Genomic DNA, 55947 nt, shown 5'->3' with positions numbered 1-55947 from the left:
TTCGGCGCCCAAAGCAGATTGCTCGATCCCGGGGCCGGGATCAAGGGACCGGTACGGCTCCGGGCCGGGAGACGTCGGCCACACCGGCCAGGAGCGGGGATGCCGGAGCGCCCCCCGGATGTTGGCGACGGATGGACCTGCCCCACCGATGAACAGGACATCCAGTGACTGACGAGAACGCCCACCGCGCAACAGCAGCCCTCTCGCGCCCCTTCTCGGTCCGTGGACTGACCTCGCGCAACCGCGTGGCCATGGCCCCGATGACCCGGCAGTTCTCCCCGAACGGTGTCCCGGGCCGCGACGTGGCGGACTACTACGCCCGCCGCGCCGCCGGAGGGGTGGGGCTGATCATCACCGAGGGCACCTACGTCGACCACGCCTCGGCGGGCACCAGCGACCGGATCCCGGTGTTCCACGGCGAGGACGCGTTCGCGGGCTGGGCGGGTGTCGCGGACGCCGTGCACCGGGAGGGCGGCGCGATCATCCCGCAGCTGTGGCACGTGGGTGTCACGCGCGCCGAGGGCGCCCCGCCGGTGGCGGACGCCGAGCCGGTCGGCCCGTCGGGTGTGTCCCTGTCGGGCGAGCCCAAGGGGCGCGCCATGACGCAGAAGGACCTCGACGACGTCATCGGCGCGTTCGCCGACGCGGCTGCCGCCGCCGAGCGCCTCGGCTTCGACGGGGTCGAACTGCACGGAGCCCACGGCTACTTGATCGACCAGTTCCTGTGGGAGGGCAGCAACCGCCGCACCGACGCGTACGGCGGCGGCATCGTGGCGCGCACCCGCTTCGCAGCCGAGATCGTGGCGGCCTGCCGCGCGGCCGTGTCCGACGCCTTCCCTCTCTTCTTCCGCATGTCCCAGTGGAAGATGGACGCCTACGAGGCGAAGCTCGCGCAGACGCCCGAGGAGCTGGAGGCCATCCTCACGCCGCTGGCCGACGCGGGTGTCGACGTCTTCCACGCGTCCACCCGCCGCTACTGGCTGCCCGAGTTCGGGGACTCCGACCTGAACCTCGCCGGCTGGGTCAAGAAGATCAGCGGCAGGCCGACGGTCACGGTGGGCTCGGTCGGCCTCGACGGTGACTTCTTCAGCGCCTTCCAGGGCAACGGCTCCTCGGTCACCGGTGTCGACCAGCTGCTGGAGCGGATCGAACGCGACGAGTTCGACATGGTCGCCGTCGGCCGGGCGCTGATCGCCGACCCCGAGTGGGCCGCCAAGACGCTGCAGGGGCGGACCGGGGACATCACACCGTTCGGCGCGGAGATGCTCAAGACGCTGTACTGAGCTGCCGGGAGAGGGATTCGGGCGGGCAGACACACTCCGCCACGCCCGGGATCAGACCGCGGCATCGGGACGGGGGGGCGCCCCGGCGCTGTTCTGCCCCGCCCGTGCAGGCGTGCGTGCGCCCCCGCGTGCGCGCGAGGACGGGGCGTCCGGCACAGGGCGAAAGTCCTGTGCCGGACGACCCGCCCCGGTGTACAGTTTTTGAGTCCTGTCGTCTCCGATAGAGGTGGACGTTGCGCATCTGAGGTCCGCGATCATCGCGCGGTACGGCCCCTGCCGTAGCCCGTCACGCCTGGTCGGCCTTCCCGCCGCCCCGTGACCCACCGCGTGGATGCGACCTCGGTGCATGAGCCGTCCCCCTTTCCCCGGAGGACCGCACCCCTTTCTCTCCCGGCCGGTCGCCGCGTGGTGCTCGCACACGAAGCCCCTGTTCACATGCTTGCGACTGCGAGGACCACATGTCCCATCCCACGACGCCCGCCGCCTCCCTCAGCTGTTCCGCCCTGTCCTTCGGCTGGCCGGACGGCACACGGGTCTTCGACGGGCTCTCCCTCAGCTTCGCCCGGGGCCGCACCGGCCTCGTCGGGACCAACGGTTCCGGAAAGTCCACCCTGCTGCGGCTGATGGCCGGACGGCTGAAGCCCTCCGCGGGCTCGGTCACCGTCGGCGGGCACCTCGCCCACCTCCCGCAGAACCTCACCCTCGACACGGACCTCCGCGTCGAGGACGCCCTCGGCATCACCGAGCGGCGTACGGCGCTGCGCGCCATCGAGGCCGGTGACGTCTCCGAGCGCCACTTCGAGACGGTCGGCGACGACTGGGACGTCGAGGAACGCACCCTGGCCACCCTCGGTTCGCTCGGCCTCGACGGCGTCGGACTCGACCGCACCGTGGGGCAGTTGTCCGGCGGCGAGACCGTGCTGCTGCGGCTGGCCGCCCTGCTCCTGGAGCGCCCCGACGTCCTGCTGCTCGACGAACCGACCAACAACCTCGACGTGTGCGCGCGCCGTCGGCTGTACGAGGCCGTCGCAGCCTGGCGTTCGGGCATGCTCGTCGTGGTCAGCCACGACCGTGACCTGCTGGAACGGGTCGACCGCATCGCCGACCTGCGGGCCGGTGAGGTGACCTGGTACGGCGGTGGCTGGTCGGCCTACGAGGAGGCCGTGGCCACCCAGCAGGAGGCGGCCGGACGCATGGTGCGGGCCGCCGAGTCCGACGTGCGCCGTCAGAAGCGCGAGCTGGAGGAGGCCAGGACCAAGGTCGCCCGCCGTCAGCGGCACAACAAGAAGATGGACGCCGAGAGGCGTGCGCCGAGGATCGTCGCCGGAGCGCACAAGCGGTCCTCCCAGGAGGCGGCGGGCAAGCTGCGCGGCCTGCACGAGGACCGGCTCCAGGAGGCGCGGGAGCGGCTCGACACCGCGTCCGAGGCGGTCGTCAAGGACGCCGAGATCCGGGTGCGGCTCCCTCACACCGCCGTGCCCGCGGGCCGTACGGTCCTGAGCGCGCACGGGCTGCGGCCCCGCTTCGGCGCCCTGCGCGACGGTGAACTCCATGTGCAGGGGCCCGAACGCATCGCGCTGATCGGGCGCAACGGGGCGGGCAAGACGACGCTGCTGCGCACCCTCACCGGTGAGCTGGCCCCCCTGAACGGCGAGGCCAGGACCTTCGTGCCGCTGCGGTTCCTGCCGCAGCGCCTGGACGTGCTGGACGACGCGCTGGGTGTCGCGGAGAACGTGGCCCGCGCGGCACCGGGGACCACCGACAACGAGATCCGCTCCCAGCTGGCCCGCTTCCTCTTCAAGGGCTCACGGGCCGAGCAGCCCGCGGGCACACTCTCGGGCGGCGAACGCTTCCGCGCCGCCCTCGCGGCGACGATGCTCGCCACACCGGCCCCCCAGCTGCTGATGCTGGACGAGCCGACCAACAACCTCGACCTGGCGAGCGTGCGCCAGCTGACGAGTGCGCTGGAGTCCTACGAGGGCGCGCTGGTCGTCGCCTGCCACGATCTGGCGTTCCTGGAGTCGGTCGGCATCACCCGCTGGCTGCTCGTGGGGGAGGAGCTGACGGAGCTGGACGCCGAGGAGGTGCGCGCGCTGCTCGGCGCACCCGACGCGACCGGGTGACCGGTGGTGTACTGGAAGGGTGCGGGCCTCCCGGGGCCCCGCGCCCCGCACCACCGGCTACCGATCCGGACACGTCATGCACCCTTGCCATGGAGTTCGAGGCTTTTCCCGGGCCCTCGCGGGCGCGGGCGTCGTACTGATGGCGGCCGGGGGGCCGGCGGCGGTGGCCGCTGCCGGCCCCCCGGCCGCCCCTCCACCTGCGGTGGCACCTGCCGCGACGCCGTCCGACCGGACCGACCCGCGTACGGCGACGGCGGAGCTCACCATCCCGTCGATCGGCGTGACGGACCTGCCCGTCGTCCCGTACGAGGGGACGACCGACGACACCCCGGGGACGCGCGTCCAGGACCGTGGGGTGGCCGCCAGCCCGTACGGCGAGAACGGCGGCGTCGGGCCCGGCGAGGTCGGGAACTACCTGGTGACGGCGCACCGGCTCTCCGCCGGGGGCCCACTCCGGGACCTTCCGTCCCTCGGGAAGGGCGACACCGTCCTGGTGGAGGAGAGCGGCACGGTGTACGAGTACCGGATCACCGAGAACCGCCGGACGTCCTTCCGGTCCGAGCGCTCGCTCGCCGAGCAGCGGGCCGAGGTGCCGGGCGAGCCGGGCGAGAAGCCGACCCGGGCGATGATCACTCTCTCCACCTGCGCGACCCCCGAGGACGACGCGGCCGGGAACTTCTGGCGCGACGCCCACCACAATCCGGAGCACCGCATCGACAGGATCGGCGTGCTGGTCTCCTCCCGGCCCGCGTGACCGCGCCCGGTCGGCCGCCCCTCATGGACCTCCGGGCATGTCGTCCGGCAGCTCGAGCCACCGGGCCGTCCCCGGTTCGATGACGTAGGAGCTGCCGTCCAGCCTGACCCGCACCCCCGGGCGTTCCGAGTCGGGTACGGCGATGCGGAGGCGCTCGGCGCGGAGGCGCAGGTCGACGTCCCAGTGGCGCCGGAAGCGGAGCCGCACGCGGAATTTGGAGAGCTGGGGCAGTGTGGCGGGCGCGAGCCACAGGGCGTCGTCGCGGGTCTCCAGGCCCGTCATGCCACGCTGCACGAAGTCGAGGGTGCCGGCCATCGCCCCCAGGTGGATGCCCTCCTCCGTCGTGCCGCCCTGGACGTCGGCGACATCGCCGATCAGCGCTTCCTCGCAGTGCGCCCAGGCGTCGTCGCGGTGCACCCGGGCGAGCACCCAGGCGTGGACGAGGGAGCTGAGCGTGGAGCCGTGGCTGGTGCGCACCGTGTAGTGGTCGACGGTGGCCCGCCAGGTCTCGTCGTCGAGTTCGTGGCCGAGCCGGCGGAACAGCGCGGCCAGCTCCTTGGGGGAGAACAGGTAGCCGAGCATCAGCACGTCGGCCTGCTTGGACGCCTGGTAGCGGTTGACGGTGTCGCCCTCCGCCTCCAGGATCCGGTCCAGCCGCCTGATGTCCCCGTAGCGCTTCCGGTAGGCCGCCCAGTCCAGCTCGGCCAGGTCTTCGTAACCGGCGAACTGGCTGATGACACCCCGGTGGTACGGGACCCGCAGCCGCCGGGAGATGTCGTCCCAGTGGTCCAGCTCTGCGGGGTCGAGCCGGATCATCTCGAGGAGCTGCCGGCACCGGCTGGTGGGCAGGGCGGCGCAGAGCTCGCCGGCCCGCTGGAGCACCCAGGCCGCCGTGACGTTGGTGTACGTGTTGTCGTCGAGCCCCGCCGCGTCGGAGTCCGGGTAGGCGTCGTGGTACTCGTCGGGTCCGACGACCCCGCGGATGCGGTACCGCCCGAGGGAGTCGTCCCACTCGGCGCTGTCCGCCCAGAAGCGCGCGATCTGCAGGATCATCTCGGCGCCTTTGGAGTAGAGGTACTCCGTGTCGCCGGTGGCCTGGCAGTACTGCCACACGTTGTAGGCGACGGCCGAGCCGACGTGGTGCTGCAGCCGCGAACGGTCGGGGAGCCACCGCCCGGAGCGCGGGTTGAGGTGGAGCTCCTGGGTCTCCTCGCGCCCCTCGTCGGCGCTCTGCCACGGATACATCGCGCCGCCCCTGCCGACGGCCTCCGCCGCGGCGCACGCCGCGGGCAGACGCCGGTGCCGGTAGTCGAGCAACCCCCGGGAGACCTCCGGGAGGTGCATGTTCAGGAAGGGCAGGACGAAGAGCTCGTCCCAGAAGACGTGCCCCCGGTAGGCCTCACCGTGCAGCCCCCTCGCCGGTACGCCGACGTCGAGTTCCGCGGTGTGCGGCGAGAGGGTCTGCAGCACGTGGAAGAGGTGCAGCCGCAGGATCCGCCCGGGCTCACCCGGCACCTCCAGCTTCACCTGCTGCCAGAGGTCCTTCCAGGCCCTGCGGTGCGAGGCACGCAGCCGGGAGTACACCGGAGCGTCGCCCACCGCGGACACCGCGGCCTTCAGGGGGCTGCCGATCGCCGGGTCCCGGGAGGTGTAGAGGCCGACGGTCTTGTCGACGACGGCACCGGATTCCGGGGTGAGCGGGAGCAGCAGTCGCTGGTGGACCGCGCGGGGCTGCTGCTCCGGTTCGGCCCGGTGGTCGCCGTTCCGCTCCGGTCCGCAGGAGGCCACGGTGCGGGCGGCCAGGGCGATGCCGATGTCCGACTCCACCGTGCGGCAGCGCAGCCACACCATGGAGCCCGGCTCCGTGCCGGTCTCCCAGCCGGTGAGGTGTCGGTCGGCCAGGGCGCGGTAGCGGGCGACGCCGCTGTTGCGGATGTCGCCGTCGATCCCGGCCTCCACCTCCAGTTCGCCCGACCAGCCCTCGGCGGTGAACGCCGTGTGCAGCGCGGCGAGATGGGGGTCGCCCATGTGCACCAGCCGCTCCTGCTCCACCGTCAGCCGGCGGCCCGACCCGTCCTCGTACACCGAGCGGCGCGTCAGGATCCCTCCGCGCAGGTCGAGCGACTGCCGGTGGTCGACCAGGTAGGCGTGGTCGGGGGTCAGCCACGGGCCGGGGCGGGCCCCGTCGGGACGGATGCGGTAGCGCAGCGGCAGCCAGTCGGGAAGGTTGACCACGTCCTCGTTCTCGACCTGCCGTCCCTCGACGGAGGAGGTCAGCCGGTTGTAGCAGCCCGCCACATAGGTACCCGGGTAGTGCGCGTCGCCCGCGGGCGTCTCGGGCGCGGCTCCCCGGGTCGCGAAGTAGCCGTTGCCGAGGGTGCACAGTGCTTCGCGCAGGCGTTCCTTCTCCGGCTCGTATCCCTCGTACGACCAGGTCCAGCCCCGCGCCATCAGTCCTCCCCCGTGATCAGCAGGTCTCCCGGATCGGCCACCACGAGGTCAGCGCCGTGCCGCCGCAGGTCGGCGGCGCCCTCCGGGCTGTCCGACCGGTCCACGCCGATGACCAGCCCGAAACCGCCCCGCCGGCCCGCTTCCACACCGGCCAGCGCGTCCTCCAGGACCGCGGTCTCCCCGGCCGGGACGCCCAGGCGGCGCGCCGCCTCGGTGAACAGGGCGGGGTCCGGCTTGCCGGGCAGTTCCAGGCGGCGTGCCTCGTTGCCGTCGACCACCGCCGTGAACAGCTCCAGGAGGCCGGCGCCGGCCAGGAGTTCGGTCGCGTGCCGGGACGCGGAGGCGGCGGCGAAGGGCACACGTGCGTCGTGCAGCACGTGCAGGAGACGGACGGTCCCCGGCCAGACCGCGATCGGGTCGGTGCGCAGGCTCCGGGTGAACACCTCGTCCTTGTGGGCGGCGACGGCCCACACGGTCCCGGTGCCCGGGGGATCGTCGGGGCTGCCCTCGGGGAGGTCGAGGCCCCTGGACGCGAGGAACGCGGCCGCGCCGTCCATGCGCGCCTTGCCGTCGACGTGGCGCCTGTAGTCCTCCGCCTCGTCGAAGGGCCGCTGCCCCTCGTGGGTGGCCAGACAGGCGTCGAAGGCCTGCTTCCATGCCGCGGCGTGCGCCGTGGCCGAGTCGGTGATCACGCCGTCCGTGTCGAACACGACGGCGTGCACGGAGAGCAGGACCTGGGCCGGTGACGGTGCGCGTGCCATGACCGGGTTGTCCCTTCGTCGAGGCGTCCCCCGCTCCATGGCACCAGGTTCCGGCCGGCGCCGCCCCTCGTGCGTCATGGAGCCCGCGCGCGGAGCCGGGGAGCCCGCTCTCGGAGCCGCTGCGGGGATCACCCTGGACGTCGTCTCGGAGATCGCCTCGGAGATGGCTTCGGAGATCGCTTCGGGAACCACTCGGGGTAAAAGGTCGGAAAAGTTTGTTGATGTCGGCTTTGGGATTACCGTGAAGACATGGCCAGAACCGAGCGTCAGACCGACCGGCAGACGGAGTACGCGTGTCCGGCCTGCAAGCAGCCCGTCGCGACCGTGATGGCGCGGCACAAGACCCTCGGCATCTTCGTCCCGCACTGGGGACCGGGACCGTGCCACAACCCCGAGTGCCACAGAGGCACGGAGGCCGGCGAAGCAGCGGACGCGAAACGGGGCAGGGATTCCGTCGGCCGGTGAGGGAGCTCCCTGGCCTCGGGCCTGATCCGGTTCGGACCGCACGTTCCACCCGTACCGTCCCGTTCGCGCATTCCTCCGCCGAAGAACTGGTGACGGTCACCGGGTCCGTGGGTGAGACCCGCTGCCGGGGCCGGGACCCGCGCCCGCTCGACGTCCTCGTCGCGCTCCGCGCATCCATGACCATGACGCCTCCTTCGGCTACGGCCGGGGCCGTCCGCACTGTCTTCGGGAAGATGGCCGACCGCCGGACCCTGAGGATCGGCAGGCCTCATCGACGGGACCCGCACCCTCGTTCCTGAGGGTCAGGCGTGCAGGCGCAGGCTCTGGCCGGGGAAGATGAGGTGCGGGCCCTGGTCGAGGACCTCACGGTTCAGCTCGTACAGCGCGGGCCAGCCGCCGGACACGTCCGCACGCTCGGCGATCACCGACAGGACGTCGCCCGACTCGACGACGTAGGTCTCCTCGTCCACCAGGTCCTCGGCCGTGTGCGTCGCGCCGCTGTTGCCGCTGTCGTGCGTGCTGCCCGCGGAGCTGCCGGAGGACGAACCGCCGTACGACGAGGAACCGTTGGACGTCTGCGAGGACGATCCACTGCTCGAACTTCCGCTCGACTGACGCTCGGGCGCCGACTGCACCGTGTCGCTCCGGCCGGAACCGCTCGACGAGGACGACGACGAAGACGACGACGACGACGAGCTGGACGAGCCGTTCGCACCGAGGCGTCCGCAGGTGGGCCAGGCGCCCATTCCCTGGGAGCGGGCGACGCGTTCACCGACGGCGATCTGCTCGGACCGGGTGGCGAGGTCGGCGCGGGGCGCGTACTTCCCGCCGCCGTAGGCCCGCCAGGTGGAGGGGGCGAACTGCAGTCCGCCGTGGTAGCCGTTGCCGGTGTTGATGTTCCAGCGGCCGTTGCTCTCGCACTCGGCGATGCGGTCCCAGTCCGTCCCGGTGACGATGCCGGTCACGGTCGGTGCGACGGCGGCCCGGGCGGCGGCGGCCTGAGCCGGTGCCGCCTGGGCGGGGACCTGGACGGGGACCTGGACGGGGGCCTGGGCCGGGGCGTCCGCGGCGCTGCGGCCGGCGAGGCCCAGCACGCTCAGGAGGACGAGCAGAAGGGCGAGCACCGATTCGACGGGCCGCTTGGCGAGGGGTGATGCCGGCATGACGGTATGTCCTCCGCTGTTCTCCGAAAGGTGTGCAAGGGCACGAACAGATAAGCCGCCGATATTCTTTTCAGCGGGCTTTGACGCGTTCAACGTCCGCACATTCACTCGGGTGGAGGGTCTCCCATGGCACTGTTCGGTAACGCGCACACCATCGATCCGGCTGCCGCGCAGCGCGATTACGCCCGGCTTCTCGGGCCCGGCGAGCAGGTGCATGCCGCCTACCTGCTGATCCGCGACACGATCCTGTTCACCGACCGCAGGCTCGTCCTCGTCGACAAGCAGGGCATCACCGGCAAGAAGGTGGAGTACCACTCGGTCCCGTACCGGAGCATCACGCACTTCTCCGTGGAGACGGCCGGGACCTTCGACCTGGACGCCGAGCTCAGGATCTGGATATCCGGCTCCGCCACCCCGATCCAGAAGACGTTCACCAAGGGCGTCGACATCTACGAGGTGCAGGCGGTCCTCACCCAGTACGTCGCCGGGTAGGCGCTACCGCCTCTTGACCCGGAGCCGGGCCATCTCCGCCCGGATCTTGGGAAGTTGGGCGTACAGGGCTTCTCCTGGGCAGTACGTCGAGAAGGTGTCCCGGTGTCCGGCCACCGCATGGAGGTAGACGACCTCACCGCGCCGGTAGAGACTCTCGTCGTTCGTCGAGACCATCCGCACGATGCCCCGCGGGTCGATGTCGCGGTCCAGCTTCCACGCGCCCACCTTCGCGATCCCCTCGACGAGCGCCTTCGGCACCGGCACCCCGGGGCCGAAGGTGCCGAGGGCCGCGATCCCCACACTGTGCGCGTTGAACCCGGTGGCGTGGGCCCCGCGCACGGAGCGCCCGACACCGCCCGCCCTGCCCTCGTACACCGTCCCGCAGCGGTCGACGACGAAGTTGTAGCCGATGTCGTCCCAGCCCTCGCCCCGGACGTGCACCTCCTCCATCGCCCGGAGCATCTCGGGTGCGTCGGCGCAGTCGTATCCGTTGGTGTGCCCGGTGTGGTGGACGAAGACGGCCTTCACCGTCCCCGTGTACACGGCGTGCTCCTTCACGAGGCTCTCGTCCGCGTGCCACTGCGCCCGGCTGACGATCGTGGGCTTCGGTGCCCCGGCCGGCACGGCCGGCCTCCCGGTCGACTCGGGCACTCCGAGGCGGACCGGCGCATCCCGGAACACCAGGAAAGCCAGCGGCACGACCATGGCGCACACGACGGTTCGGCGAAGCCACATAGGGCCACCATGGGGGCTGACCAGCCACTTCGCAGGTACCCGCACCCAGTCGGGTGACAGGTCGAGCGGTGACCGCACGGCCCTCGACGGCGCCGGGCGGTCAGGAGACCGGGACCGCCCGCTGCTGTTCGATGATGCGTGCCGCGCGGTGCGGGGACGTGTCGAGCCGGGCCAGGACACCCGGGACCGCGTTGTTGGGGAGAATGAGCTCGAAGAGGGCCGAGATCTCGGCCACCAGGTCCGGTGGCTCGGCCATGGACTCGGTCACCAGCTGGACCCCGGTCCACGCACCGACGAAGAGCCGGGACGTGGCGCCCGGATCGACGTGCGGCAGGAGCTCACCCCGGTCCTTCGCCTCGGTGAGTATCTCCGTGCCGAGGGCGATCCAGTCCGGCCAGCGGGTGCCGAACAGGCCGCGCGCCCGCGGGTCGACGGAGAGCCGGATCGAGGCGCTGAGCAGGGGTTCACGCGGCAGCCGATAGGCGAGCAGGAGGGCTATGTCCACCCATTCCTGCAGCTTGAAGGTCTGCGGGGTGACCCCGTCCGAGGTCACGGCCTCCTGGAGGACCCCACGGGCCAGCTCCTCCTTCGACGTGAAGTGGAAGTAGAGCGCACCCCGCGTGAGACCGGCCCGCTCGAGGATCGCCGCGATCGTGGCGGCGTCGTAGCCGTGCTCGTCGAAGACCTCGGCCGCGGCTTCCAGGAAGATTCTGCGCGTGCGGATCGCCCGTTGCTGTCGTGCCAACTCGCGCTCCCCTTGAACGTGGCCTGACGCTTCTTCAAAAAGTACCGGTGAACCGGTATCATATCAGCGCCGCAATGACTATTTTGAGCCATGTCCGGGAGGGCCGTGCCCGACATACCTGCTGTACCACGGCCCACGGACGCCGGGACGGGCGACCGGGGCGGGATACCCGGGGACTACGTCCACCTCGGACGTTCCGACATGGTCTTCCTCACCGACTGGCGCTGCGTGGAAGATGGCGAGTTCTCGCTCGCCGCCCGGTGGCCCCTGCCCGCGGCCGGGCTGCCCTACGACCCCCGGGTGCTCACCCAGACCATCCGCCAGAGCGGCCTGGTCATCGCGCACGCGGCGTACGGGGTTCCGCTCGACGATCAAACTCTCCTGCATTACTTCGACTTCACCGTGGCTCCCGGGTTCGGCCTGGCTCCTGAGGGGCCCTGCGGCCTCCGTGTCGAGGTATCCGTCACGGAGCCCAAGAAGCGCGGCCGGTCGGTCAGTTCGCTCGGCATGGACGTCCGTGTCCTCCAGGGTGACACCATGGTGGCCCGGGCGGACTCCGAGTTCGGCTGGATCTCTCCGCGCGCCTACCGACGGCTCCGTGGTGAGCACCTCGCCGTCGACTGGAACGCCTGGCCCTTGCCGGCCCCGGTCGACCCGGCCACCGTGGGACGGCCGGGTCCGGTCGACGTGGTGCTGGCGCCGGGTGACCGCCCCGGCCGCTGGCAGTTGCGCAACGACGTGAAGAACACCGTGCTGTACGACCACCCGGTCGACCACGTCCCCGGACTCGTCCTGATGGAGGCCGCCGACCAGGCCGCGAACGCCGCCCTGCACCCCACGCCCTTCGAAGCGACCACCGTCACCAGCGCGTTCGAGCGGTACGCCGAGTTCGACCGCCCCTGCTGGATCGAGGCGGAGGTCCTGCCCGCCGTGACCGGGGAGACCTCGGTCCTGGTCACGGCGGCGCAGGACGGGGAGACGGTCTTCCGGGGCCGGCTGACCGGTCTCTGCGGCTGACGCCCACCCGGGCGCAGGGCTCACTGGTTGATGAAGCCGCCGTCCACCGGCACGACGGCGCCCGTGAGGAAAGGGCAGCGGTCACTGAGCAGCCAGGCCGCCGCGTTGGCGATCTCCTCCGGTTCAGCCGTCCGCCCCTGCGGAGTACGGCTGTTGACCATCTCCTCCAGACCCGGGTTGCGGCCGAACCAGTCGGCGGTGATCTCGCTGCGCGTGGTGCCCGGCGCAACCGCGTTGATCCTGATGCCCTGTTGGGCGTACTCGTCGGCGGCAGCCCTGGTGAGACCGACGACCGCGTGCTTGGCCGCTATGTAGGGCGCGGCCGCCGGTATGGCGACCAGCCCGCCCACACTGCTGTTGTTCACGATGGAGCAACTGCCCGCGTTCGGCAGCATGGCCGCTATCTCGTGCCGGAGGCAGTTCCAGACGCCTCGCACATTGGTGTCCATGACCGCGTCGTAGACGTCATCGCCCATGAGGTGCAGGGGAGTTCGGTCACCCCCGAGCCCCGCGTTGTTGAAGGCCGAGTCCAGGCGCCCGTAGGTCTCGACCGTGAAGTCGACGGCCCGCGCGGCGTCCGCCGCCACCGTCACGTCGCAGACCACGTAGGAGGCTTGCGCACCCTTGTCCTTCAACTCGGCTACGAGTGAAGCCAGTCGGTCCTCCCGGCGGGCGGCCAGGACGACCGTCGCGCCTTCCTGGGAGAACACCCGTGCCGCCGCCGCGCCGATACCGCTGCTCGCCCCGGTGATCAGGACGACTCTGTCGTGGAGAAGATCGCTCATGGCCGCAGTCTGGCAGGCAGGGCGCGGCGTGGCCACGGTTGTTCCCGTACCGCGCGGTCCTGCACGGATCCGCGCCCGCTGCGGTGCGTGGGGGGCGCCGGACGTTACGGGGACGGCTGCCCGTTCCGTGCCCCGGGGGCGCGACACAGGGTCACCGACAGAACAGACCATCCGTGCTGTTTCTGGAATCCTCCTCGGCGAAGACCGACAGCCGGTCGCAGCCCCCACCCCTCGTCCCGAGGGCCCCGCGGTACCGTGCGGCATGCTCGCCATCCGTTTCGACCGCTTCGGTGGTCCAGAAGTGCTCCGCCCCGTCGAAGTGGCGGCTCCCGTGCCCGGCCCCGGAGAGGTGCTCCTCACCGTCGAGGCCGCCGGGGTGAACTTCGCGGACACCCATCAGACGGACGGCTCCTACCTCGGCGCCGACGCCCTGCCGTACGTCCCGGGCAGCGAGGTCGTGGGCCGCACCCCGGACGGCAGGCGGGTGCTGGCCCGGGTCTCGCACGGCTACGCGGAGCAGGTGACCGCGAAGGCGTCCGGTCTCCTGGAGATCCCCGAGGAGCTCGGCGCCGCCCAGGCGCTCGCCCTGATGATGCAGGGGCTGACCGCGTGGCACCTGCTGCGCTCCGCGGCCCGGCTGCGGTCGGGTGAGACCGTCGTGGTGCACTCCGCGGCGGGCGGGGTCGGCAGCCTGGCCGTGCAGCTGGCCCGGGAGTTCGGCGCGGGCCGGGTCCTCGCGCAGGTCTCCACCCCGGACAAGGAGCGCCTCGTCCTGGACCTCGGGGCGGACGCGGTCGTCACCTATCCCCTCACGGAGAAGGCGGACATCGTCCTGGACGCCGTGGGCGGGGACCTCTTCGACCGGGCCCTGGACTCCCTGGCGTCCTTCGGCCGGCTGGTGACCTACGGGAACGCCGCCCGCACCGGCTTCACCCCGGTCGATCCGGCCCGCCTCGGCCGCCTCAACGCCTCCGTCACCGGATTCTGGCTGCGCCCCGCCCTCGCCGCCCCGGGGGCCGTCGCCGGACCGCTCCAGGAACTCCTCGGCCTCGTCTCGGAGGGCCGTCTGAAGCCGGTGGCCGGCGGCAGCTACCCGCTCGCCGAGGCCCGGCGCGCGCATGAGGACCTGCTCGCACGCCGGACCACCGGGAAGATCGTCCTGACCCCCTGAGCGGGATCGGCCTCCCGGCGCCCTGACGCCCCTGCTCCCTGGACACCGTTTCGGGCGACGACCGTACGCACCGCACCCCCGGGCCCTGAGGGCTTCGGGGGTGCGGTGCGTACGGTCCTACGCGGTGCGCACGGGCCTACGCGGTGCGCACGGGCCTACGGCGCGGAGCCTGCGGCTCAGGCGTCGCCGGGCGTCCCGAGCAGCGCGGACGCGTTCTCCAGCGGCGTGAGGGCCACCGCGGGGGCGGGCACCTCCGCGGGGCGGCAGGTGAAGCCGAGACGCGTCAGCGCCCTGGTCACCTCGGCGGCGGTGAAGTCCCGGCGGTCCTGCCGGGTGATGATCTCGCCCACCTGCTTGACGGGATAGACACGGCGGCTGATGACCACCGCGTCGCCCGTGACGGGTTCGGGCTTGATGCCCTTCATCGAGTCCTCCACCTCGTTCTTGAACAGATCGAAGGGGAATCGGGCGATGACGCAGCGCATGGTGCCTCAACAGGGTCGAAGAGAAAGCCGGACATGGTCGGCCGGCGGGAGTGCCGGCCGGGTGCTACGCGGCCTTGTTGGACCGGCGCTGCGCCGCCGCGGCACGCGCCTGCGGCGTCGACGTGTTGGCGTTGGAGCGGCGCCCCTGGCCGGGGCGCGCACCGCGGCGGCCACGGGGACCGGAACCGCCGCCCTTGCGCTCCGTCACCGGTGAGGTGATCGTGACGGGCACACCCGACGGAGCCTGGGCCCCGGTGATCCGGCTGAGCTCGGCCTCGCCGGAGCGGACCTGGGCGACCTGGGGCGTGATCCCGGCGTCGGCCATCAGCCGCGTCATCTCGCGGCGCTGGTTCGGCAGCACGAGCGTGACGACGCTGCCGGACTCCCCGGCGCGCGCGGTACGGCCGCCGCGGTGCAGGTAGTCCTTGTGGTCGCTGGGCGGGTCGACGTTGACGACGAGGTCGAGGTTGTCGACGTGGATGCCGCGGGCGGCGACGTTCGTGGCGACCAGCACCGTGACATGACCGGTCTTGAACCGGTCCAGTGTGCGGGTGCGCTGCGGCTGGGACTTGCCGCCGTGCAGCGCGGCCGCCCGTACACCGCTGTGCAGCAGGTGGTCGGTGAGCTTGTCCACCGCGTGCTTGGTGTCCAGGAACATGATCACCCGACCGTCACGGGCGGCGATCTCGGTGGTCGTCGCGTACTTGTCGGCGCCCTGGACGTAGAGCACGTGGTGCTCCATCGTCGTCACCGCACCGGCCGCCGGGTCGACCGAGTGGACCACCGGGTCGTGCAGGTAGCGGCGGACCAGCAGGTCGACGTTGCGGTCCAGGGTGGCCGAGAACAGCATCCGCTGGCCGTCGGCGTTGACCTGGTCCAGCAGCTCGGTGACCTGGGGCATGAAGCCCATGTCGGCCATCTGGTCGGCCTCGTCGAGGACGGTGATGGCGACCCGGTCCAGCTTGCAGTCACCGCGTTCGATGAGGTCCTTGAGCCGGCCCGGGGTGGCCACCACGACCTCGGCCCCGCCGCGCAGCGCGCTGGCCTGGCGGCCGATCGACGTGCCGCCGACGACCGTGGCCAGCCGGAGCCGCAGCGACCGGGCGTACGGGGTGAGCGCGTCGGTGACCTGCTGGGCCAGTTCCCGGGTGGGGACGAGGACCAGGGCCAGCGGACGGCGCGCGTCGGCGCGCTTGCCCGCGGTGCGTGCGAGCAGCGCCAGACCGAAGGCGAGCGTCTTGCCCGACCCGGTGCGGCCGCGGCCCAGGACGTCACGTCCGGCCAGCGAGTTCGGCAGGGTCGCCCCCTGGATCGGGAACGGCACGGTCACGCCCTGGGAGACCAGCGCCGCGAGCAGGGGCTCGGGCATGTCCAGGTCCGCGAAGGCCTCGGCGGCCGGGAGGGCGGGGGTGATGGTCACCGGCAGGGCGAACTCACCCGTGACGGCGGAGGAGCGGCGGCCGTAGCCGCCGGAGCGCTTCGGTCCGCCGGAGCGGCCCTGCGAACCGGGGGCGCCCTGCCGGCCGGACCCCGCCGAGCGGAAGCCGTTGGCGGTACGGCTGCCTGCGGATCCGCCGGAACGCGTCCGGGAAAATCGGTCGTTCGTGCGAGCTGTGCGATCGCGGTTCAATGGAGAACCCTTCCCTCGAATGGCACGTATCGAGGGATTCTTTCCGGGCGGCTGCAGCCATGTACGGCGCCAAGAATCGCAAGAACGAGCCGGTGAAATAACGAAAAACGAAGCCCGTCCGGCAGATGAACCAGCCGGATTCGGCACTCCATATGACTGCAGATGACGGCCGCGCAGCGGCCCGGACGCACCGGGAATTACTCCACCGGTACGTGAACCGCGGCCACGGCCGGGAAAACGCAACGAGCTGGGGCCCGCACCCCAAGGTGCGGGCCCCAGCTGCGCCGTACGCGTGAGCGATCAGGCGGGGGTGATGTTCTCCGCCTGCGGGCCCTTCTGGCCCTGCGTGACGTCGAAGTTCACCTTCTGGCCTTCCTGCAGCTCGCGGAAGCCCTGGGCGGCGATGTTCGAGTAGTGGGCGAAGACGTCAGCGCCGCCACCCTCCTGCTCGATGAAGCCGAAACCCTTTTCCGCGTTGAACCACTTCACGGTGCCAGTAGCCATGTCATATCTCCTTCGGGGCGTTGCCCGTGGGCCCGCACTGTGCGAGCCCTACGTCGCCGCAAATGATTGCCCCGTCCGGAAGAGACCGGAAATACAAAAGTGCACCCACCGGAGTGAAAACGGCGAGAGCACTTGAAGTTTTGGGAACCACAACTGCAACTGAGATCAACAGTAGCACGATTGGGGCACAAGCGAGCTGTACGCCATATCACTACGCCTGCGCTCCACCAGGCACGCCATAAACTCTCACTGCTCATTGCGCGTATTTCTGTGCCCGCGGAAACAGATATGCACCCGCGCGCCGGTCAGGAATCGGCGCCGCTCCGGCCTGCTGCGGGCCTGCGCAGTTCCTCGTTGAGGCGCAGGGCCTCCTCGAGCTGGTCCTCCAGGATGACGATGCGGCACGCGGCCTCGATGGGCGTGCCGCCGTCCACCAGCTCACGGGCACGGGCCGCGATGCGTAGCTGGTATCGCGAGTAGCGGCGGTGGCCGCCCTCGGAGCGCAGCGGCGTGATCAGGCGGGCGTCGCCGATGGCCCTGAGGAAGCCGGGCGTCGTACCGATCATCTCGGCGGCCCGCCCCATCGTGTAAGCGGGGTAGTCGTCGTCGTCGAGACGGTCCGTGGCATGCGACGGGGACTCCGGGGGCATCTGCACCTCTTCTGCTGCGCACCGGACCACTGATATGGCCTGGCTGCACAAGAAACCCTAGGTGTAGGGGTAGGCCATGTCTATTGCAGCCGGAACAGGTTTCATCCGGTCCCGGCGTCGCCCGCGCACCCGCCCGGCCGGCAGGGGGGCCGCAGGGACTCCTCCGGCCCCCCCTAGTCGCCCCAACAAGGCTGACCGACCGGTCAGTTGTCGGCGGACCGGCGAACGGTCATACTGCTGACGTAGCCCTTCACGCATCCCCCGTCGTGAAGGGCTACGTTCACGCGCGGACAGCGCTTCCCCCCTGGCCGGCGCGGCCCGCGCGCCCCGGAGAATCACACGGCATGAGCGACACGCACAGGTCCACGGCGGTGGCCCGGACGGTCACGGACGTCCTGCAGCCCCGCAACGTACTGCTCGTCGGCATGCTCGCCATCGGGCTGGCCTCCGCGGGTGACTGGACCGGCCTTCCCTGGGGGTTCCTCGGCGCCCTCTGCGCCGGGCTCGTCCCCGCCGGCTACATCGAGTGGGAACGCGGTCGCGGGACCTGGGGAGACCGCCACGTCGTGGACCGGACCCAGCGGGCACCGATCTTCCTGGTGATCCTGGGCTCGCTCGGCACCGGCGCGCTGATCATGGTCCTGGGCGGGGCCCCGCCCGGCATCCTGATCGCGATGATCTCGCTGTGGGTCATGACCACGGTGCTCCTGGCGGTGAACACGCTCTGGAAGATCTCGGTGGACTCGGCGGTCGCGTCGGCCGTGGTCGCACTGCTCAGCGTCGCGCACTCGCCGTGGTGGCTGTGCGCGGGTGTGCCGGCCCTCGCCGTGTGCTGGTCGCGGGTGGCCCTGCGCTACCACTCGGTGGCCCAGACGGCCGCAGGGGCGGCCGTGGGGGCCTCGACCGCGGCCGGCTTCCTCTTCGCCTGACCCGCGGCCGACGCGGCCCGGCCCCGATTGCGAAGCTGCCCGGGAGCCGGTTACGTGGACTCGGGGGAGCGCCGCGATGTCGCCGGGAGGCACGCAGATGGCCAGGAAAGCGAACTCCAAGGTCGGCCTGCTCCTGAGTCTGGGCAGCAGCACGATCGCCGTGGCCCGCTCCGTCAACCGGATGCGCAGGACACGAGGCGCCCAGGACAACCTGGAGACCGCGAACGCCGTGGCCGGGCTGCTGCCCCTGATCACGTCCGCCCTGCTCGTGCTGCGCAGGCTGCGCCGGCACTCCCGGCAGCCTGCCGGGTGACGCAGGCCGGCCCGTCCCTCAGACGGCGTCGGCCCGGCTCCGTCCCCGGAGCCGCTCCAGCACCCGGGCGCTCAGCAGCTCGTACTCCTCGCGGAGGCGGACGATCTCCGCCGGCCGCTCGACGACCTCGCCCCCGGTCACGATCTCGTGGGGGTCGAACTGCTCCCGCGTCAGGTCGATCTCCACGCCCCTGCCCAGCCGGTTCCACCAGTGGAAGTCGACGCGCTCGCCGTCGACCCGCACCTCGCCCCGGATCAGGTCGCCGCCCAGCAGGTCGTGGACCACGAGGGCGGTGACCCCGCACTGGTCCCGGGCCGGGTTCCCGGGATTCCACTGCGCCCGACAGGCGGGTGTGGTGGTGTCCGCGTCCCAGCTGCTGCGGACGGCGGCTTCGATGTCGGTGAGGAGAAGGGGTTCCATGCCCGGATGCTCCCATCCGGCACTGACAACGGCGCTGTGCCGCAGTGGCGTTCAGTACCCCCGGCTCCGTGAGACGAGCACCGCGATGTCGTCCTCGGCCGTGTCCGCGAACCGGTCGACGACCTCGTCCAGCAGTTCCTCGAGGTGTCCGCTCGCCGGGGCCCTGAGACTCGCGAGCCGTGCGATCGAGACGTCGATGTCCTCTCCCCGGCGCTCCACCAGGCCGTCGGTGTACATGAACAGCACCGTCCCGGGCGCGCACGGCAGGACCGTCGTGCGGTAGCCGCCCATGCCGGTGCCCAGCGGCGGCCCCACGGGGATCTGCGCGACTCTCGCCCCGCGTGCGCCCGGATCGATGAGGACGGGCGGGGGATGGCCCGCGCTGGCCACCTCGCAGACGCCCTCCCGCCGGTCGACGACCGCGACCAGGCAGGTCGCCGCCCGGTCGAGGCCGGACTGTTCGACGGCCCTGTCGAGGCGCTCCAGGACGCGGTGCGGGGGGTGGTCGTCCTCGGCCATGATGCGCAGCATCGAGCGGTAGTTGCTCATGGCGACGGCCGCCTCCACGCCGTGGCCCATCACGTCGCCCATGACCTTCATGTGGCGCCCGCCCGAGAGCGGAATGGCGTCGAACCAGTCTCCGCCCACCAGCGCCCCCGCGCCCGCCGGCAGGTAGAGGGACGCGATCTCGATGCCCGAGTCGGGTACCCGCGGCTCCGAGAGCAGGGAGCGCTGGAGCTCCTTGGCGACGCGGTGCTCGTGCGTGTAGTGGTCGGCGTGGTCCACGTCGACCGCCGCGCGGCCCGCGAGCGTACGGGCGACGACGACGTCGAGGCCCTCGGTGAAGGGCGGCGAGTCCCCTGCCCGGACCAGGCTCAGCACGCCCAGGGACCGGCCGTCGGTGGTGAGCGGTACGGCGACCACCGAGTGCAGGCCGATGGCCCGGTACGCCGCGACACGTTCGGGCGCGGGTGACGCGCGGGCGAACCACGCGTCGTCGGCGAGGTTCTCGATCACGGGGTCGCCGGTCGCCAGGCAAAGCGCCACCGCGGCCTCCGCCGGATAGTCGATGTCCGTGCCGGCTCCGCCGAACCTCCTTACTCCCTCGGCGAGTTCGGGAACCGTCGCCAGCCCGGCGCGCCGCAGGCGGAGCACCCCCGGTGCCGGCTCACGGCTGTCTCCCTGCCTCCGGTCCTCGGGAATCACCTCGACGACGGCGATGTCGGCCATCACCGGCACCACGAACTCCGCCAGCTCCTGGCAGGTGGAGTCCGCGTCGAGGCCGGTGCCGATGCTGGCGGCCGCCCGGTCCAGGAGTGCCAGATAGCTCCTCGCCCGCTCGAGCTCCTCCTGGTCGTCCCGGGTGACCGTGATCTCCTGGGCGATCCCCACCAGGCCCAGCACCCTGCCGCCCTCCTCCACGCGGTGGTAGGAGGTGCGCCAGGACCGCCGCTGCACGTCGGGATCCGTCCGGGTCCGTGCCCCGACGGTCACCGCGCGGGCCCTGCCGTCGGCCAGTACACGGTGCACCACGTCGGTCCGGACATCGACCTCCGGCAGGATCTCGTCCACCGTCCTGCCCAGGTGGGCGGCGGCCGGGATGCCGTTGAGCCGTTCGAATGCCGGGTTCACGTAGACGTAGCGCAGATCCGTGTCGAGGACGACCACACCGGCGGGACTGCCACCGATCAGCGCGGCCAGCTCCGCCACGTCGAAGCGGGGCGGATCGGCGTGCTCTTCGGCCTGCAACGGAGCCTCCAGAGGGATACGTCCCGCCGGGTGCTGGGCGGTCGCCCGCTCATGGGCCGGCGAGTACCCGGTCCCTCATCGTCTGCCGACGCGCGCCGCCCCGCATCTCCGCCGGGACGGCGCCCCGGTGTCGATTCCGTCCAGCGGCAGGGTCCCCTCGGAGGCCGCCGCCCCGGGCGGCAGCCCGAACGCGGCCTCCACCCGTCCGGGCACCGGCCCGAGCCCCAGCATCCCGCTCACCAGCAGGCCGGCCAGGTGGTGCCAGGCGGGGGCCCGCCGGATCATCGCGTGGTCGCTGCCCGGGATGGTCACCAGGCAGGTACGGGCGCCCGCGCGGCGCGCCCGTGCCGTGAGCGACTGGGACGCCAGGGGGCTCGTCACCCGGTCCCGGGTGCTGTGCAGCAGGACGACGTCACGCCCGGCCAGCTGCGTCACCGGATCGCCCGGCGGGCACCACGGGGCCAGGCCCACCACCGAGCGGACCAGGGGGTGCCCGGCGGCGTGGAGAGCGGCACGGGCGCCCATGGAGTGGCCGAGGAGGACCACAGGGATGTCGCCGGCCTCGCGCCGCAGGGCGTCCAGCGCCCTCACCGTGTCGTGCAGCGGATCCTCGCGGTGCCCGTTCCAGCCCCGGTGCGTGTAGCGGACCCGCTGGACACGCACCCCGGAGTCGCCGCGCACCGCGCGGGCCACCACCCGGACGAACGGCAGCATCCGCATGCCGGGCAGGTTCATGGCGCCCGGTGCCGGTGCCGCCAGGCCCGTCTCGTAGCCGCCGTGGAGGACGAGCACCGCTGCCGACGGGGGTCTTCCGGACAACACATACCTCCCGGTCGAGGTGCGGGGCCGACGCCCGCGCTCTCCCCCCGTATTCGGTGCCGGACGGCATACGGATGGGTCGAACGTGTCGGCGCGTGGAAAGTGCCGTTCACTGTACGGGGCACGAACCGTTCCCCCACGCGACACAAGGAGCCACCGGCATGGCGTCAGGACCTCACATCGGCCAGTCCGCACCGGACTTCACCCTCCCCGGAGGCGTACTCGCCGACGGCACCTTCGAGCGGCGCGACTTCACGCTCTCCGCCGCACGCGGCCGTGCCGTCGTCCTCGCCTTCTACCCCGGCGACAACACGTCCGTCTGCACCAAACAGCTCTGCTCCTACTCCTCCGGCTTCGAGACCTTCGAGGGACTCGACGCCGAGGTCTGGGGAATCAGTCCACAGGGTGTGGACAGTCACGAGGACTTCGCCCGCGGTCACGGCCTGCGCATGCCGCTCCTGGCCGACACGGAGCGGGAGACCACCCGGGCCTACGGGGTCGCCGCACCCGGCATCGGCGTACGCCGCTCCGTCTTCCTGATCGGACCGGACGGTGTGCTGCGGTGGAAGCACGTCGCCCTTCTCGGCGCCACCTTCCAGTCGCTGGACACACTCGCCGAGCAGCTTTCCGGCATCAAAACCCCGTAAAAACTGCCGGGTTCCGGCAGTACCCGGGGCGGGCGCCCTATGGGACCATGCAGCCAGTTCGACGGAGCCATTCCGGGGGATTACGAACATCGGGGGAGTGATCGCGTGACCGTCTTCCTGGGTCTCGGCATTGCGGGCATCGTCCTTCTCGCCCTCTCCCTGATCTTCGACGGAGTCCTCGAAGGGCTCTTCGGTGACGCCCTGGACGGAATGCTGGACGGTCTCTTCGACGGCCTGCTCTCCCTCCCCGTCATCGCCGGTTTCCTCTCGATGCTCGGCTTCGGCGGGGCGATCGTCCTCGGTACCACCGACCTCGGCACTCCGGTGGCCGTCGCGGGGGGTGCCGTGACGGGCCTCGTCGCGGCCTGGCTGACCTGGAAGCTCAGCCGGGCGCTGATGCGTGATGCGACCACGGCCACACCACGCGGCGAGGACCTCGTCGGCACCTCGGGATCCGTCGTCACTCCGATCCCGGCCGACGGCTACGGCGAGGTCCTGCTGCGCCTCGCGGGCCAGACCGTCAAGTTCGCCGCGAGGAGCGCGGTCCCGGTCGAACGCGGGGCCGAGATCTGGGTGGAGGCCGCCCTCTCGACCACCTCGGTCACGGTCCGCCCCGTCGAACGCTGACCAGCATCCGTTCCACCCGCCCGTCCAGAGCCCGTACAGCCGAACACACTGCCGTCCCGTCGGGAGGGCAAGGGGGACACCTCTCATGAGTCCAGTACTGATCGCCATCGTCGGGACCGTCGTCCTGATCGTGCTCCTGGCCCTCGTAGTGATCACCCGCTACAAGGTCGCGGGGCCCAGCCAGGCCTTCATCATCACCGGCCGCCGGGGGAAGAAGTCCGTCGACCCGGTGACCGGCCGTACCAGCGTCGACAACAGCGGCCAGAAGGTCGTCGTCGGCGGCGGCGTCTTCGTCGTGCCGTTCGTCCAGCAGAAGTTCACGCTCGACCTCTCCAGCCGGCACATCCCCGTCGCCGTACGCGGCGCGGTCACCCTGCGCGGAGTGAAGTCCCACCTCGAAGGCGTCGCGATCGTCAAGGTGGGCGGCAGCGAGGACTCGATCCGCGCCGCGGCCCAGCGCTTCCTCCAGCAGCAGGACGGCATCGTCGGCTTCACCCAGGAGGTGCTCTCCGGCGCGCTGCGCGCCATCGTCGGCCGCATGTCCGTCGAGGACATCATCCGCGACCGTGCCGCGTTCGCCGGTCAGGTCGCCGAGGAGGCCGAGGCCAGCCTCTCCGGCCAGGGCCTCATCCTGGACGCCTTCCAGATCCAGGACATCACCACCGAGGGCTCCTACCTGGAGGACCTCGGCCGTCCCGAGGCCGCACGCGCCAAGCAGGAGGCCGACATCGCCGAGGCCATCGCCCGGCGTGCCTCCGAGCAGGCCCGGCTGAAGGCGGCGGAGGAGATCGCCATCGCCGAGCGGACGTTCTACCTCAAGCAGGCCGAGATCAGGGTCGAGACCGAAGCGGCGGCGGCCCAGGCCAACGCCGCGGGTCCGCTCGCCGAAGCCGCCCGCCAGCAGGAGGTCCTCAGCGAGCAGGAGAAGGTCGCCGAGCGCCAGGCGGCCCTGACCGACCGCCAGCTCGACACCCAGGTCCGCAAGCCCGCCGACGCCGCCCGCTACCAGGCGGAGCAGGAGGCGGAGGCCCGCCGTATCGCGCAGGTCAAGGAGGCCGAGGCGGCAGCGGAGCGCTCCCGCCTGACCGGTCAGGGTGAGAAGCTCCACCGCTCGGCCCTCGCCGACGCCGTACGCATCGAGGGTGAGTCCGAGGCCGCGGCCATCGCCGCGAAGGGCGCCGCCGAGGCCGAGGCCATGCAGAAGAAGGCGGACGCCTTCGCGCAGTACGGCGACGCGGCCGTCCTCCAGATGCTCGTCGAGGTGCTCCCGCAGGTCGTCGCCAAGGCCTCCGAGCCGCTGAGCGCCATCGACAAGATGACGGTCATCTCGACGGACGGCGCGAGCCAGCTCTCCCGCACGGTCACCGACAACGTCGCCCAGGGTCTGGAGCTCCTCAACTCCACGACGGGCGTCGACCTGGGCGCGCTGCTGCGCAACCTCCAGGGCAAGGCGGGCGGCAGCACCACCGCCCCGGCGCCCGCGGTGCCCGCACCGGCTCCGGCGGCCGACGGCGAGAAGATCGAGATCAAGGACTGACTCGCCCCGTCCCCCTGTGCCCGGCCGGTGGTCTCCCACCGGCCGGGCACACTCATGTGGGTCCCGGCCCTGCCTGGCGCACGGCGGCGACCCTCTCCCGCCAGGGCGTGTGGGCGTACGGATCGCCGTCCGCGTCCTGTTCCGGGACACCGGCTGCCTCCGCCGCGAGCTGCGCCGCCCTGGCCTCGTCCCATGCCGCCCGCGCCGCCTCCCGGCGGCACGGCCCGCACCGTGTCTCGCCGTCCTCCCCCGGGCCCGGCCGGAAGAGGTGCTCGTCCCCCGGGCCGGTGCACAGCACCAACGGCGCCGGGGGAGCTACCGGCCGCACCGGGGACGGTTCCTCCGGCAGCTTCTGCACGAGCCTGTGCCGCAGGAAGCCGACCGCCGAACGCACCCCCTCCGCCGGCAGATCACTGACCAGCACCCGGCGCATCTCCTCGGCGCTCACACCGCGCCGCAGCCACGCCACGGCGAGTCTCACGAGCTTCCGGGCCTCCGCCACCCCCAGGTGCAGGGAATGGTGCGCACGCCGCAGCGACAGCAACACCCGCTCGGCCTGGGCCTCCTCGGGACCGGTGGTGACCAACGCCGCCTCGTCGGGCGTCGGTTCGGTGGGTGGGCGGGGAGCGTTCTTCTCACGTTCTTCATCCACCGGTTCTTGACGACCGACCGTGCGAACCCTCGGATGCCCGACCGTCGGATTCCGCTCACCCGGAGAGACGGCGGGCGGCAGCGGGGTACCCGCCCGGACCCCCTTCGCCTCTTCGGGGGTCAGGACGACGTTTGCGAGGAGCTGTTCGGTGGTCCAGAAGCCCCGCCCGCCCTGCTCCCGCCACTCGTACAGGTACCCATGCGCGACCAGCAGTTTCTTGGCCTTCTGATAGGCCCGCCCGGTGATCCCGAGAGCCCGCGCGTGCTCGCTGAGGGCCACACCGCGACGGTCGTCGGGGAGCCCCTGCACATAGAGAAGGAGGATCTTCGCGTCGCTGCTCAGACGCGGGGTGCGCACCAGCTCGTTCGCGGCCTTCGTGTAGCCGCGGGACGGCGCGATAGCATGCCAAAGCATCCTGGTGGACCTCTTATCCACTGGCGGTGAAGGTCCTCGGGCTGTGCTGCTAACACGTCCGGGGACCGCGCCATGCGCGCGCCTGCGCACACAGCGTGATGACGCGATCACGCTACCGCAGCCGAAACCCCGCGGTTGACCTCAGGTGTGACGTTCACACCTGGGAGTGACCGGGGCATATTCCGATCATGGACGACGGCAGGCAACGGCGGGAGCAACCCATGAGCGTCAACAGCGCGACGGCCACGGCCCTGGTGGTCCAGCACCAGTCCGGGGGAGGGCTGGGCCGCTGGGCGGAGTGGCTGAGCGAGCGGGGCGTGACACCGCAGGTGGTCCGCGCATACGAGCGCGAGCCCCTCCCGGACCGGCTGGAACACTCCGCCCTCATCGTCCTCGGCGGCGCCCACCTGCCCGACGACGACGCCAACGCCCCCTGGCTGCCCGCGACTCGGGCCCTCGTACGCCAGGCCGTCGCCGAGGGGACACCGATGTTCGGCATCTGCCTCGGCGGCCAGATGCTCGCCCAGGTCACCGGGGGCGAGGTGCGCGGGAACCACGGGACGCCCGAATTCGGCAGCACCCGGCTCAGCCTGCGCGCCGAGGCGGCGGCGGACCCGGTGTTCCACGGGCTGCCCGCGCATCCTCCGGCCATCGAGAACCACGTCGACGCCATCACCGCGCTTCCCGCCGGGGCCCACTGGCTGGTCAGCAGCGAAGACTGCCCCTACCAGGGCTTCCGCGTCGGCTCCGCGGCCTGGGGCGTGCAGTTCCACCCGGAGACGACGGCCGAGCGCATCCTGAAGTGGAACCGCGACCGGCTGGACCGTCACGGCGCACCCGACCCGGAGGCCCTGCACGCCTCGGCCCTGCGCGACGAGCCGGCAGCCACGGAGACCTGGCGCACCGTCGCCCACCGCTTCGCCGACGTGGTGACCGCAGGAGTCCACCTTCGGGAACCGTGAGCCCGGGATGCCCGACAGGGCGCCGACCGCCAGCGGCGTTCACCGACGATCGGCCAGCACTGCCGCGAGGCCCTCCCGCAGATCCTTGACGAAGTACTCGGGGACCTCCAGCGACGGGAAGTGGCCCCCGGCCTCGGGCGACCCCCACCGGACCATCCGCCGGTACCGCTCCTGGGCCCAGGGGCGCGGGCACTTGTCGACGTCGCGCGGATACATGGTGACTGCCGACGGGACGTCGACCCGGAGGTCGGGATCGAGGGAGTTGTGGCTCTCGTAGTAGATGCGGGCGGCCGATGCGCCGGTCCGGGTCAGCCAGTACAGGGTGACGTCGTCGAGGATCCGGTCCCTGGAGATCGTCTCGAACGGGCTGTCCTCGGTGTCCGACCACTCGGCGAACTTGTCGAGGAGCCAGGCGAGAAGCCCGACCGGTGAGTCGACGAGCGAGTAGCCGATGGTCTGCGGCCGGGTCGCCTGCTGCTTCGCGTACGCCGCGCGATGGCGCCAGAAGTGGCGGGTCTCCTCGGCCCACTCGCGCTCGACCGCCGTCAGCCCGTCCGTCGTCACCCCGGGCGGCGCCTCCGCGAACGTCGTGTGGATGCCGAGGACGTGCTCCGGGAACCTGCCGCCGAGAACCGCGGTGATGTTGCCGCCCCAGTCGCCGCCGTGGGCCAGGAACGTCCCGTAGCCAAGCCTCCCCATCAGCTCCACCCACGCGGCCGCGATCCTCTCGGTCCCCCACCCGGTGGTGGCCGGCTTGTCGCTGTGGCCGAAGCCCGGCAACGAGGGGGCCACGACGTGGAACGCGGGGGCCTCCGCGTTCTTCGGATCCGCCAACTCGTCCACTACGTCGACGAACTCGGCGATGCTGCCCGGCCAGCCGTGCGTCACGATCAGAGGCGTGGCGTCCGCGCGCGGGGACCGGCGGTGCAGGAAGTGGACCCCCAGGCCGTCGACGGTCGTGCGGAACTGGCCGATCCGGTTGAGCCGCGCCTCGAACGACCGCCAGTCGTAGTCGGTGCGCCAGTACTCCACGAGACCGACGAGGTCGGCGAGAGGGACGCCCTGCTCCCATCTCCGGGAGCCGGGCGCAGCGGGATGGACCGTCTCGGCCTCCGGCAGCCGCGCCACCGCCAGTCGCGCCCGCAGATCGTCGAGTTCGGCGTCAGTCGCGTGGGTTTCGCATGCGTGTACGTCGCTGCTCGGGCGGGGCATGAGACCTCCTGGATGCTCACGGAACCGGCTAAGACGGTTCTAGCAGCCACCCGAGCCGCGCCGCAACCGGCTAAGGTGGTTCCATGCCTTCCGGATTCCCCGACTTCCGCCTCGGCAGCGTGCTGGCGACCAGCTTCACGGGGACCCTGTCGGAGCGTCACGGCACCGCCGTGGAGCGCATCCCCACGCCGCACCGGCTCGTCGACTGGCTGACGGTGTACGGCCTCGCCGTCGACTCCTGCACCCCTGCCCAGCTCGACCGTGCCCGGGAGCTGCGGGAGTCGATCCACGCCGCCGCCACAGCGGCCGCACTCCAGGACGCCCTCCCCGCGTCCGCCGTCCAGGTCATCAACGACCGCAGCACCCGGGGCCGGGCCGCAGCGGTCCTGACGCCCGAGGGCGAGCGGCAGTGGCGGCTCGGCCCGGCTTCCTCCGTGGAGGACGCCCTCGGCGTGATCGCCGCCGACGCGATCGGCATCATCGCGGGTGAACGGGACGGCAAACTGGCCCTGTGCGCGTCACCGACCTGCCTGGCCGCCTTCTTCGACACCAGCCGGAGCCGAAGCCGAAAGTGGTGCGACATGAACACGTGCGGAAACCGTCAGAAGAAGGCGCGCTTCAACGCCGGCCGGCGCGGACAGTCCGGCTCAGCGGAGTGATCGCCACCCTCGGCGCATCCGACAGGCCCCATGCGGGCGTTCCGCCGTCGGATCAGACGGACGGCGGCACCGTCGAGCGCCTCCATGACGCGCTGCGCGGCGAGGTCCGTGAAGCCGGCGGCCGCAACACGCCTCGTGGCTCACCGCCCACCGGCGCCTCGCCCGGGACGACGAGACCAGCCCGCCCCACCCGGAGACTGCGGTAAAGCGTTCGACATGGGTCGCGGTGACCGGGGACGCTTCACTCGATGACCAGAATCGACGACACGCCGCCCGCGTGGGACGAGCGCACCCAGCTCACCACGTTTCTCGACTACACCCGTGCCACCGCCCGCGCCAAGTGCGAAGGCGTCTCTGCGGAGAACGCACGCAAGGCGCTCCTGCCGGGCTCGCCGCTGATGACCATGAGCGGAGTGATCAACCACCTCCGCTGGGTCGAGTACCACTGGTTCCAGGTGGTCTTCCTCGGCGAGGAGGACCGGGGCCCCTGGACCGATGAGGACCCCGACCGCGAGATGCGTATCGCCGTCGACTTCCCTCTCACACAGTTGCTCGACGAGTACGCCGAACAGAGCGCCCGCTACCGCGAACTGGCCGCCGGGAACGACCTGGACAAGCAGGCCGTGGGAACCATCCGCAACGGCCTCCACGTCGACCTGCGCTGGATCCTTCTCCACCTCACCGAGGAGACGGCCCGCCACAACGGCCACCTGGACATCCTCCGCGAGATACTCGACGGCACGACCGGCGGCTAGAAGCGGCCCGGCCGATTCCGGGAGCGCCTGCTTCAGCAGGTCCGGGCCGAGGCTGACGCTCCCGGCGAGAGAGACCGGGACGTGTACGTGTCGGTGGACTCCGCCGGCGTCCGCGCTCATCAGCACACGCAGCCCAGCGATCCTCATGACCGGCGGACACGCCCCGGCCTCCCCTGCATCATTGGATGATGCCCGCATCCATCGCACACCTCAGCGACCCGCACCTCACGACCGGCCCGCTCGCCGGGGCTCCCGCGGAAGGGCTGTACCGGGCACTCGGCCGGGTGCTCACGCTGGACCCGCGGCCCGACTGCGTGGTGATCACCGGTGACCTGGCCGACCGGGGCAGGCCCGAGGAGTACCGGGCGTTTCGCGAGGTGATCGGAGGCTTCCCGTTGCCCCTGCACCTGGTGGCCGGCAACCACGACGACCCCGACGCGCTGCTGGCGGAGTTCGGCGGCACGCACTTCCTGGGTGAGGGGACGCGGGCCCACTACGCGGTGGACCATCCGGAGTGCACCGTCGTGGTCCTGGACTCGACCGTGCCGGGCTCGCCGGGAGGCCGTCTCGGCACCTCGCAGCTGGAGTGGCTGGACGGAGTCCTCGCCCGCAGGCCGGAGGTCCCCGCGATCGTCTGCCTGCACCATCCGCCGATCGCGGTCGGCATCCCGTTCCTGGACGGGATGCGCCTGGACGACGGCGAGGAGCTGGCTGTCGTGGTGTCCCGGCACGGCAACGTCGCGCGGGTCCTCGCCGGCCATGTGCACCGGTCCGTCACCGCCGCCTTCGCCGGCAGCACCCTGGTCACAGCACCCAGCACCCACCTCCAGAGCGGCTTGGCCCTGCGGGATGGCGTACCCCACCACCTCCCGGAGCCGACCTCCGTCCTGCTCCATCTCCTCACCGGCACCACCTGGGTCACCCACACCGTCCCGGTCAGCCACGCCGCGGCGACGGTCGCCGGCTTCTGACCGGACGGCGCCTCAGCCGGCGACGACCCCCCGGGCCGCCCCGCGCTCCCCGACGGCCGGAAGCGCCCTCCGGTTAGGGTAATGAGCAGCTAAAGAGATGATCAAATGCGCTGCTCCGCCGCCGCGCACTCCTCGGGAGGAAGCCATGGGAACCCACCGCACATCGCTGCCGGGAGTCGGCGTCCAGTACGACTACATCACCGAGTCGGGGCAGCACATCTCCGTGGTCGTGCACCACGACGGGCGGCGGTTCCTGGGGTTCTACGAGAAGGACGACCCGGATTCGTGCGTGCTCTCCGTCCCCCTGACGACCACCGAGGCCACCGGGCTCGCGCACCTCATCGACGCGGCACCGATCGACGCCGTGCGGACCGAGGGGATCGACCTGGTCACCGAGCACATCCCGCTCGGGACCCGCTCCCCGTACGGCGGCCGGCTGCTCGGCGACACCCGGGCGCGGACCAGGACCGGGGCCTCGATCGTGGCGGTCCTGCGGACGCACAGCGCGCACCCGTCGCCCGGTCCGGACTTCCGGCTGGCCATCGGGGACACGCTCGTCGTCGTAGGAACGCGTGAGGGCGTCGACACGCTCTCCGAGATCATCGCGGAGGGCTGACCATGCACGACACGACCGCACTCCTGGTGGAGCTGGGCTCCGTCATCCTCGGGCTCGGCATCATCGGGAGGTTCGCCGGGCGGATAGGCCTCTCGCCGATCCCGCTGTACCTGCTGGCCGGACTCGCCTTCGGGGACGGCGGCCTGCTGCCACTCGGTGCCAGCGAGGAGTTCACCGCCATCGGGGCGGAGATCGGCGTCATCCTGCTCCTGCTGCTCCTCGGGCTCGAGTACAGCGCCTCGGAGCTCGTCACCAGTCTCAAGACGCAGTACCCGTCCGGGGCCGTCGACTTCGTCCTCAACGCGACGCCCGGTGCCGCGGCCGGACTGATGCTCGGGTGGGGCCCCGTCGGCGCCGTCGCCCTGGCGGGTGTCACCTGGATCTCGTCGTCGGGCGTGATCGCCAAGGTGATGACCGACATGGGGCGGCTCGGCAACCGCGAGACGCCCGTCATCCTCGGGGTCCTCGTCATCGAGGACCTCTCCATGGCGGTCTACCTGCCGCTGCTCACCGCCATGCTGGCCGGGGTCGGTCTGGCCGGCGGCAGCGTCGCGCTGCTGATCGCGCTCGGCACGGTCGGCTTCGTGCTGTACCTGGCGCTGCGCCACGGCCGGCTCATCAGCCGCGCGGTGTCGTCCGACAACCCCGAGATGCTGCTGCTCGTCGTCCTCGGGCTCACCGTCCTGGTGGCCGGGGTGGCCCAGCAGCTCCAGGTCTCCGCCGCCGTCGGCGCGTTCCTCGTGGGCATCGCCCTCTCCGGGGAGGTCGCCGAGGGCGCGCGCAAGCTGCTGACGCCCCTGCGGGACCTCTTCGCCGCCGTCTTCTTCGTGTTCTTCGGGCTGTCCACCGATCCTGCGGAGATCCCGCCCGTGCTGCTCCCGGCGGCGCTGCTGGCGATCGTCACGGTCTTCACGAAGATCGCCACCGGCTGGTACGCCGCCCGGCGGGCCGGGATCGGTCCGCGCGGCCGCTGGCGTGCGGGCGGCACGCTGGTCGCGCGCGGGGAGTTCTCGATCGTCATCGCCGGTCTGGCCGTGGCCACGGAACCGCGGATCGGGCCCATCGCGACCGCGTACGTGCTGATCCTGGTGATCGCCGGGCCGCTCACCGCCCGGTGGACGGAACCGGTCGCCTCGAAGCTCCAGGCCGCACTGGCCGGCAGGCGGAAGAAGCCGTCCCTCGCGGGCGATCAGCCGATGCCGTCGCACGACGACCTCACGCCGGAGCACGCGGGGCGCGACTCCGACTGAGGCGACCGGTTGCGGCCACTCAGAGCGGGGTGGCCGCGTGGAGGATGGAGACGAGCGTCACCGTCGCGTTGAGCGACGACAGCGCCGAGGCCGCCGTCCCGACCGTCGCGGTCACCGCCGCCAGCGCCAGATGCGGGTCGGCCGGGGGCCAGAGCCCTCCCGAGGGCTCGGGGTCCAGCAGCGCCGCGACCCTGCGGGGGACGGGGCCGGCCGTCGCGAAGGACGGGAGCACGGCGGCCCCCGCCGGGCGGTGCGAGAACAGCGCCGCCCTGCCGACCGCCGTGGCGACGGCACGGCGGCTGCCCACCGCGCACGCCGCCTCCTCGTCCGCCCAGCGCTCGGTGCTGTACGCCACCGCCGTGCGCAGGGGCAGGAGGAACGGGTTGGCGCGCGCCGCCAGTTGGGTCACCAGCAGGTAGCGGTGATGGCGGCCCGCCAGGTGTGCGCGTTCATGGGCGACGAGCGCACGGCGTTCGCCGGCGTCCAGGCACTCCAGCATCGCGGTGGAGACGACGACCCGCCCGTCCCTCCCGCGCCGCCCCGGCAGGGCGTACGCGTACGGGTCGGAGGACGGGACCACCGCGAGGTCCCCGCGGCCGCCGCGTCCGGCGGACGGCGGCAGGGCGCGGGCCGCGTGGGCCCGGGTCCTGGTGTGGCGCAGCAGGGTGGAGCCGCAGGCCGCCAGGACCGCCCCCAGGACGCCGATCGCGACCAGGCCCGCCTTCTCGTCGTACGGCACCGTGGCGCGCACCTCGGGGTCCGACCAGCCGTCGGGCAGCGGATTGCCGGGGAGTTGAGCCGTGCCGACGACCATGAGCAGGGCCAGGCACAGGGTGCTGCACAGGGCCAGCGTCGAGCCAACGGCGGCCAGCAGCCTGGTGGCACTCCTCGGGTGCAGATGCTGTTCGGCGAGGCGTGCCATGGGCAGTGCGGTCAGCGGCAGGACGAGTGGCAGGTAGACGAAGACGCCCATCGTGGTGGCTCTCAGCCTTCCGGAGCTGCGGAGTCGTCGTGGGGGCCGGAGGTGTCGGCGGCGCGGGAGAGCAGCGCGCGGAGCCTGGCCTCGTCGCCCGGGGAGAGCGCGGAGACGAAGCGCGCGAGGACGGCCTCCCTGTCGCGCTCGCCGTCCAGGACCCGGCGCATCCGCAGGGCGGCGAGGCCCGCCTCGTCGGACGCGGGGGTCCAGACGTAGGAGCGGCCCTGCCGGGTGCGGGTCACGGCGTTCTTCGCGTAGAGGCGGGAGAGGATCGTGATGACGGTGGTGTAGGCGAGATCACCGTCTAGGTGCTCCTGCACCCATCCGGCCGTGGCGGGGCCGACCGCGGAGCACAGCACGGTCAGGACCTGGGACTCCAGCTGTCCCTGGCCGCGCCGGGGCAGCCGTGGGCCGTCCGGGGCGCCGTCGTCGTCCGTGCCTGTGGGCCTGTTCATCCGCCGCATCCTACTGAGGGGGCCGGCGTCCGGCCCGCCCACCGCCGTCCACCCACCGCTCTTCTACACAGTTGTAGAGTTCGAGTGGTTGCCGCACCACAGCCAACGCACCACAGTCAACGCACCACAGCCAACGCACCACAGTCAACGCAACGTATGGAGACGTCATGGCCCTTTGGGATCGGATCAAGGAATCCGCGTCGACGATGCAGACGCAGCTGGAGGCGAAGAAGAACGACCTGAAGAGCGGGGCGTTCCGGGACGCGAGCATGGCCATGTGTGCCCTGGTCTCCGCGGCCGACGGTTCCATCGACCCGTCCGAGCGGCAGCGCGTCGCCTCGCTGATCGCCACCAACGACGTCCTGCAGAACTTCCCGGCGGACGACCTGCAGCGCCGGTTCAACGCCTACGTGGACAAGCTGACCGCGGACTTCGCCTTCGGCAAGGTCAGCGTGCTCCAGGAGATCGGCAAGGCGAAGAAGAAGCCCGCCGAGGCGCGTGCCGTCATCCAGATCGGCATCGTCATCGGGGGCGCCGACGGCGATTTCGACAAGTCGGAGCAGGCCGTCGTGCGTGAGGCGTGCTTCGCACTCGACCTGCCGCCGCACGAGTTCGACCTGTAGGGCGCTGCCCAGGCGTACGGACCGGAGCCCTCGGCCCGTACGCCCCACGGTCGGCGCTCGCCCGGGCGCCCGCCGGCCGTCAGATCTCGGTCGCGGGCCAGTCCAGCAGCCGGGCGCCGATCACCGCCGTCTGCAGGGTGTAGCGGTGCGCGGGGTCGGCGGGGTCGGATCCGGTCAACTGGTGTATCCGCTCCAGCCGGTACGTCAGCGCGCGGACGCTGAGCGACAGACGGCGGGCCGTCTCGGCGGCCACGCAGCCCGCGTCGAAGTAGACCGACAGGGTCCGCAGCAGGGGTTCCGCGCCGCCCCGCGCCTGCCTGAGCGGCCCGAGCTCGCTGCGCACCAGATCGGCCATCGCCTGCCGGTCCCTGGTCAGCACCGGATAGACCAGCAGATCGGCGGCGTACAGCACCGGGTCGTCGAGCCCCATCCGCTGCGCCAGGTCCAGGGCGTCCAGCGCCTCGTCGTACGAGTGGACCACCCCGCCGGGACCGCGGTGCGGCCGGCCGACCGCCACCACGCCGCCGTCCGTCGCGGCATGGGCCTGCTTGGCGAAGTACCGCAGGACGTCCGGCTGGCTGCCGGGGGCTATGCAGACGAGGCGTCCGTCCTTCGTCGTCAGCAGGATCTTCCGGCCGCCGAAGCGCGCGAGCAGCGCCGACTCCACGCTGCGGGGCACGGCGTCGGACTCGGTGTACGCCTCGGGGCCCGCCGCCACGGCGACGGCGTGGGCCCGCGAGAGCCTCAGCCCGAACCGGGTGGCGCGCTCCGCGAGCCTGCCCAGGTCGCTGCGCCCGTACAGCAGGTCATCGATGAACTCCCGCCGCGCCGCCTCCTCGCGCCGCACGGTGAGGCGCTGGGCCCGCTCGAAGCCCTCCGCGAAGGCGTCGACGGCCTGCTCCACCGCACCCAGGACGGCATCCGCGGCGACGGCGCCCGACGACGGGTGCGGCCAGCCGGCGCGGGTCTCAGCGAGATGACTGCGCACCAGGGCACGCAGCTGGTGTCCGGCCTCCGCGGCCTCACGTCCCAGGGTGCGCCGCGCCTCCAGCTCGTCCCGGGTGAGCCGGCGGCCGGTCTCCGCGACCTCGGACAGGATGCGGGCATAGCCCTCCAGGAACCTCTCGGGGATCTCGGGCTCCACGGTGCACTCCTCCGTACCTCAACAGCTCTGTCACCTCCCCAACGCGCGGAACCGGCTGCCGGTGCCCGGCAGCCGGCACCCACGAAGCCTGCCGGGTTCCGGCAGTGCGCCGAGAGGGCTCCGACTGTCACGATCGGTCCAGCAGCACACGGGGGAAGCACGGGGGAAGCACGGGGGAACACGGGGGAACACGGGGGAAGGAACCGGTTGCTGCGACACCGTTCGCGGTGTCGCAGCGCCGGTGCCCCGCCGACCACCGCCACCGCCCTGTCCCCCGGACCGTACAGCGTGTCGCGTCACAGGGGGTGGGCCGGATGACCGAATTCCTTTCCGCAGCAGTCGCCTTCCCGGCCGTCGTCCTCGGCGCCGCCCTGGTGGTCGTCGTCTGCTTCTGGCTGCTGGTGCTGGCCGGAGCCGCCGCACCCGAATCCTTCGACACCGACCTCGACAGCGATGCGGTCGGCTTCGGCGGGGTGCCCGTCTCCGTGTCGGTGTCGCTGTTCGTCGCCGTCGCCTGGTTCGCCGGCCTGGCCGGCTCGGTCCTGGTGCTCCGCAGCGGAGCCACCGGTACCGCGCGGGCCGCTCTCCACCTCGCCGTCCTGGCGGGTGCGCTTCTGATCGCCTGGGGGGTGGTCCGCATGCTCGTACGCCGATTCCGCCGGTTCTTCCCCGCGGAACCTCCACCGTCCCGGGAGGACTTCGTCGGCCAGGTCTGCACGATCCGGACCGGGTCCGTCAGCACCGACTTCGGCCAGGCCGAGGTCGCGGCGGCTGACGGTTCGACCGCCATCGTGCAGGTGAGACAGCCGCTGCGGCCGTCAGGACCGGCCGAGGTGTTCGCCTACGGCAGCACGGGGCTCCTCTACGCGTACGACGCCGACGGCGAGTTCTTCTGGGTCTCGCCGTACGACGCGGCGCTCGCCCCGCGCCCGCTGCCACGCACCGCCGGCTGACCCCGGCTCCCCGCCTTCCGGGCCCCGGGCCCGTGGTTCCGCATGCCGTCATGCGGGGCCCCTTCCCACTTCGTACGTCCCACCAGCCGCCAAGGACTGACATGGATGCCATCTCCTGGGGCATCGGCGTGCTCGTCGCCGTTGTCCTGCTCATCACCGTCGCACTGGTCTTCGTCATCACCCGGCTCTTCCGCAAGGTCGAGCAGGGGAAGGCGCTGATCATCTCCAAGACCAAGAAGGTCGACGTCACCTTCACCGGCGCCGTGGTGCTTCCGGTGCTGCACAAGGCCGAGACCATGGACATCTCGGTGAAGACCATCGAGATCCGCCGTACCGGCCGCGAGGGCCTGATCTGCCAGGACAACATCCGGGCGGACATCCACATCACCTTCTTCGTCCGGGTCAACAAGACCGTCGAGGACGTCATCAAGGTCGCGCAGGCCATCGGCACCGGGCGCGCCAGCGACAAGGACGCCATCCAGGAGTTCTTCGCGGCGAAGTTCTCCGAAGCGCTCAAGACCGTCGGCAAGCAGCTCGACTTCGTCGACCTGTACACCAAGCGCGAGGAGTTCCGGGACCGGATCATCCGGGTCATCGGGACCGACCTGAACGGCTACCACCTCGACGACGCCGCGATCGACTTCCTCGAGCAGACGCCGATGGCGCAGCTCGACGGCGCCAACATCCTTGACGCGCAGGGCATCCGGAAGATCACCGAACTGACGGCGATCGAGCACGTGCGGACCAACGAGTTCCAGCGCACCGAGCAGAAGGAGATCACCCGGCAGGACGTCGACGCCCGGGAGACCATCCTGGAGCTGGAGCGCCGGCAGTCCGAGGCCGAGATCAAGCAGCGCCGCGAGGTCGACACCCTGCGGGCCCGTGAGGAGGCGGCGACCGCCCGGGTGCAGGAGGAGGAGCGGCTCGGTGCGCAGGGGGCGTTCCTCCGCACCGAGGAACAGCTCGGCATCCAGCGGGAGAACCAGGCCCGTGAGATCGCGGTCGCGCAGAAGAACCGCGAGCGGGTCATCGCGGTGGAGAACGAGCGCATCGAGAAGGACCGTCTGCTGGAGGTCATCGGGCGCGAGCGCGAGACCGAGCTGAACCGGATCGCCGCGACCAAGGAGGTCGAGGCAGAACGCCGTGAGGTCGCCGACGTCATCCGGGAGCGGATCGCCGTGGACCGTACGGTCGCCGAGCAGGAGGAGTCGATCCTGACCCTGCGGTCCGTCGAGGAGTCGGAGCGCACCCGCAGGTCGATCATCATCGCGGCGGAGGCCGAGGCGCAGGAGAAGCTGGTCAAGGACATCAAGGCGGCCGAGGCCGCGGAGGCGGCGGCGGTCCACCTGGCCGCCGAGCAGCTGACGCTCGCGGACGCCCGGCTCAAGACCGCCGACCTCGACGCACAGGCGAAGCTGCGGCTCGCGGAAGGCATCCAGGCGGAGAGCGCCGCGGCAGGGCTCGCGGACGTCCAGGTCCGGGACGCCGAGGCCGAGGTCACGGAGAAGGCGGGCCGCGCGGAGGCGCAGGCGACGGAGGCCCGGCTGAAGGCGGAGGCGGAAGGGGCCCGTCTGAAGGCCCTGGCGGCCGCCGAGGGCACCCAGGCACAGGCCGTGGCGGACGCGGCGATGATCGGCGAGAAGCTGAAGGCCGAGGCGGAGGGCCTGACCCAGAAGGCCGCGGCGATGGCCGCGCTCGACGACGCCTCCCGCGGACACGAGGAGTACCGGCTGCGGCTGGACGCCGAGAAGGAGATCCGGCTGGCGGAGTTCGACGTGCAGCGGCAGGTCGCCGAGGCACAGGCGACGGTCCTGGCGACGGGGCTGGAGCACGCGGACATCGACATCGTCGGTGGCGACTCGGTCTTCTTCGACCGTCTCATCTCCTCGGTCTCCATGGGCCGGAGCATGGACGGGTTCGTGGACAACTCGAAGACGGCCCGCGCCCTGGCCGGGCCCTGGCTCGACGGCCGGGGGACGTTCACCGAGGACCTGACGCGGGTGCTGGGATCGCTCTCCACGGGGGACGTGCAGAACCTGACGGTGTCGGCCCTGCTGACCCGGCTGATGGGGTCGCCCGGGGCGGCCTCGGGACAGGTGAAGCAGCTGCTCGCCGCGGCGGAGGAGCTGGGACTGGCGGGGATGACCGTGTCGTCCCTGACCGGCGCGGGGACGCCTTCGGCGAACGGGAAGGCCCGGCACAGCGGGTCGCCCGTCGCCTGACACCCCCGGTACCGCCGCACGGGCCGGGACAGCCCGCCCGGCCCCGGCCCGTGCGGCCGGAGGGTGCTGCCCGGCCCGGTGGACGAAGGGGCCGGCAGGCGGCCCCACGCAGTGGAACGACATCTCGTAGGGAGCCTCACGCATGGACCGCGACCCCACCCTCACCGAAGCCGACGCCGATGCCTACGAGGTGCTCCGTCGACGCCTCGGCGAGCAGGCAGGCGAGCTCGTCCGGCGGGCCGAGGCGCTCAACACCCGGCGGACCGAGGAGTTCGGCTCCGCCGGGCTGCGCCTGCTCGCCACCGAGCAGGTGCGCACGGAGGTCGCCTCGGTGGCCCGCGACCTCGTCGCCGTGGGCGGGCGCCTGCTGTTCGGGTTCGAGCGGGGGCCGGGTGCGCGGGGGGACGCCGGGGTGGGCGAGGTGCTCGCGCTCACCGGACCCGGCCTGGAGGAGGCGGGAGCGGGCCTCCTGGACGACGAGGCGTTCGTCAGGGAGTTCGCCGGCCTGCACCGGTACTACCGCGACGCCCGGCTGCTCCGACTGCGGCGGGTCAACGGCCGCCTGCTGGCCGTGTTCCGTACCGGCGAGACGGCCGAGGACATCCGCGTCCTGCGCTGGGCGCTGGGCCCGGACGGCACGCCCGGGGACTTCCTGGACGCCCGGGGCGACCGGGACCACGTGTTCCCGCCCTCGCACGACTTCGACTGGACCCCCGCCGGGCGGGACGCCCATGTGCCCGGCCGGCACCCGCACATCGCCGTCCTGTCCACGGTCTTCGTGGACACCCTGGGCGGCACGCTCACCGTGAAGACCGTCGACGACACCGAGTCCCCCGACGGGATCTACGAGGAGCCCGTCGACGAGCCGCTCCAGTCGCTCGCGGACGCCGCCGTCGAGTACGCGGTGGTCGGACCGCTGATCCTGCTGCGGGTGCGCCCGTACAAGGAGGACGCCTGGCGCCACCTCGTCTTCAACACGCTGCTGTCCGACGTGCGGCGCCTCGACGCGATCGGCCCGTCCTGCCACCGGCTCCCCGAGGACCAGGGGATCATCTTCCCCGGCGGCTACTACCTCACCACCGGCACCGCCAAGACCTTCGACACCGCCGAGGAGCTCCGCGACCCCGTCTTCGAGGGCACGGTCCCCTCCCCCAACGGCGAGGACGTGCTGTACGTCTTCAGGTCCCGGGACGGGGGCCGCGCCCTGCTCCTGCCGTACAACGTGATCCGCCAGGAGGTGGCGACCCCGCTGCTCGGCCGGGGCCACGCGCTGCTCGACGACGGGACGCTGATCCTCCTCAAGGGCGGCTCGGACGGCCCGGGCCGGGTCCACCCGCTGCAGCGCTGGGAGACCCCGTACGTCTCCGAGACGCATGCGGCCGCGCGCCCCGCCGGGACGGGCCCGCTCGCCCGGACCGGCAACGCCGACCTGGTGCGCGGGATCTCCGACTGCCTCGCGCTGGCCCACGGCGTACGGGAGATGACGCCGACCGGCGCCGTCTACCGCAGGCTCGTCGACGACTGCGCCCGGGCGGGCGACCGCTACCACTGGCTCACCGATCCCGAACTCGGCGCGCTCGGGGGGCCGCTGGAGGAGCTGCGGACCACCGCCCGGCAGATCCTCGACGAGTTCGACACGGTCCAGGAGCTGACCGGGCAGGCCGCCCGTGCGCTGGACGAGGCGGCCTCCGGCCTCACCGCACTGGTCCGCCGCATCCGGGGCGAGGCCCCGCGTTCGGCCGCCGCCTGGGTCGGCCGGCTCACCGAGCTGAGGCAGGCGCACGGCCACCTGGGGACGCTCGCCGAGATGCGGTACGCCGACACCGGACGCATCGCCGCGCTGACGGAGGAGACCGCACGCGATCTGGAGTCGGCCGCGCAGCGGGCGGTCGCCTTCCTCGCCGGTGCGGACGCGTTCGCCGGCTACCACGAGGACCTCGCCCGCATCACCGCGGACGCCGCGGGTCTGGAGACCGTCGCCGACGCCTCGGCGGCCGGGGACCGGCTCACGGAGATCACGGTCGGCCTCGGGACCGTCACGGACGTCGTCGCCGGTCTGGACATGGGCGACGCCACGGTCCGTACGTCGGTCCTGGAGCGGATCGCCGAGGTCATGGGCGGCGCCAACCGTGCCCGCGCGACCCTCGACGCCCGGCGCAAGGAGCTGGTGTCCCATGAGGGACGGGCCGAGTTCGCCGCCGAGTTCGCGCTCCTCGGGCAGGCCGTCACGGGGGCCCTGGCCTCGGCCGACTCCCCCGAGGCCTGCGACGAGCAGCTGGCCCGGGTCCTGCTCCAGCTGGAGAACCTGGAGTCCCGTTTCGCGGAGTCCGACGACTTCCTCGCCCGGCTCGGTGAGCGCCGCACGGAGGTGTACGAGGCGTTCTCGGGCCGGAAGCAGACCCTGCAGGACGCCCGCGCCCGGCGTGCGGAGCGGCTCGCCGGGTCCGCGGCCCGCGTCCTGGAGACGGTCGCGCGGCGGGTGGCCGGCCTGGAGGACCTGGACGCCGTCCACACCTACTTCGCCTCCGACCCGATGGTCGCCAAGGTCCGCCGTACCGCGGACGAGCTCCGCGCGCTCGGCGACCCGGTGCGCGCGGAGGAGCTGGACGGGCGGCTGAAGGCGGCCCGGCAGGAGGCGGGCCGGGCCCTGCGCGACCGCAGCGAGCTGTACACGGACGGCGGCGCGGTGATCCGGCTCGGCCGCCACCGCTTCGCGGTGAACACCCGGCCCTTCGACCTGACGCTGGTCCCGTCCGGGGACGGCGTCGCCTTCGCGCTCACCGGCACCGACTACCGCGCGCAGGTCACCGACCCGGAGTTCGAGGCGGCCCGCGCCCACTGGGACCGGACCCTGCCCTCGGAGTCCGCGGACGTCTACCGCGCGGAGCACCTGGCCGCCCGCCTCCTGGCCGAGCACGGTGCGGACGCCCTGGCGGGAGCGGACCTCCCCTCGCTCGTGCGGGAGGCCGCGGCGGCGTCGTACGACGAGGGCTACCAGCGGGGTGTCCACGACGAGGACGCCCTCGCCGTCCTGACCGTCCTGCTGCGGCTGCACGCCGGGGCGGGCCTGCTCCGCTTCCCCTCCGCGGTGCGGGCGGCGGCCCAGCTCTTCTGGGCGCACGGCACCGACGAGGTCCTGCGCGCCTCCTGGACGCGTCAGGCCGGCTCGCTGGCGCGGGCCCGGGACACCTTCGGGCTCGCGCCCGCCATCGCCACCCTCCAGAAGGAGTGGGCGGCGGCGATGGGCTCCCCGGAGGCCGCCGCCGAGTACCTCTTCGAGGAGCTGGCCCGCTCCCCCGCCGGGTTCGTCACGAGCGCCGCGGCCCGCACCTTCCTGGACAAGTTCCGCCGCGCCGTGGGCACCTCTGCCTACGACGAGGACCTGTCCGCGCTCTCCGGCGACCTCCCGGCCCGGCGGCGGCTGGTGGAGGGCTGGCTCGCCTCGTACGCCGCCGCGAGCGGCCCGGACACGGACGAGGGGGATGTGGCGGAGGCGGTCGCGGTGGAGCTGTGCCCGGAGCTGGAGCGCTACGAAGGCGACGCGCCGCTGACCGCGACGGTGGAGGGTCTCCTCGGCGACCATCCGCGCGTGGAGCGGGGGCGGCTGCCGGTCCGGCTCGACGAACTCCTCTCCCGTACGGCCGACTTCCGCGCCCACGCCGTGCCCGGCTTCCGCGCCTACCAGCGGCTGCGCACCGGCCTGGTCGCGGCCGAGCGCTCCCGGCTGCGGCTGGACGACCACCGGCCGCGCGCCATGCCCGCCTTCGTCCGCAGCCGGCTGCTGGACGAGGTCTACCTCCCGCTCATCGGCGACAGCCTCGCCAAGCAGCTGGGCACCGCCGACGCGGACCGGCGCACCGACTCGCAGGGCCTGCTGCTGCTCGTGTCGCCGCCCGGCTACGGCAAGACGACGCTCATGGAGTACGTCGCGGAGAAGCTCGGGATGGTCCTGGTCAAGGTCAGCGGCCCGAACCTCGGTCACGACGTGACCTCGCTCGACCCGGCCCTGGCGCCCGGCGCCACGGCCCGGCAGGAGGTCGAGAAGATCAACTTCGCGTTCGAGTCGGGCAACAACACGCTGCTCTACCTGGACGACATCCAGCACACCTCGCCCGAGCTGCTCCAGAAGTTCATCCCGCTGTGCGACGCGACCCGCCGTGTCGAGGGGGTGCGGGACGGGCAGCCGCGCAGCCACGACCTGCGGGGGAAGCGGTTCGCCGTGGTCATGGCCGGCAATCCGTACACCGAGTCCGGCGCGCGCTTCCGCATCCCGGACATGCTCGCCAACCGGGCCGACGTCCGGAATCTGGGCGAGGTGCTGAGCGGGCGGGACGAGGTCTTCGCGCTGAGCTTCGTCGAGAACGCCCTGACGGCCAACCCGGTGCTGGCCCCGCTCGCCGGCCGCCCCCGGAGCGACCTCGATCTGCTCGTGCGCCTGGCCTCCGGCAGCGACCCCTCGGCCCGCGCGGACCAGCTCGAACACCCCTGCTCACCGGCGGAAGTGGACCGGATCGTCTCCGTCCTGGGACATCTGCTCACCGCCCGGGACACCGTCCTCGCGGTGAACGCGGCGTACATCGCCTCGGCGGCGCAGACGGACGCGACGCGCACCGAGCCGCCCTTCCGCCTCCAGGGCTCCTACCGCGACATGAACAAGATCGCGGAACGGATCGTGCCGGTCATGAACGACGCCGAGCTCTCCGCCGTCCTCACCGACCATTACGCGGCCGAGGCACAGACGCTCACCACGGGCGCCGAGTCGAACCTGCTGAAGCTGGCCGCCCTGCGGGGCACGCTCACCCCGGAGCAGGCCCGCCGCTGGGCGGAGATCACCTCCTCGTACGTGCGCGCGCAGGCGCTCGGCGGGCCCGAGGGCGACCCCGCCACCCGTGCGGTCGGGGCGCTGGGGCTGCTCGCCGACCGGATCGCCGCCGTCGAGACGGCCATCGAGCGCGCGGCCGACCCACGCCGCCTGCTCGCCGCCCCCGCGTCCCGGCCCCGGGAGAACTGACGCCCCCTCACGCTCTGTCAGGAAGGAGCACCAGGCATGCTGGGTTTCGTGCCCCCACTTCCTCAGCAGCCCCAACGGCCCTCGGCCACAGGCCACATGGTGATCTGCGGCGACGACGCCCTCGCCCGCCGGCTGGCCGTGGAGCTCCGCTACGTCTACGGCGAGCGGGTCACCCTGGTGCTCCCGCCCGGCCTGGAGGCCGCGCGCCCCGAGCTCCCTCTCACTCAACGGGCCCGTGCGGCAGCCCTGTTCGGCAGGATGTCGGCCGCGATGAACCGCACCGGCACCCCGGGCGAGAGCGACACGAACGCCGGGGTGGAGTCCGTCCGCATCATGGAGGCGCACGAGCCGTCCGACGACGTACTGGCCGAGGCGGGCGTCGACCGGGCGGCGGCGCTCGCCCTCGTCTACGACGACGACGAGCGCAACATCCGGGCCGCCCTGACGGCACGGCGGCTCAACCCGCGCCTGCGGCTCGTCATCCGGCTCTACAACCGCAAGCTCGGGCAGCACCTGGAGACCCTGCTCGACCAGGCAGCGGCACTGGCCGTGCCCGGCATCGACCAGGCGGCACTGGACGCGTCGACGACCGTCCTGTCCGACGCCGACACCGCCGCGCCCGCCCTGGCCGCCACCGCGGTGACCGGCAGCAGCAAGGTCATCCAGGCCGAGGGCCTCCTCCTGCGCGCCGCCGAGCGCACACCGCCGCGGCCGGGTGAGCTCGCCGACCCCGGGCTGTGCACCCTGGCCCTGCTCTCCTCCACCTCCCACGACCCGGCCGGCGCCGAGGGCTCCGACAGCAGCGGCGCCGAGGGCCCCCAGCTGCTGCCCGACCATGCCACGGTGGAGGCCGCCACCGGCCGCGGCACGGTCGTCCTGGAGACCGTCAGCAAGGCGGCGGCCGACCGGGGCCCCACCCGCATGGGCGGCCGGGGCGCACCGCTCGGCCACATCTTCTCCCGCAGGCTGCGCTGGTCGGCTGCGGGTGTCTTCGCGGCCGTCGTGGGGCTGGCCGTCGCCTCGGTCGTCACCACCGGCGACAGCCCGGTGCACGCCGCCTACCTCACGCTCCTCGATCTGTTCGCGATGGGTGACCCGGCGGTCGACGGGGCCCCGGTGTCCCGGCAGATCATCCAGCTCCTGTCCGGGACGGCGGGGCTCCTGCTCCTGCCGCTGCTGGTCGCCGCCGTCCTGGAGGCGTTCGGCTCGCTGCGCACCGCCTCCTCGCTGCGCCGCCCGCCGCGCGGCCTCTCGGGCCATGTGGTGCTGCTCGGCCTCGGCAAGGTCGGCACGAGGGTGCTGGTGCGGCTGCGCGAGATGGGCATCCCGGTGGTGGTCGTGGAGGAGGATCCCGAGGCGCGGGGCATCCCGCTGGCCCGCAGCCTGCGCGTCCCCACGGTCATCGGTGACGCCACCCAGGAGGGCGTCCTGGAGGCGGCCAAGATCCACCGCGCCCGGTCGCTCCTGGCCCTGACGAGCGTCGACACCACGAATCTGGAGGCGACGCTGTACGCGCGCTCCGTCGTCTCCGACCTGCACGTGGCCCTGCGCCTGTACGACGACGAGTTCGCCACGGCCGTCTACCGCACCCTGCGCACCGCGCACCCGGGGGCCGTGACCCGTTCCCGGTCCGTGTCCCACCTGGCCGCCCCCGCGTTCGCCGGGGCGATGATGGGCCGGCAGATCCTGGGGGCGATCCCGGTCGAGCGCAAGGTGATGCTGTTCGCGGCCCTGCTGGTGGCGGGCCACCCCCAACTGGAGGGCCGGACCGTCGAGCAGGCGTTCCGGACGGGCGCCTGGCGGGTCCTCGCCCTGGACGCCACCCCGCCGGCCGACCGCCTCCCGGACCTGGCCGCCGTACCGCCGTACGACCCGCTCGACCCGGCGGCGGCCGGGACCCCGGACCGGCACTCGGGCCTGGTGTGGGACCTGCACCCGGGCTATGTGCTGCGCGGGGAGGACCGCGTGGTGATAGCCGCGACCCGGCGCGGTCTGGCCGAACTGCTGCGCGGGCAGCGGTCGGTGACCCTGCGCTGAGCCGCGGCTCCCGCGCGAGCGCCCGGGCTAGCGGAACGTCCCCATCGCGTCCCGCACCTCCCGCAGAGTCGCCTCGGCCACGGCGTTCGCCCGCTCGTTCCCGGCGCGCAGCACGTCCCGGACGTACCCCATGTCCTGGGCGTACTCGGCCCGCCGGGCGCGAATCGGGGCCATCGCCTCGTTGACGGCCTCCGTCACGGTCCGCTTGAGGCCGGACGCCCCGCCGTTCCCGATCTCCTCGGCGACCTCGTGCGGGTCGCGGTCGAGGCAGAGCGCGGCCAGCAGGACCAGGCTCGACACGCCGGGCCGCAGCTCGGGGTCGTAGGTGATGCGGCGGTCGGCGTCGGTGGTCGCACCCCTGATCAGCCGGGCGGTCTCGTCCGCGTCCGCGCCCAGGGCGACGGCGTTGCCCCGGCTCTTGCTCATCTTGGTGGCGTCCGTGCCGAGCAGCAGGGGCGCGGCGGAGAGCAGCGCGTCGGGCTCGGGGAAGACGTCCGCGTACCGCTCGTTGAAGCGGCGGGCGATCGTGCGGGTGATCTCCAGGTGCGGCAGCTGGTCCTGGCCCACGGGCACGAGGTTGCCCTTGCAGAACAGGATGTCGGCCGCCTGGTGCACCGGATAGGTGTACATGAGGCCGCTGACGGCCGACTGCCGGGAGTGCGCGATCTCGTCCTTCACGGTGGGGTTGCGGCCGAGCTCCGCGACGGAGACCAGCGAGAGGAACGGCAGGAGCAGCTGGTTGAGGGCCGGGACCGCGCTGTGGTTGAAGACCGTCGTGCGGGCCGGGTCGATCCCGATGGCGAGGTAGTCCAGGAGGAGCCCCTCCACGTGCTCGGTGAGCCGCTCGGCGACGTCCCGGTCGGTGAGGACCTGGTAGTCGGCGACCAGCACGAAGACCTCCACCCCGAGGTCCTGGAGGCGCACCCGGTTGTGGAGGGTGCCGAAGTAGTGCCCGAGGTGCAGCGCACCCGTGGGCCGGTCCCCGGTGAGGACGCGGAAGCGGCCGGGGTCCTCGGCGAGCTGCCGTTCCAGCTCGGCACTGCGGCGTACGGCGGGGCTGACGGGCAGCTCGGCGGTCATGGTCACGGGGGTTCTCCTCGCTGGTGGTGTACGCGTGGAGGACGGCCCGTCATGGGGCACCGGGGCAGCAGAAAGGGCCGTCCGAAGGTCGAACGGCCCTGGTTCCGCGCAGGTGGGGTGGCCGCTCCTAGGAGGAGCGCCACCAGTTACGGCACGGTACGGAGGTCATGGGGCGAGTCTAGCGCGCACCGGCCCTCGTGGACCGGGTACGACGGCTCGGCCCGGGCTGTGGAATAGAGGACGGGGGTGCTCCGTTGTAGGGTGTGTTCACATAGTTCAACGTTCAACCACTACCTGGAGGCGGGCGCCATGCAGTTCGGGATCTTCACCGTCGGGGACGTCACCACCGACCCCACGACCGGTACGGCACCGAGCGAGAACGAGCGGATCAAGGCCACCCTCGCGATCGCGCTCAAGGCCGAGGAAGTGGGCCTGGACGTCTTCGCCACCGGCGAGCACCACAATCCGCCGTTCGTCCCGTCCTCGCCGACGACCACGCTCGGCTACATCGCCGCCCGCACCGAGAAGCTGATCCTCTCCACGTCCACCACGCTGATCACCACCAACGACCCGGTGAAGATCGCCGAGGACTACGCCACGCTCCAGCACCTCGCCGACGGCCGCGTCGACCTGATGATGGGCCGCGGCAACACCGGTCCGGTCTACCCGTGGTTCGGCAAGGACATCCGGCAGGGCATCCCGCTCGCGATCGAGAACTACGCGCTGCTGCACAAGCTGTGGCGTGAGGACGTCGTCGACTGGGAGGGGAAGTTCCGCACCCCGCTGCAGTCCTTCACCGCGACCCCGCGCCCGCTGGACGGCGTCCCGCCGTTCGTCTGGCACGGCTCCATCCGCTCCCCGGAGATCGCCGAGCAGGCGGCCTACTACGGCGACGGGTTCTTCCACAACAACATCTTCTGGCCCATGGAGCACACGAAGAAGATGGTCGACCTCTACCGGCGCCGCTACGCCCACTACGGGCACGGCACCGCCGAGCAGGCCGTCGTGGGCCTCGGGGGCCAGGTGTTCATGCGGAAGAACTCGCAGGACGCGGTGCGGGAGTTCCGCCCGTACTTCGACAACGCGCCCGTCTACGGGCACGGCCCCTCCCTGGAGGACTTCAGCCGGCAGACCCCGCTGACCGTCGGCTCCCCGCAGGAGGTCATCGAGCGGACCCTCTCCTTCCGTGACGAGGTCGGCGACTACCAGCGCCAGCTGTTCCTGATGGACCACGCGGGCCTGCCGCTCAAGACGGTCCTGGAGCAGCTCGACATCCTGGGCGAGGAGGTCGTGCCCGTCCTGCGCAAGGAGTTCGCCCGCCTGCGCCCGGCCGGAGTGCCGGACGCACCCGTCCACCCCGCGGTCGCCGCCGCCCGCGCCGCCGCCACCGCAGACCCGAAGGAGCTCTGAGCACCGTGCCCGTCACCGCCCCCCTGAGGATCGTCGCCGTCGCGGCCGGGCTCAGCAGCCCCTCCTCCACGCGGCTGCTGGCCGACCGGCTCACCGAGGCCGCCCGCGAGCGGCTGGCGGCCGACCAGGACCGCCGCGTCGAGACCGAGGTCGTCGAGCTCCGCGACCTGGCCGTCGACATCGCCAACCACCTGGTCACCGGCTTCCCTCCGGCCGCCCTGAAGAAGGCGATCGACGCGGTGACCGGGGCCGACGGGCTGATCGCCGTGACGCCCGTGTTCACAGCCTCCTACAGCGGCCTGTTCAAGTCCTTCTTCGACCTGGTCGAGAACACGGCGCTGACCGGCAAGCCCGTCGTCATCGCGGCGACGGGCGGAACGCCCCGGCACTCGCTGGTCCTGGAGCACGCGATGCGCCCGCTCTTCGCCTACCTGCGGGCCGTCGTCCTGCCGACCTCCGTGTACGCGGCGTCGGAGGACTGGGGCTCGGGGGGCGACGAGTACACCGAGGGGCTGCCCTCCCGGATCCGGCGCGCGGGAGGCGAGCTCGCCTCCGCCGTCACGGGGCGGACCACCTCCGGCGCCGCACGGTCCCTCACCCTCGACGACGGCGAGGACGCGGTCGTGCCCTTCGCCCAGCAGCTGGCGGAACTGCGGATCGGCTGACCACGCCCCCGGGGGCCCACAAGGCCCACGATGTCCGGTTTGACTAGAGTTGCTGCCTGTATGCCGGACGTGGTCGAACACTCTTGGAGGCAGACATGGGCAGGATCGTCGTGGGCGTGGACGGATCGGACGCCTCACTCAAGGCACTGCACTGGGCGGTACGCCAGGCCGCACTGACCGGTGGCACCGTCGAGGCGGTGAACAGCTGGGAGTACCCCGCGACCAGCTGGGCGTCCATGATGCCGGGCATGCCGGAGGACTTCGACCCGCAGGCCGTGGCGACGGCGGCGCTCACCGAGGCACTGGAGGAGGCGCTCGGGGCCGAGGGCGCGGCGGCGGTCGAGAAGATCGTGGTGATCGGCAACCCGGCGCAGTCCCTGCTGGACCGCTCCGAGGGCGCCGACCTGCTGGTCGTCGGCGCCCGCGGCTACAGCGGCCTCAAGGCGACCCTGCTCGGCTCGGTCAGCCTCCACGTCACCCAGCACGCGGCCTGCCCGGTCACCGTCGTCCGCGACTGACCCGACGACGTCCCGCATCCGCCCCTGCCGCGCCGCACACCTCCGTGCGAGGCGGGCGGTGCGGGGCGCGGTGTCAGCCCTGGGACGTGATGTGGTCGATGACCCGGTCGAGCTCCTTCGTGGGCGAGAAGTCCACGTACTCGCAGTCCTCCAGAGCCTCGGGCGCGTGCCCGGGCGCCCAGTAGAACGCCTGGCCCGCCTCGTAGACGTCGTACGCGTCCGGGCCCACGCCGGTCCGCATCCTCAGCCGGCCCTTGAGGAGATAGCCCCAGTGCGGGCAGGTGCACATGTCGTCCGGGAGGCCCTTGAGCGCCGGGCTCATGTCCATACCCTGGGCCAGCTTGGCGAAGGCGACCGTCAGGTCACCGCCGATCTCCTTCGTGCGCATCTCGGCCTCGTCGGTCCGGATCGCAACGGGTGTCTCGTTCCACGTCGTCGCCGTCATGGCTCCTCCAGAGCCTGTCGCCTTCCCCCCTTCCAGTCTGGACCCCGGCCCCCGGGGGCACCAACGGCAGGGCGATGTCGGAGGGGACCGCCGGGTCAGTTCTCACGCGTGTAGTAGAGGTAGAACATCGTGCAGAACATCCCTGCGCCGACCACCAGTCCGAGCAGGCCCGACGCCAGCACGCTGTTGTCGTGCAGGCTGTAGAGGAAGCCGACCGCACCCCCGGTCAGCACCCCGAACGCCGCGGCGCGCAGCTCGCGCGGCAGGGCCCACCGGACCTGCACCAGGGCGTAGCAGAGCACGGCGAAGGCCACCCCGGAGACGACACCGAGCCAGATCTGTCCGCCGGTGGTCGCCCCTCCGTCCCGCTTGATGAAGAAGGCCCAGAAACCGAGGATCACGCCCAGCGTGAGCGGCATCGCCCAGGCCAGCGGGGTGTGACCGTGGCGGGTGGGCGTGGGGGCCCGCGCCGGTCGGCGCGTCTGCATCGTCACGTGTGTGGCCATGGCGCACAGCTCCTTCGGTCGCCCCGTCGTCCGTCGTGTTTCCTCCAGCGCACACCCGGCCGGGCCGCCCGGCAACTCGAACGGCCTACGGCCCGGAGCGCCCCGCCGCCGCACGGGATTGGCTGGTGCCTGTGCGGACCTATCTCTCAGTGGCCCTGTCGGCGGTACTGCTCCTCCTGCTCGCCGTGCTGGTACCGGTGAGCGCGGCCTCCGCATGGGTCGACCTGGAACTCGACGACACCGACCGGTACCTCGCCGCCGTCTCCCCCCTGGCCTCCGACGAGGCCGTGCAGAACACCGTGGCCACGCTGGTCACCGACGAGGCGATGAAGAACATCGACGTCGGCCCGCTCCAGGAGACCGTCGAGCGGTTCCTGCACGACACCGCCCTCTCCTTCACCACGACCGAGGCCTTCCAGCGCGCCTGGGACAGCGCCAACCGGACGGCGCACCGTGCCGTGACCGCCTCGCTCCACGGGGACGACGGGCGGGCGGTCACCATCGACCTGGCACCGGTGATCGAAGAGGTCAAGAAGGAGCTGGTCAGCAGCGGGGTGCCCTTCGCGGACCAGATCCCGGTCCAGGAGACCTCGATCACCGTGCTGCCCGCCGACCGCGCCGACGACCTGCGGGACTCCTTCCGGTGGCTGCGGTACTGCAGCGTCTGGCCGGCCGTCGGGACGGTGGTGCTGCTCGTCCTGGTGCTGGGCCTCTCCCTCGTGCGCGGCGGTCTGCGGGCCGGTCTGACGACCGCGGCCGTGGTGGGCGGCGGTCTCGTCCTCGGCGCGGCCCTGCTGCGGATCGCCGTCGCCGTGGGCCGCGACCGGGTGCTGGACGAGGTGCCGGGCACCGACCGCGACGGGGCCGCGGCGGTCTACGACGCGCTGACCGCCTCCCTGCGGACGACGGCGTGGGTCGTGCTGCTCGTGGGCGCGGTCCTGGTGGTCGGCTCCCTCGTGGGACGGGTCGTGGCGGCCCGGCGCTCGCGCGGGCCCGGCGGGGACGGGGTCACCCGGCCCGCCACCGGCCGGCCCCCCGCGTGAGTGGGCCCGGGGCCCGACGTGCGCGGGCGCGTGGGCCGGGCGACAGTGGGAGGCGTGAGTGCAGGGGGACGACTGAGAGGTCTGCCGTATGCGTGCCATCGCCGTCAGCGCGTTCCGTGCGGAGCCCTCTCTCGTCGAGGTGCCGAAGCCCGATCCCGAGCCGGGCGAGGTACGGGTGAAGGTCGAGTACGCGGCGCTCAACCCGCTGGACTGGCAGACCGCCGACGGCGCTCCGGACGGAGCCGTCCCCCCTGTGTTCCCGTTCGTGCTGGGCACGGACTTCGCGGGCCGCGTGGACATGATCGGCAGCGGCGACAACACCTTCCGGGTCGGTGACCCGGTCTTCGGACGGGTCACGGCACCGCCCCCGGGACGGTGCGGAGCGTACGCCGAGTACGTGTGCGTCCCCCAGGACTCCCCGATCGCCCTGGTCCCGCGCGACGTGCCGCTACGGATCGCGGCGGCCCTCCCGTCGGCCGGGACGACGGCCGCGCAGATCCTGTCGAGCACCGCCGTGCGCAGCGGGCTGAGCCTGCTTCTCATCGGGGCGACCGGTGGCGTGGGCTGCTTCCTGACACAGCTCGCGGCGGCCCGCGGCATCGGCGTCGTCGCCGCCGTGCGGGGCGACGAGGGCCGGCGGATGAAGGAACTCGGCGCCACCGCCACCGTGGACACGACCACGGGTCCCGACACGCTGGAGGCCGCCGTACGCGGCCTGTATCCGGACGGCGTCGACGCGCTCGTCGACCTCGTCTCCACGGACGAGGCCGCGTTCGCCGCGTACGCCGCCCTCGTGCGGGACGGCGGGGTCACCGTCACCACCCGGGGGGTCGCGGCGCCGCCCGGCGTCGCCTGGACCGACTTCCGGCTCGCCCCGAGCGCCGCGCTGCTGGGCGAGCTGGCCGCGGCGGTGGCCGGCGGGGAGCTGGAGGTCCCCGTCGACATGGAGCTCCCCCTGGAGAAGGCCCCGCAGGCACTGGTGCAGAACCGGGCGGGCGGGGCGCGCGGCAAGACCGTCTTCGGCATCTGAGGGACACCCGACCGGGAGAGGCTCATGGGCGACCAGGACATCTTCGAGAACATCGACGGGCTGATCACCGAGGAGCGCGCCCTGCGCGCCCGCTCCACCGCCGAGCTGGGTCTCTCCGCCGAGGAGCGGTCACGGCTGCGCGAGGTGGAGGTCCGTCTCGACCAGTGCTGGGACCTGCTGCGCCAGCGACGCGCGCTCAGCGAGTACGGCGAGGATCCGTCGGAGGCCAGGGTGCGCCCCGCCGACGAGGTGGAGGGCTACCAGAGCTGAGGCCTCTCGTCCGGGTCATGCCGCGCTCGCGCGGCATGACCCGGACGAAAGACCCTGGCGGACCGGGCCGGGGGCATCCGGACGCACCGGCCGCGGCTGGACCGGAACGGGGCGCGGCCCTATCCGGCTTCGGGACCCCGACCCTGGAGACGCTCCATCTCACGCCGGTCCCGCTTGGTCGGGCGTCCCGCACCCCGGTCACGGACCGGCACCTGGACCGCGGCTTCGCGGGGCGGCGGGGGCGGGCTGTTGTCGACGAAGCACTCTGCCGCGACCGGCGGCCCGACACGCTTCTTCACGATCTTGGAGACGACCACGATCCGGTCCCGGCCCGCGTGCCGCAGCCGCACCTCGTCGCCCGTGCGCAGGGCCTGGGCGGGCTTCGCGCGCTCGCCGTTGACCCGCACGTGTCCCGCACGGCAGGCGGCAGCCGCCTGCGACCGGGTCTTCGTCAGCCGGACCGCCCAGACCCATGCGTCGACCCGGACGCTTCCCTCCGCCTGCGGCGCCTCACCGGAAACCATGCGTCCGACTCTAATCCGATGAGGCGCCCCGATGGGATCAGGAGCCGAGGTCGTTGCAGGCGTCGGACACGGTGACGCGTTGTCCCGGCGCGGGTTCGTCGTCCCTTCGCGGGGGCCCTCCGTGAGTGCTGACGTGTCGACCAGCGGCCCTGACGGGTCATCAGGCCGACCGCCCCGGTCACGCTGACAACACACCTGCGTTCCCCACGCACGTATCGGGACGACGCCCTCCTCCCCCGCACCGCATCGGCACGTCCGGAGGAGGGCTTCCGCTTCAGACGCCGATGTCGCTGCCGTCCTTGCGCCACACGGCCACGACCGACGGCCGGACGATCCGGCCCGGCCCGTCCGGCCAGGCGCTCGCCGGCTTCTCGACGGACGCGCCGTCGACCTCGCCCGGGTGCTGCACGGCGACCAGGACACGGCGGTCCTGGATCAGCGGACCGCAGGTCTCGGCCCCGGTCGGCACCGTCAGGAACTGCTTCAGCTCACCCCGCCGGTCGCCCGCGGTGGCGACACCGAACAGCCCGTCGTGCGAGCCGAGCTGGTTGCCGTCCGTGGAGATCCAGAGGTTGCCGTGGGCGTCGAAGGCCACGTTGTCCGGGCAGGAGATGGGGCTGACCTTCTCCTTGGGGAAGCCGGAGAAGTACGTCGCCGGGTCCTCCGGGTCTCCCGCGACGAGGAAGAGCCGCCAGGCGAAGCCGTCGCCGGCCGGGTCGTCCCAGTGCTCCGCGAGCTCCAGGATCTGACCGTGCTTGTTGGCGTTGCGCGGGTTGGCCTCGTCCGCACCGGGCTTGCCCGCCTTGCCGCGGTCGGTGTTGTTGGTGAGGGCGACGTAGACGCGGCCGGTGCGCGGCGAGGGCTCGACGTCCTCGGGGCGGTCCATCTTCGTGGCACCGACCTTGTCACCGGCCAGGCGGGTGAAGACGTAGACCTCGTCGGCGCTCATGCCCGGCACGTGCGAGGTGTCACCGGTCGCCAGCGGGATCCAGACCCCGCTGCCGTCGAACTCCCCGTCCGAGGGGAGCTTGCCCGTGCCGTCGAACTCGGCGGCCGGGGAGTCGCCCGTCAGCTTGGCGACGTACAGGGTGCCCTCGTCCAGCAGGGTCAGGTTGTGCTCGTGGGCGGCCCTGGAGCTCCCCTTCTTCATCTTCTTGCTGGAGACGAACTTGTAGAGGTAGTCGAAGCGTTCGTCGTCGCCCATGTAGACGACCGGGCGGCCGTCGGCGGTCAGCCGGGGCTGCGCCGCCTCGTGCTTGAAGCGGCCGAGCGCGGTCCGCTTGCGGGGCGTGGAGTCCGGGTCGTTCGGGTCGAGCTCGACGACCCAGCCGAAGCGGTGCGCCTCGTTGGGCTCCTGCGCCAGGTCGAAGCGCTTGTCGAACAGTTCCCACTTGCGCTCGGTCGCCGCCGTGCCGATGCCGTAGCGCTTGTCGGTGTCGCTGGAGCCACCCGCGAAGTACTGGTTGAAGTTCTCCTCGCCGTGCAGGGTGGTGCCCCACGGAGTGGTGCCGCCCGCGCAGTTGTTGAGGGTGCCGAGGACCCTGCTGCCGGTGCGGTCGGCGGAGGTGCGCAGCAGCGGGCTGCCCGCGGCCGGCCCCGTCATCCGGAACTCGCTGGTCGCGGTGAGGCGGCGGTTCAGCGGGTGGCGGTTGACCGGGGTGAGCTTGCCGGTGCGGTTCTCCTCCTGGACGACGACCACGGAGAGTCCGTGCGCCGCCCAGGCGATCTCCACCTGCTCGCGGGTCGGCTTGGCCGGATCGTAACCACGGAACATCAGGTTCTCGTCGGTGTACTCGTGGTTGGCGACCAGGATCTGGCGGCCGCGCTCGCCCTTGAGCGGGAGCAGGGAGAGGAAGTCGTTGTTGTAACCGAACTGCTTCGACTGGGCCTTCGCGGACTGCTTGTCCGGGTCGAAGTCGGGGGCGCCGCGCAGGATCGGTTCGCCCCAGCGGATCACCACGTTCTGGCCGTAGCCGTCGGGGACGGTGACCTTGTCGTCCTTGTTGGGCGCGACGGCCGCGAAACGCAGACCCCGGGCACCCGAACGAGTGGGCTTCGGCCTGCCGCCGGAACGTCCGGAGAGCGGTGCGGCCTCGGCGTCCTGAGCAGCGGGGCCGCCGAGCGCGACCGTCCCGGCGGCGGTGGCCACGGTCACCACGGCGGCGGCACGCATCATCGACCGGCGTGTCAGGGCACCGGCGATGATGTCGCCGGCGTACTCGTTGTCGCTGGTGTTCGGGATCTCCTGGAAGCAGGCGTCACCGCAGCGGTAGCGGCAGGTCAGCGCAGAGCGCCCGCCCGGGTGCGAGCCGATGAGCGGCAGCAGATTGCGCACGTTTTCGTCCCTCCGTCTGTGTGTCACGCGTGACGGTAGGTGCGCGTCCACGCCATGCGTGGGACTGCCGGTGAACAAAGGGTGAAGTCCGGGACACCGCTGCCCTCCCGGCCTTCCAGGGCTCGGTTACGACTCGGTTGGAGCTCGGTTGACGCAGGGGCGGGCCGCACAGCCGAACGGCCGGATCCGGCCGCTAACCTTACGTATCCGCCCTGGCCAGGGATCAATTCCCGCAGTACGGACATTAATCGCACCCAACTCATGCGAAAGGCCTCGCCCATGGGCATTCGGAGCTTGCTGCGCAAGGTGTTCGGCCGGACGGAGCAGGACGAGCCGACCACGGCCACCGTCCCGCCCCAGGCCGAGCGCACCCAGCCCACGGAGCCGGAGCCGGACACCACTACTTCGGCGGCCGAGCCCGCGAAGGCCTCGGTACCGGCCCCGGCCTCCTCCTCGGACCGGTCCGCCGGTGACGAGCACGACAACGAACAGGCGTCGGACCTGGTGGCGGCGGCCTTCGACACGGCGTCCGCCACGGCGGCGGCGACCGCGCCGGCCTCCGCGCCCGCGCCGAAGGTTCCGGCCCAGGGGTCGGCCCCGGAGGCCACGTCGGCCACTTCGGCCACTTCGGCCGTGGAGTCCGTGGACTCCGTGGACTCCGTGGACTCCGTGGAGGACGCGACCGCGGTCACCGCCGTCGAGTCCGAACCGGTCGTCGCGCCGGCGATCACGATCGACGTCGACCCGGAGCCGGTGGCGGAGGGCGAGGCCGAGAAGGCACCCGTCGCCGCACCTGCCGAGCCGGAGACCGAGCCGGAGACCGCTCCCGCCGCCGCCGAGGAGGCTCAGGAGAAGCCCGTCGCCGAGGCAGCCGCCCAGCCGGTGGCCGAGCCGGTCGCCGAGGTCGTGGCCGAGCCCGTCGCGGTGACGGAGCCGGCCGCCGGGACCGTCGCC

The 55947-nt window shown here is 72.3% G+C and carries 51 protein-coding genes and 2 pseudogenes; 30 read left to right on the top strand and 23 right to left on the bottom strand.

Annotation, left to right across the window (positions count from 1 at the left end):
• The first annotated feature begins 164 nt into the window (after positions 1 to 164).
• The 3 genes from B9S57_RS13210 to B9S57_RS13200 all read left to right on the top strand — a co-directional run bounded on the left by B9S57_RS13210 (position 165) and on the right by B9S57_RS13200 (position 4160).
• The gene (locus tag B9S57_RS13210) at positions 165 to 1283 is read left to right on the top strand and encodes an NADH:flavin oxidoreductase (RefSeq protein WP_103515757.1); all 1119 of its coding nucleotides are present in this window, start codon (positions 165 to 167) and stop codon (positions 1281 to 1283) included.
• Between the two features lie 458 nt (positions 1284 to 1741).
• Positions 1742 to 3406 (top strand): ABC-F family ATP-binding cassette domain-containing protein, encoded by a 1665-nt coding sequence (locus tag B9S57_RS13205; RefSeq protein ID WP_103515756.1) that lies wholly within the window; start codon positions 1742 to 1744, stop codon positions 3404 to 3406.
• Between the two features lie 76 nt (positions 3407 to 3482).
• The gene (locus tag B9S57_RS13200; protein ID WP_103515836.1) at positions 3483 to 4160 is read left to right on the top strand and encodes a class E sortase; all 678 of its coding nucleotides are present in this window, start codon (positions 3483 to 3485) and stop codon (positions 4158 to 4160) included.
• A gap of 21 nt (positions 4161 to 4181) precedes the next feature.
• Here B9S57_RS13200 and B9S57_RS13195 read toward each other — a convergent pair whose 3' ends face one another.
• Together B9S57_RS13195 and B9S57_RS13190 are read right to left on the bottom strand one after the other, a co-directional pair.
• Entirely contained in the window at positions 4182 to 6611 is a 2430-nt protein-coding gene (locus B9S57_RS13195; RefSeq protein ID WP_103515755.1) for a glycoside hydrolase family 65 protein, read from the bottom strand.
• Positions 6611 to 7372 carry an HAD family phosphatase gene (locus B9S57_RS13190; RefSeq protein ID WP_103515754.1) on the bottom strand — a complete coding sequence of 254 codons (762 nt, stop codon included), beginning with the start codon at positions 7370 to 7372 and terminating at the stop codon, positions 6611 to 6613. The genes B9S57_RS13195 and B9S57_RS13190 overlap by 1 nt, the downstream gene beginning before the upstream one ends.
• Positions 7373 to 7621: 249 nt before the next feature.
• Between B9S57_RS13190 and B9S57_RS13185 the strand changes: the two genes are divergently transcribed.
• Positions 7622 to 7837, top strand: coding sequence for a hypothetical protein (locus B9S57_RS13185; RefSeq protein ID WP_103515753.1), 216 nt, complete (start codon positions 7622 to 7624; stop codon positions 7835 to 7837).
• A gap of 302 nt (positions 7838 to 8139) precedes the next feature.
• On the opposite strand, the gene B9S57_RS36230 is transcribed toward B9S57_RS13185, so the two are convergent.
• Positions 8140 to 9000, bottom strand: coding sequence for a transglycosylase family protein (locus B9S57_RS36230; protein WP_103515752.1), 861 nt, complete (start codon positions 8998 to 9000; stop codon positions 8140 to 8142).
• A gap of 126 nt (positions 9001 to 9126) precedes the next feature.
• Here B9S57_RS36230 and B9S57_RS13175 point away from each other — a divergent pair, with 126 nt between their 5' ends.
• Entirely contained in the window at positions 9127 to 9492 is a 366-nt protein-coding gene (locus B9S57_RS13175) for a PH domain-containing protein (protein WP_103515751.1), read from the top strand.
• A 3-nt stretch (positions 9493 to 9495) separates the two neighbouring features.
• Here the strand turns inward: B9S57_RS13175 and B9S57_RS13170 are convergent, their stop codons facing one another.
• Positions 9496 to 10227 carry a peptidoglycan recognition protein gene (locus B9S57_RS13170; RefSeq protein ID WP_103515750.1) on the bottom strand — a complete coding sequence of 244 codons (732 nt, stop codon included), beginning with the start codon at positions 10225 to 10227 and terminating at the stop codon, positions 9496 to 9498.
• A gap of 100 nt (positions 10228 to 10327) precedes the next feature.
• The gene (locus tag B9S57_RS13165; RefSeq protein WP_103515749.1) at positions 10328 to 10972 is read right to left on the bottom strand and encodes a ScbR family autoregulator-binding transcription factor; all 645 of its coding nucleotides are present in this window, start codon (positions 10970 to 10972) and stop codon (positions 10328 to 10330) included.
• 105 nt (positions 10973 to 11077) lie between these two features.
• Here B9S57_RS13165 and B9S57_RS13160 point away from each other — a divergent pair, with 105 nt between their 5' ends.
• Positions 11078 to 11989, top strand: a complete 912-nt coding sequence (locus B9S57_RS13160) for a ScbA/BarX family gamma-butyrolactone biosynthesis protein (protein ID WP_258036376.1) — start codon at positions 11078 to 11080, stop codon at positions 11987 to 11989.
• Positions 11990 to 12009: 20 nt separating this feature from the next.
• Here B9S57_RS13160 and B9S57_RS13155 read toward each other — a convergent pair whose 3' ends face one another.
• A complete protein-coding gene (locus B9S57_RS13155; protein WP_103515747.1) occupies positions 12010 to 12774 on the bottom strand; it encodes an SDR family oxidoreductase in 765 nt (254 codons plus the stop codon).
• Positions 12775 to 13036: 262 nt separating this feature from the next.
• On the opposite strand from B9S57_RS13155, the gene B9S57_RS13150 reads away from it, so the two are divergent.
• A complete protein-coding gene (locus B9S57_RS13150; protein WP_103515746.1) occupies positions 13037 to 13945 on the top strand; it encodes a zinc-binding dehydrogenase in 909 nt (302 codons plus the stop codon).
• Between the two features lie 176 nt (positions 13946 to 14121).
• Here the strand turns inward: B9S57_RS13150 and B9S57_RS13145 are convergent, their stop codons facing one another.
• From B9S57_RS13145 to B9S57_RS13130, 4 genes are all read right to left on the bottom strand, one after another.
• Positions 14122 to 14430, bottom strand: coding sequence for an SCO5918 family protein (locus tag B9S57_RS13145; protein ID WP_103515745.1), 309 nt, complete (start codon positions 14428 to 14430; stop codon positions 14122 to 14124).
• 64 nt (positions 14431 to 14494) lie between these two features.
• A complete protein-coding gene (locus B9S57_RS13140) occupies positions 14495 to 16060 on the bottom strand; it encodes a DEAD/DEAH box helicase (RefSeq protein WP_103515744.1) in 1566 nt (521 codons plus the stop codon).
• 300 nt (positions 16061 to 16360) lie between these two features.
• Positions 16361 to 16564, bottom strand: coding sequence for a cold-shock protein (locus B9S57_RS13135; RefSeq protein WP_031090619.1), 204 nt, complete (start codon positions 16562 to 16564; stop codon positions 16361 to 16363).
• A gap of 305 nt (positions 16565 to 16869) precedes the next feature.
• Positions 16870 to 17214, bottom strand: coding sequence for a MerR family transcriptional regulator (locus B9S57_RS13130; protein WP_103515743.1), 345 nt, complete (start codon positions 17212 to 17214; stop codon positions 16870 to 16872).
• 344 nt (positions 17215 to 17558) lie between these two features.
• Between B9S57_RS13130 and B9S57_RS13125 the strand changes: the two genes are divergently transcribed.
• Both B9S57_RS13125 and B9S57_RS13120 read left to right on the top strand, forming a co-directional pair.
• Complete coding sequence (locus B9S57_RS13125) at positions 17559 to 18143, top strand: hypothetical protein (RefSeq protein WP_103515742.1); 585 nt, start codon at positions 17559 to 17561, stop codon at positions 18141 to 18143.
• 97 nt (positions 18144 to 18240) lie between these two features.
• Positions 18241 to 18456: a hypothetical protein gene (locus B9S57_RS13120; protein WP_103515835.1), complete on the top strand. Its 216-nt coding sequence runs from the start codon at positions 18241 to 18243 to the stop codon at positions 18454 to 18456.
• 18 nt (positions 18457 to 18474) lie between these two features.
• On the opposite strand, the gene B9S57_RS13115 is transcribed toward B9S57_RS13120, so the two are convergent.
• From B9S57_RS13115 to B9S57_RS13105, 3 genes are all read right to left on the bottom strand, one after another.
• Positions 18475 to 18876, bottom strand: a complete 402-nt coding sequence (locus B9S57_RS13115; protein ID WP_103515741.1) for a hypothetical protein — start codon at positions 18874 to 18876, stop codon at positions 18475 to 18477.
• 51 nt (positions 18877 to 18927) lie between these two features.
• On the bottom strand, positions 18928 to 20625 hold the full coding sequence (locus B9S57_RS13110) for a SpoIIE family protein phosphatase (RefSeq protein WP_103515740.1): 1698 nt from the start codon (positions 20623 to 20625) through the stop codon (positions 18928 to 18930).
• Between the two features lie 75 nt (positions 20626 to 20700).
• Positions 20701 to 21444, bottom strand: a complete 744-nt coding sequence (locus B9S57_RS13105) for an alpha/beta hydrolase (RefSeq protein ID WP_103515739.1) — start codon at positions 21442 to 21444, stop codon at positions 20701 to 20703.
• A gap of 161 nt (positions 21445 to 21605) precedes the next feature.
• On the opposite strand from B9S57_RS13105, the gene B9S57_RS13100 reads away from it, so the two are divergent.
• The 3 genes from B9S57_RS13100 (at position 21606) to B9S57_RS13090 (ending at position 24255) form a co-directional block, all read left to right on the top strand.
• Positions 21606 to 22091, top strand: a complete 486-nt coding sequence (locus B9S57_RS13100; protein ID WP_103515738.1) for a peroxiredoxin — start codon at positions 21606 to 21608, stop codon at positions 22089 to 22091.
• A gap of 105 nt (positions 22092 to 22196) precedes the next feature.
• On the top strand, positions 22197 to 22718 hold the full coding sequence (locus B9S57_RS13095; protein WP_103515737.1) for a hypothetical protein: 522 nt from the start codon (positions 22197 to 22199) through the stop codon (positions 22716 to 22718).
• A gap of 85 nt (positions 22719 to 22803) precedes the next feature.
• On the top strand, positions 22804 to 24255 hold the full coding sequence (locus B9S57_RS13090) for a flotillin family protein (protein ID WP_103515736.1): 1452 nt from the start codon (positions 22804 to 22806) through the stop codon (positions 24253 to 24255).
• A 52-nt stretch (positions 24256 to 24307) separates the two neighbouring features.
• Here B9S57_RS13090 and B9S57_RS13085 read toward each other — a convergent pair whose 3' ends face one another.
• Positions 24308 to 25321, bottom strand: a complete 1014-nt coding sequence (locus tag B9S57_RS13085; protein ID WP_103515735.1) for a hypothetical protein — start codon at positions 25319 to 25321, stop codon at positions 24308 to 24310.
• Between the two features lie 221 nt (positions 25322 to 25542).
• Between B9S57_RS13085 and B9S57_RS13080 the strand changes: the two genes are divergently transcribed.
• A complete protein-coding gene (locus B9S57_RS13080; RefSeq protein WP_103515734.1) occupies positions 25543 to 26283 on the top strand; it encodes a type 1 glutamine amidotransferase in 741 nt (246 codons plus the stop codon).
• 39 nt (positions 26284 to 26322) lie between these two features.
• Here B9S57_RS13080 and B9S57_RS13075 read toward each other — a convergent pair whose 3' ends face one another.
• The gene (locus B9S57_RS13075) at positions 26323 to 27495 is read right to left on the bottom strand and encodes an epoxide hydrolase family protein (protein ID WP_103515733.1); all 1173 of its coding nucleotides are present in this window, start codon (positions 27493 to 27495) and stop codon (positions 26323 to 26325) included.
• 83 nt (positions 27496 to 27578) lie between these two features.
• Here B9S57_RS13075 and B9S57_RS13070 point away from each other — a divergent pair, with 83 nt between their 5' ends.
• From B9S57_RS13070 to B9S57_RS13050, 5 genes are all read left to right on the top strand, one after another.
• On the top strand, positions 27579 to 28154 hold the full coding sequence (locus B9S57_RS13070; protein ID WP_103515732.1) for an ABATE domain-containing protein: 576 nt from the start codon (positions 27579 to 27581) through the stop codon (positions 28152 to 28154).
• Positions 28155 to 28402: 248 nt separating this feature from the next.
• The gene (locus B9S57_RS13065; RefSeq protein WP_103515731.1) at positions 28403 to 28909 is read left to right on the top strand and encodes a DinB family protein; all 507 of its coding nucleotides are present in this window, start codon (positions 28403 to 28405) and stop codon (positions 28907 to 28909) included.
• 188 nt (positions 28910 to 29097) lie between these two features.
• Positions 29098 to 29880 (top strand): phosphodiesterase, encoded by a 783-nt coding sequence (locus B9S57_RS13060; RefSeq protein WP_103515834.1) that lies wholly within the window; start codon positions 29098 to 29100, stop codon positions 29878 to 29880.
• Positions 29881 to 30025: 145 nt separating this feature from the next.
• Entirely contained in the window at positions 30026 to 30496 is a 471-nt protein-coding gene (locus B9S57_RS13055; protein WP_103515730.1) for a cation:proton antiporter regulatory subunit, read from the top strand.
• 2 nt (positions 30497 to 30498) lie between these two features.
• Positions 30499 to 31746 (top strand): cation:proton antiporter, encoded by a 1248-nt coding sequence (locus B9S57_RS13050; RefSeq protein WP_103515729.1) that lies wholly within the window; start codon positions 30499 to 30501, stop codon positions 31744 to 31746.
• 415 nt (positions 31747 to 32161) lie between these two features.
• On the opposite strand, the pseudogene B9S57_RS36375 reads toward B9S57_RS13050, so the two are convergent.
• Together B9S57_RS36375 and B9S57_RS13040 are read right to left on the bottom strand one after the other, a co-directional pair.
• Positions 32162 to 32560, bottom strand: a pseudogene (locus tag B9S57_RS36375) (M48 family metalloprotease); the annotation flags it as partial.
• Positions 32561 to 32730: 170 nt separating this feature from the next.
• Positions 32731 to 33177: a BlaI/MecI/CopY family transcriptional regulator gene (locus B9S57_RS13040; protein WP_103515727.1), complete on the bottom strand. Its 447-nt coding sequence runs from the start codon at positions 33175 to 33177 to the stop codon at positions 32731 to 32733.
• Between the two features lie 167 nt (positions 33178 to 33344).
• Here B9S57_RS13040 and B9S57_RS13035 point away from each other — a divergent pair, with 167 nt between their 5' ends.
• A complete protein-coding gene (locus B9S57_RS13035; protein ID WP_103515726.1) occupies positions 33345 to 33800 on the top strand; it encodes a tellurite resistance TerB family protein in 456 nt (151 codons plus the stop codon).
• A gap of 79 nt (positions 33801 to 33879) precedes the next feature.
• Here B9S57_RS13035 and B9S57_RS13030 read toward each other — a convergent pair whose 3' ends face one another.
• A complete protein-coding gene (locus B9S57_RS13030; protein WP_103515725.1) occupies positions 33880 to 34944 on the bottom strand; it encodes a CdaR family transcriptional regulator in 1065 nt (354 codons plus the stop codon).
• Between the two features lie 314 nt (positions 34945 to 35258).
• Between B9S57_RS13030 and B9S57_RS13025 the strand changes: the two genes are divergently transcribed.
• From B9S57_RS13025 to B9S57_RS13010, 4 genes are all read left to right on the top strand, one after another.
• Positions 35259 to 35897 (top strand): hypothetical protein, encoded by a 639-nt coding sequence (locus tag B9S57_RS13025; RefSeq protein WP_103515724.1) that lies wholly within the window; start codon positions 35259 to 35261, stop codon positions 35895 to 35897.
• Between the two features lie 101 nt (positions 35898 to 35998).
• A complete protein-coding gene (locus B9S57_RS13020; RefSeq protein ID WP_103515723.1) occupies positions 35999 to 38119 on the top strand; it encodes a hypothetical protein in 2121 nt (706 codons plus the stop codon).
• Between the two features lie 142 nt (positions 38120 to 38261).
• Complete coding sequence (locus B9S57_RS13015; RefSeq protein WP_103515722.1) at positions 38262 to 43130, top strand: DNA repair ATPase; 4869 nt, start codon at positions 38262 to 38264, stop codon at positions 43128 to 43130.
• 36 nt (positions 43131 to 43166) lie between these two features.
• Positions 43167 to 45167 carry an NAD-binding protein gene (locus B9S57_RS13010; protein ID WP_103515721.1) on the top strand — a complete coding sequence of 667 codons (2001 nt, stop codon included), beginning with the start codon at positions 43167 to 43169 and terminating at the stop codon, positions 45165 to 45167.
• 27 nt (positions 45168 to 45194) lie between these two features.
• Here B9S57_RS13010 and trpS read toward each other — a convergent pair whose 3' ends face one another.
• Positions 45195 to 46247: a tryptophan--tRNA ligase gene (gene trpS / locus B9S57_RS13005; RefSeq protein ID WP_181011336.1), complete on the bottom strand. Its 1053-nt coding sequence runs from the start codon at positions 46245 to 46247 to the stop codon at positions 45195 to 45197.
• 309 nt (positions 46248 to 46556) lie between these two features.
• Between trpS and B9S57_RS13000 the strand changes: the two genes are divergently transcribed.
• The 3 genes from B9S57_RS13000 to B9S57_RS12990 all read left to right on the top strand — a co-directional run bounded on the left by B9S57_RS13000 (position 46557) and on the right by B9S57_RS12990 (position 48840).
• Complete coding sequence (locus tag B9S57_RS13000) at positions 46557 to 47657, top strand: LLM class flavin-dependent oxidoreductase (protein WP_103515719.1); 1101 nt, start codon at positions 46557 to 46559, stop codon at positions 47655 to 47657.
• 5 nt (positions 47658 to 47662) lie between these two features.
• A complete protein-coding gene (locus B9S57_RS12995) occupies positions 47663 to 48322 on the top strand; it encodes an FMN reductase (protein ID WP_103515718.1) in 660 nt (219 codons plus the stop codon).
• A gap of 95 nt (positions 48323 to 48417) precedes the next feature.
• Positions 48418 to 48840 carry a universal stress protein gene (locus B9S57_RS12990; RefSeq protein WP_103515717.1) on the top strand — a complete coding sequence of 141 codons (423 nt, stop codon included), beginning with the start codon at positions 48418 to 48420 and terminating at the stop codon, positions 48838 to 48840.
• Positions 48841 to 48913: 73 nt separating this feature from the next.
• Here B9S57_RS12990 and B9S57_RS12985 read toward each other — a convergent pair whose 3' ends face one another.
• Both B9S57_RS12985 and B9S57_RS12980 read right to left on the bottom strand, forming a co-directional pair.
• Positions 48914 to 49285 carry a hypothetical protein gene (locus B9S57_RS12985; protein WP_103515716.1) on the bottom strand — a complete coding sequence of 124 codons (372 nt, stop codon included), beginning with the start codon at positions 49283 to 49285 and terminating at the stop codon, positions 48914 to 48916.
• Between the two features lie 95 nt (positions 49286 to 49380).
• Complete coding sequence (locus tag B9S57_RS12980; protein ID WP_103515715.1) at positions 49381 to 49791, bottom strand: hypothetical protein; 411 nt, start codon at positions 49789 to 49791, stop codon at positions 49381 to 49383.
• Positions 49792 to 49922: 131 nt separating this feature from the next.
• Between B9S57_RS12980 and B9S57_RS12975 the strand changes: the two genes are divergently transcribed.
• From B9S57_RS12975 to B9S57_RS12965, 3 genes are all read left to right on the top strand, one after another.
• Positions 49923 to 50834, top strand: a complete 912-nt coding sequence (locus B9S57_RS12975) for a hypothetical protein (RefSeq protein WP_103515714.1) — start codon at positions 49923 to 49925, stop codon at positions 50832 to 50834.
• A gap of 88 nt (positions 50835 to 50922) precedes the next feature.
• On the top strand, positions 50923 to 51864 hold the full coding sequence (locus tag B9S57_RS12970) for an NADP-dependent oxidoreductase (protein ID WP_103515713.1): 942 nt from the start codon (positions 50923 to 50925) through the stop codon (positions 51862 to 51864).
• Positions 51865 to 51888: 24 nt separating this feature from the next.
• Positions 51889 to 52134, top strand: a complete 246-nt coding sequence (locus tag B9S57_RS12965) for a DUF2630 family protein (RefSeq protein WP_103515712.1) — start codon at positions 51889 to 51891, stop codon at positions 52132 to 52134.
• Positions 52135 to 52253: 119 nt separating this feature from the next.
• Here B9S57_RS12965 and B9S57_RS12960 read toward each other — a convergent pair whose 3' ends face one another.
• Positions 52254 to 52658, bottom strand: a complete 405-nt coding sequence (locus B9S57_RS12960) for an RNA-binding S4 domain-containing protein (protein ID WP_103515711.1) — start codon at positions 52656 to 52658, stop codon at positions 52254 to 52256.
• Positions 52659 to 52932: 274 nt separating this feature from the next.
• A complete protein-coding gene (locus tag B9S57_RS12955; RefSeq protein WP_103515710.1) occupies positions 52933 to 54993 on the bottom strand; it encodes a PhoX family phosphatase in 2061 nt (686 codons plus the stop codon).
• A 279-nt stretch (positions 54994 to 55272) separates the two neighbouring features.
• On the opposite strand from B9S57_RS12955, the pseudogene B9S57_RS12950 reads away from it, so the two are divergent.
• Positions 55273 to 55947, top strand: a pseudogene (locus tag B9S57_RS12950) (hypothetical protein); the annotation flags it as partial.

It is taken from the genome of Streptomyces sp. SM10 (assembly GCF_002910915.1).
GTDB lineage: Bacteria > Actinomycetota > Actinomycetes > Streptomycetales > Streptomycetaceae > Streptomyces.
This window is presented reverse-complemented; position numbering and strand designations above follow the sequence as displayed.

Coding starts and splice junctions, on each gene's coding strand:
- B9S57_RS13205 (WP_103515756.1), top strand. CDS start 1,742: ATGTCCCATCCCACGACGCCCGCCGCCTCCCTCAGCTGTTCCGCCCTG.
- B9S57_RS13200 (WP_103515836.1), top strand. CDS start 3,483: ATGCACCCTTGCCATGGAGTTCGAGGCTTTTCCCGGGCCCTCGCGGGC.
- B9S57_RS13195 (WP_103515755.1), bottom strand. CDS start 6,611: ATGGCGCGGGGCTGGACCTGGTCGTACGAGGGATACGAGCCGGAGAAG.
- B9S57_RS13190 (WP_103515754.1), bottom strand. CDS start 7,372: ATGGCACGCGCACCGTCACCGGCCCAGGTCCTGCTCTCCGTGCACGCC.
- B9S57_RS13185 (WP_103515753.1), top strand. CDS start 7,622: ATGGCCAGAACCGAGCGTCAGACCGACCGGCAGACGGAGTACGCGTGT.
- B9S57_RS36230 (WP_103515752.1), bottom strand. CDS start 9,000: ATGCCGGCATCACCCCTCGCCAAGCGGCCCGTCGAATCGGTGCTCGCC.
- B9S57_RS13175 (WP_103515751.1), top strand. CDS start 9,127: ATGGCACTGTTCGGTAACGCGCACACCATCGATCCGGCTGCCGCGCAG.
- B9S57_RS13170 (WP_103515750.1), bottom strand. CDS start 10,227: ATGTGGCTTCGCCGAACCGTCGTGTGCGCCATGGTCGTGCCGCTGGCT.
- B9S57_RS13155 (WP_103515747.1), bottom strand. CDS start 12,774: ATGAGCGATCTTCTCCACGACAGAGTCGTCCTGATCACCGGGGCGAGC.
- B9S57_RS13150 (WP_103515746.1), top strand. CDS start 13,037: ATGCTCGCCATCCGTTTCGACCGCTTCGGTGGTCCAGAAGTGCTCCGC.
- B9S57_RS13145 (WP_103515745.1), bottom strand. CDS start 14,430: ATGCGCTGCGTCATCGCCCGATTCCCCTTCGATCTGTTCAAGAACGAG.
- B9S57_RS13135 (WP_031090619.1), bottom strand. CDS start 16,564: ATGGCTACTGGCACCGTGAAGTGGTTCAACGCGGAAAAGGGTTTCGGC.
- B9S57_RS13130 (WP_103515743.1), bottom strand. CDS start 17,214: ATGCCCCCGGAGTCCCCGTCGCATGCCACGGACCGTCTCGACGACGAC.
- B9S57_RS13125 (WP_103515742.1), top strand. CDS start 17,559: ATGAGCGACACGCACAGGTCCACGGCGGTGGCCCGGACGGTCACGGAC.
- B9S57_RS13120 (WP_103515835.1), top strand. CDS start 18,241: ATGGCCAGGAAAGCGAACTCCAAGGTCGGCCTGCTCCTGAGTCTGGGC.
- B9S57_RS13115 (WP_103515741.1), bottom strand. CDS start 18,876: ATGGAACCCCTTCTCCTCACCGACATCGAAGCCGCCGTCCGCAGCAGC.
- B9S57_RS13100 (WP_103515738.1), top strand. CDS start 21,606: ATGGCGTCAGGACCTCACATCGGCCAGTCCGCACCGGACTTCACCCTC.
- B9S57_RS13090 (WP_103515736.1), top strand. CDS start 22,804: ATGAGTCCAGTACTGATCGCCATCGTCGGGACCGTCGTCCTGATCGTG.
- B9S57_RS13085 (WP_103515735.1), bottom strand. CDS start 25,321: ATGCTTTGGCATGCTATCGCGCCGTCCCGCGGCTACACGAAGGCCGCG.
- B9S57_RS13080 (WP_103515734.1), top strand. CDS start 25,543: ATGAGCGTCAACAGCGCGACGGCCACGGCCCTGGTGGTCCAGCACCAG.
- B9S57_RS13075 (WP_103515733.1), bottom strand. CDS start 27,495: ATGCCCCGCCCGAGCAGCGACGTACACGCATGCGAAACCCACGCGACT.
- B9S57_RS13070 (WP_103515732.1), top strand. CDS start 27,579: ATGCCTTCCGGATTCCCCGACTTCCGCCTCGGCAGCGTGCTGGCGACC.
- B9S57_RS13065 (WP_103515731.1), top strand. CDS start 28,403: ATGACCAGAATCGACGACACGCCGCCCGCGTGGGACGAGCGCACCCAG.
- B9S57_RS13060 (WP_103515834.1), top strand. CDS start 29,098: ATGCCCGCATCCATCGCACACCTCAGCGACCCGCACCTCACGACCGGC.
- B9S57_RS13055 (WP_103515730.1), top strand. CDS start 30,026: ATGGGAACCCACCGCACATCGCTGCCGGGAGTCGGCGTCCAGTACGAC.
- B9S57_RS13050 (WP_103515729.1), top strand. CDS start 30,499: ATGCACGACACGACCGCACTCCTGGTGGAGCTGGGCTCCGTCATCCTC.
- B9S57_RS13040 (WP_103515727.1), bottom strand. CDS start 33,177: ATGAACAGGCCCACAGGCACGGACGACGACGGCGCCCCGGACGGCCCA.
- B9S57_RS13035 (WP_103515726.1), top strand. CDS start 33,345: ATGGCCCTTTGGGATCGGATCAAGGAATCCGCGTCGACGATGCAGACG.
- B9S57_RS13025 (WP_103515724.1), top strand. CDS start 35,259: ATGACCGAATTCCTTTCCGCAGCAGTCGCCTTCCCGGCCGTCGTCCTC.
- B9S57_RS13020 (WP_103515723.1), top strand. CDS start 35,999: ATGGATGCCATCTCCTGGGGCATCGGCGTGCTCGTCGCCGTTGTCCTG.
- B9S57_RS13015 (WP_103515722.1), top strand. CDS start 38,262: ATGGACCGCGACCCCACCCTCACCGAAGCCGACGCCGATGCCTACGAG.
- B9S57_RS13010 (WP_103515721.1), top strand. CDS start 43,167: ATGCTGGGTTTCGTGCCCCCACTTCCTCAGCAGCCCCAACGGCCCTCG.
- trpS (WP_181011336.1), bottom strand. CDS start 46,247: ATGACCGCCGAGCTGCCCGTCAGCCCCGCCGTACGCCGCAGTGCCGAG.
- B9S57_RS13000 (WP_103515719.1), top strand. CDS start 46,557: ATGCAGTTCGGGATCTTCACCGTCGGGGACGTCACCACCGACCCCACG.
- B9S57_RS12990 (WP_103515717.1), top strand. CDS start 48,418: ATGGGCAGGATCGTCGTGGGCGTGGACGGATCGGACGCCTCACTCAAG.
- B9S57_RS12985 (WP_103515716.1), bottom strand. CDS start 49,285: ATGACGGCGACGACGTGGAACGAGACACCCGTTGCGATCCGGACCGAC.
- B9S57_RS12980 (WP_103515715.1), bottom strand. CDS start 49,791: ATGGCCACACACGTGACGATGCAGACGCGCCGACCGGCGCGGGCCCCC.
- B9S57_RS12970 (WP_103515713.1), top strand. CDS start 50,923: ATGCGTGCCATCGCCGTCAGCGCGTTCCGTGCGGAGCCCTCTCTCGTC.
- B9S57_RS12965 (WP_103515712.1), top strand. CDS start 51,889: ATGGGCGACCAGGACATCTTCGAGAACATCGACGGGCTGATCACCGAG.
- B9S57_RS12960 (WP_103515711.1), bottom strand. CDS start 52,658: ATGGTTTCCGGTGAGGCGCCGCAGGCGGAGGGAAGCGTCCGGGTCGAC.